Consider the following 55,445-nt stretch of genomic DNA (forward strand, 5'->3'; position numbering starts at 1 on the left):
AGGCGAAGGCCGCCGACGCCGAACTCGCGCGCGGCGCGGGCGGCGCGCTGACCGGCCTGCCGATCGCGCACAAGGACGTGTTCGTCACGCGCGGCTGGCGCTCGACCGCCGGCTCGAAGATGCTCGCGAACTACGAGAGCCCGTTCGACGCGACCGTCGTCGCCCGCCTGCAGGCGGCTGGCATGGTCACGCTCGGCAAGACCAACATGGACGAGTTCGCGATGGGCTCGTCCAACGAGAACTCGGCGTTCGGCGCGGTGAAGAACCCGTGGGACACCCGCGCGGTGCCGGGTGGCAGCTCGGGCGGCAGCTCGGCCGCCGTCGCCGCACGTCTCGCGCCGGCCGCGACCGGCACCGACACCGGCGGCTCGATCCGCCAGCCCGCGTCGTTCGCGGGCGTGACGGGCATCAAGCCGACCTACGGCCGCGTGTCGCGCTACGGGATGATCGCGTTTGCGTCGTCGCTCGACCAGGGCGGCCCGATGGCGCAGAGCGCGTCGGACTGCGCGCTGCTGCTGAACGGGATGGCCGGCTTCGACGAGCGCGACTCGACGAGCCTCGAGCGCGACGACGAGGATTTCACGCGCCACCTCGGCCAGCCGTGGGCGGCCGGCAACGACGCGGGCAAGCCGCTCGCGGGCCTGCGCATCGGCCTGCCGAACGAGTATTTCGGCGACGGCCTGGCCGACGACGTGCGCGCAGCGATCGACGCGGCGCTCAAGCAATATGAAGCGCTCGGCGCGACGCTCGTGCCCGTGTCGCTGCCGAAGACGGAGCTGTCGATCCCCGTGTACTACGTGATCGCACCGGCGGAAGCCTCGTCGAACCTGTCGCGCTTCGACGGCGTGCGCTTCGGCCATCGCGCCGCACAGTACGGCGACCTGCTCGACATGTACAAGAAGTCGCGCGCCGAAGGCTTCGGGCCCGAAGTGAAGCGCCGGATTCTCGTCGGCGCCTACGTGCTGTCGCACGGCTACTACGACGCGTACTACCTGCAGGCGCAGAAGATCCGCCGCATCATCGCGAACGATTTCCAGGAAGCGTTCAAGTCCTGTGACGTGATCATGGGCCCGGCGTCGCCGACGGTCGCATGGGATCTCGGCGCGAAGGGCGACGACCCGGTGCAGATGTATCTCGCGGATATCTACACGCTGTCGGTGAGTCTCGCGGGCCTGCCCGGCATGAGCGTGCCGTGCGGCTTCGGCGCCGGCGCGAACGCGCAGCGCCCGGTCGGTCTGCAGATCATCGGCAACTATTTCAACGAAGCCCGGATGCTGCAGGTCGCCGACGCGTTCCAGCGCGCGACCGACTGGCACAAGCAAGTTCCGGCAGGGGTGTAAGCACATGGCTACTCAGTGGGAAGTCGTTATCGGTCTCGAGACGCACGCGCAACTGTCGACCGTCTCGAAGATTTTCTCCGGCGCATCGACGCAGTTCGGCGCGGAGCCGAACACGCAGGCCTGCCCGGTCGATCTGGCGCTGCCGGGCGTGCTGCCGGTGCTGAACCGCGGCGCGGTCGAGCGCGCGATCCGCTTCGGTCTCGCGATCGGCTCGACCATCGCGCCGCGCAGCATCTTCGCGCGCAAGAATTATTTCTACCCCGATCTGCCGAAGGGCTATCAGATCAGCCAGTACGAGATTCCGGTCGTGCAGGGCGGTCAGATCACGATCCAGGTGCCCGCCAGCGAAAAGGCCGGCAAGGACGCGTACGAGAAGACCGTCAACCTCACCCGCGCGCACCTCGAGGAAGATGCGGGCAAGTCGCTGCATGAAGACTTCGCCGGGATGACGGGGATCGACCTGAACCGCGCGGGCACGCCGCTGCTCGAGATCGTCACCGAGCCGGAAATGCGCAGCGCGGCCGAGGCCGTGGCCTATGCGAAGGCGCTGCATGCGCTCGTCGTGTGGCTCGGCATCTGCGACGGCAACATGCAGGAAGGCTCGTTCCGTTGCGACGCGAACGTGTCGGTGCGCCCGGTCGGCCAGGAGAAGTTCGGCACGCGTGCCGAGATCAAGAACCTGAACTCGTTCCGGTTCCTCGAGGAAGCGATCAACTACGAAGTCCGTCGCCAGATCGAGCTGATCGAGGACGGCGGCGAAGTCGTGCAGGAAACGCGCCTTTACGATCCGGACAAGCGCGAGACGCGTTCGATGCGCAGCAAGGAAGACGCGCACGACTACCGCTACTTCCCCGATCCCGACCTGATGCCGCTCGTGATCGGCCAGGACTGGGTCGAGCGCGTGCAGGCCGGGATGCCCGAGCTGCCGGCCGCGATGCAGCAGCGCTTCGTCGAGCAATATGGCGTGTCCGCGTACGACGCGGGCGTGCTGACGTCGAGCAAGGCGATGGCCGCGTACTTCGAGGCGGTGGTCGCGAAGGCCGGCGCCGCGAACGCGAAGATCGCCGCGAACTGGCTGATGGGCGACGTGTCGTCGCAACTGAACCGCGACGGCATCGAGATCGACGCGATTCCGGTGTCGGCCGCCCAGCTCGCGCTGGTGCTGCAGCGCATCGCCGACGGCACGATCTCGAACAAGATCGCGAAGGAAATCTTCGCGACGATCTGGGACGAGAAGGCGGACGACGAAGGTGCGGCCGACCGCATCATCGACGCGAAGGGGCTGAAGCAGATCTCCGACACCGGCGCGCTGGAAGCGATCATCGACGAGGTGCTCGCGGCGAATGCGAAGTCGGTCGAGGAATTCCGCGCGGGCAAGGAAAAGGCGTTCAACGCGCTGATCGGCCAGGCCATGAAGGCGACGAAGGGCAAGGCCAATCCGCAGCAGGTCAACGAGCTGCTGAAGAAGAAGCTCGGCTGAACATGGCCGTGCGCCTGAACCGCGCCTGACGACGGGCCGCCGCCGAACCTGTTCGGGGCGGCCCGTCGCTTTGGTGCATGCGTTATCGTGTGCACGTGTGCACCACACCGTCCAACGGAGGAACGAATGGCGAAACAACCATCGCTCGACGATTTCCGCGTGCCGTACAGCACGCGCGAGAAGGAAGCTGCCGCATTCAAGCTCGATGGGTTCGATCCGGGCGCGAAGCCGTTCTCGTCGGGTTCGAAGGACGCCGACCGCGAACGGCTCACCGCCGTGTCGACGGCGCTCGACGTGCAGCAGGAGCGCTTGCACACGCAACAGAAGAAGCGCGTGCTGCTCGTGCTGCAGGGGATGGACACCAGCGGCAAGGACGGCACCGTGCGCGCGGTGTTCCGCGACGTCGATCCGCTCGGCCTGCGCATCGTGCCGTTCAAGGCGCCCACGCCGATCGAGGCCGCGCACGACTTCCTGTGGCGCGTGCATGCGCAGGTGCCGGCCGCGGGCGAACTCGCGATCTTCAACCGCAGCCACTACGAAGACGTGCTCGTGCCGCGCGTGCTCGATCTCATCGACGACAAGGAATGCGAGCGCCGCTACCGGCAGATTCGCGATTTCGAGACGATGCTGGCCGAGAACGGCACGACGATCGTCAAGTGCTTCCTGCACATCTCGAAGGACGAGCAACGCGAGCGGCTGCAGGCGCGCATCGACGATCCGACCAAGCACTGGAAATTCGACATCTCCGATCTCGACGCGCGCAAGCACTGGGATGCATACCAGTCGGCATACCGCGACGCGCTCGCCGCGACGTCGGCCGAGCATGCGCCGTGGTACGTGATTCCGGCGAACTCGAAGACACACCGCAACGTGATGATCGCCGAGCTGCTGCTGCGCACGATGACCGACATGAAGCTCGAATTCCCGCCGCCGAAGCCGGAGCTCGACGGTGTGAAGATCCGCTAGGCTGCGATCCCGTCAAACACATCGAACTGAACTGAACTGAACAACGGAACCCGACATGATGCGAGTGATTACCGCCAACCTGAACGGCATCCGCTCCGCCGCGAAGAAGGGCTTCTTCGAATGGCTCGGCGAGCAGAACGCCGACTGCGTGTGCGTGCAGGAAATCAAGGTGTCGGCCGACGACCTGCCGGCCGAATTCGTCGAGCCGCACGGCTTCAAGAGCTATTTCCACCACGCCGAGAAGAAGGGCTACAGCGGCGCGGGCGTGTACAGTCGCCACGAGCCCGATGACGTGATCATCGGCTTCGGCAGCAGCGAATTCGATGCCGAGGGGCGTTACGTCGAGGCGCGCTACGGCAAGCTGTCGGTCGTGTCGGTGTACGTGCCGTCCGGCTCGAGCGGCGAAGAGCGCCAGCAGGCGAAGTACCGCTTCATGGACGAGTTCATGCCGCACCTGGCCGAGCTGAAGAAAAAGCGCGAGGTGATCCTGTGCGGCGACGTGAACATCGTCCACAAGGAGATCGACATCAAGAACTGGAAGAGCAACCAGAAGAACTCGGGCTGCCTGCCGGAAGAGCGCGCGTGGCTCACGCAGCTGTTCGACGACGTCGGTTACGTCGACGTGTTCCGCACGCTCGATCCGCGTGCCGAGCAGTACACGTGGTGGAGCAACCGCGGCCAGGCCTATGCGAAGAACGTCGGGTGGCGGATCGATTACCAGATCGCGACGCCGGGCGTGGCCGGCACCGCCAAGAGCACGTCGATCTTCAAGGACATCAAGTTCAGCGATCACGCGCCGCTGACGATCGATTACGACTACAAGAAGTGATGTTTTCCGCCGTGCATCGTGCGCGGCGGCGCGGTATGTGTTCGATCGCAGCTTGCCCCGGTGTATCGGGGGAAACTTCATATTGACTCGCGGGCGGCATCTCGCCCAGTTGCAGTCGTCTCGGTTCGCCGGACACGGGTGCTTCATCACATGTGGCCGTTCGGCGGGCATTTCTCCCATGCGCCACGAAGTTACTTCAGGCGCTTGGCGTACATTTCATCAAATTTTCGTACTCCTCCTATTTTCGCGTGTGCGCGTTTTCGGAAGACTGTCTGTCGAAATGGCGTGTGCGGGCTGAAGGTGCGAATCACCAATGACCAGTCATGTGGGCGGGCGTGATTGTGCGAGCCCGCGCTTCATGTCGAACGACGGGGATGGAATGGGAGTGCGATGATGAAGCTGTCGTATTACAGAGTCAACAAGATCTTCTGGATATGGACGCGATGCGAAGGCAAGGACGGTTGCGAAATTGTTCGTGATGCGACGTTGTCAATGGGCAAGGCACCACCATCACTGCCAGAGCCGCCGAAGAAGCCCGAGCCCCCGAAGCCGCGCCCCCGACGGTTGACTCACAAGGATCGCGTGAACAATACCTTCGATGGGCTGTTGGCCGCGGCCGAGGGAATTTCGCGCTTCAAGAAATGGCTGAACACACCTGATCCACCGAAGGAACACAAGCCTGCACCGGTCAAGAAACAGGAAAAGGAGTCGACTGTCCCGCCGTTCGACATTCAGGAAATTCCGCGGGCGATGCGCAAGATCTTTTTGCCGAAGTCGGCCGAGTTGATGGAGCGATGGTTTGCCGGACGGCTCAACTATTCGCCGGTCGACGCCGACGAAGGGGCGGAGATCAATCAGGACGGCAAGCACTATCCGCCTGATATGTACGATACGACGACGATAAAGCTGGATTGGGTGTTCCGCTTTCCTCGTGCCAAGGAGAAATATGACTATCTGATCAATGAAGGCATTCGGTCCCAGAATGCAATCGATGTGCTCACAAAGATGCTCGGGACATACAAGAATCAGGTGATCGATCTCTTCACAGGAGACATTTGTAGAAACAATCCCGTAACCTTACATCGCAATTTTCAGTTTCAGCGTGTTGCGGTTGATGGGACGTTCGGGCAGAAGATAAATCTATTGCTGGCAGCGGAGTGGGAGCGTAGCGGTGCTCCTGACGATCTCACCGGCGCACTCGGTTCGTTTGTCATCTACGCCGCCCTTGGTCGTGCACAGTTCTCCTGGGATGTCGAATGGCGCCGGACCGTGGTCGAGGTAACCGGCATTTGGGTATACGTGAAAGACAACTACACATTCACCGACAAACTTGGCGACCGTTCGCAATACTTGGGCCACTGGAGCAGTAACGGCGTCATCGTCGTACCGCTCGATACGTTCGCGGCCCAGTCTCGTTATATCCCGTATGTCAAATCCGCCGTCGCGCTTGGAAATCCTGCGACGAAGGGAAACGTCTACTATCCGGTGCACAACGCCGATTTTCGACAGTGGGCGATCAAGCATCAACGAGGTGGGGATTTCATCATCTACTCTGATTGTCGTTACGTTCCTGTCAGTCCGAGTATCAAGATCTATCTATGATTCGATCGGCCAAGTCCATAACGCTGCCGAAGTCTGATATGCCTGAAGGGCGTCTTTGCTACTCGGGGATGTGGTGGAAACAATTGAATACCGGGTGACACCATGGGTTGTCCCACTCGCACGCCGATCGAGGTGTCGTCATGATGGTTGATTTCGGTGAGCCGCTCGCAGCGCTGTTCGGCGCATCTGCCGCATTGATTACTATCGCCTTCACGGCAATCAAGTGGCGCACGTGGCAAGAGGCGTCACGTGCGAGAGCGACGAAGATCGGCAAGGCGGCCGTGATATTGGCCGCCATCTACATGTGTTACGCGAGTCTCTTCAACAGCACGCCGGATGGAACCGGGTGCCAGAGCTCAGCCTCTTTGGATGGCCTTTACATTGCAGAGCGATGCTTGCTGAAATGGGTGCCTGGGGGGAGTTCCAAGTACGTAGGACGGTTGTTCGACGCAAAGAGTAGAAAGTTGCTTGCCCAACGTACGTTCACTACATCGAGCCCGGAGATTGAGTGGTCCATAAACGGTCGTTCTGCTTACTTCTCGAGGGGAGATTCGGATGATGGCGACGATGAAATAACGCTGCCACCTTCAAGATGGGACAGACTACTTGCCGCGCGCCCACGTTTGTAACAACCGCTACATGCCCGTTATTTCACGGGCTGGCGTGATCACATGCGGCGGCACGTGACGCGATTCGCGTCCGTGCCGCCATTTCACGACATCATCCGACCGGCTGACTGAAACGCCGAATCGTCGCTTACTGCTTGAGCGACGCCATGTCCACCACGAACCGGTACTTCACGTCGCTCTTCAGCATCCGCTCGTAAGCGGCATTGATCTGCTGCATCGGAATCGTTTCGATGTCCGACGTGATCCCGTGCTCCGCGCAGAAGTCGAGCATTTCCTGCGTCTCCGCGATCCCGCCGATCAGCGAGCCCGCGAGGCGGCGGCGCTTGAAGATCAGGTTGAATACCTGCGGCGACGGGTGGTCGTGCTCCGGCGCGCCGACGAGCGTCATCGTGCCGTCGCGCTTGAGCAGGTGCAGGAACGGATTCAGGTCGTGCTGCGCGGCGACCGTGTTCAGGATGAAGTCGAAGCTGTTCAGGTGCGCGTTCATCTGCGCTTCGTCCTTCGAGATCACCACTTCGTGCGCGCCGAGCCGCTTGCCGTCCTCGATCTTCGACGGCGACGTCGTGAACAGCACGACGTGCGCGCCCATCGCGCGTGCGAGCTTCACACCCATATGGCCGAGGCCGCCCAAGCCGACGATCCCGACCTTCTTGCCGGGGCCGACGTTCCACTGGCGTAGCGGCGAATAGGTCGTGATCCCCGCGCACAGCAGCGGCGCGGCGCCGGCCGGGTCGAGCGTCTCGGGCACGCGCAGCACGAACGCCTCGTCGACGACGAGCTGCGTCGAGTAGCCGCCGTACGTGACGTCGCCGGTCACGCGATCCTGGCCGTTGTAGGTACCGACGAAGCCGTTCTCGCAATATTGCTCGAGGCCTTCCGCACAGCTCGGACAGGTGCGGCACGAGTCGACGAGACAGCCGACGCCGACCAGCTCGCCGACCTTGAAGCGCGATACCTGCGGGCCGGTTGCGGTCACGCGGCCGACGATTTCATGGCCCGGCACGACCGGGTAGATCGTGTTGCGCCATTCGTTGCGGGCCTGGTGCAGGTCGGAGTGGCAAACGCCGCAGTACAGCACCTCGATCTGGACGTCGAGGTCGCGCAGCGCGCGGCGCTGGAATTCGAACGGGGCGAGCGGCGAGCGCGCATCGGTCGCCGCGTAAGCGTAAGTTGTGCTCATGCAGGGGGCTCCTTGTCCGGGAAAACATCCGGCGAAACAGACTGCCGCCGCGCCATGTGGCGGTGCGGCGAGACAGGTGCCCATCGTAAGGAGCGCGCGGCCGGGGCGAAATACACGAAGGTCTTGAAGATTTGCCTATTCCTCTCGAATTGCACGCGAACGGCCGTCAAAACGCTTTCAGGATGCTACATTGCGAGCCAGATTCTCTTGCAGGACAGGACGACGCAGATGAGCTTCCAGCCCCTTTTCGACGACTCGGGCGAGCGCGTGCGGCGCCGCATGATCGAGCTGCATGCGCGCCTCGCGCCGAACGAGGGCGACACGCTGGCGACGCTCGACGGCGTGCGCTTCATCCGCGTGAGCCGGCCGGTGCCGCGCATGCCGGTGCTGTACGAGCCGAGCATCATCGTCGTGTGCCAGGGCCGCAAGCTCGGCTATCTCGGGGAGCGCTCGTTCGTCTACGACGCGCAGCAGTATCTCGTGCTGTCGGTGCCGTTGCCGTTCGAATGCGAAACCTTCGCGAGCATGGACGAGCCGTTTCTCGCGATCTCGATTCGCGTCGATCTCGCGGTGATCGCCGAACTCGCGATCCTGCTCGACGAGACGCTCGGCGCCGCGGTCAGCGAGCCGCACGGCGTCTACTCGACACCGCTCGATGCGCCGCTTGCCGACGCGGTGGTGCGCCTCCTCGAAACGCTCGCGTCGCCGCACGACACGTGCGTGCTCGGGCCGGCGATCATGCGCGAGATCGCGTATCGCGTGCTGACTGGCGCGCAGGGCGACGCGATTCGCGCGGCGCTCGTCCAGCAGCATCATTTCGGTCGCATCGCGAAGGCGCTGCGGCGCATCCATGCGGACCTGACGGCCGATCTCGACGTCGAGACGCTCGCGCGCGAGGCCGGGATGAGCCTCGCGGTGTTCCACGCGCAGTTCAAGCACGTGACCGCGACGTCGCCGATGCAGTATGTGAAGGCCGCGCGCCTGCACCAGGCGCGGTTGATGATGGTGCAGGACGGCGTCGGGGCGGGGACCGCCGCCGCGCGGGTCGGCTATGCGAGCGCGTCGCAGTTCAGCCGCGAGTTCAAGCGGCTGTTCGGCCGCAGCCCGGGTGACGAAGTGCGCGCGATGCGCGAAAGCGGCGGCGGAAGCCGGCCAATCGAATCGGACGTCCGCGCGTAGTGCCGGACGCCATGCACTGCCGAATGCCGGATGCGGTGCTCAGCGCCGCACGACCTTGCGCCGCTGTGCGCTGATGCCCGCATAGTCGGGCAGCGTGTCGACGCGTTTGCCGACCGCCTTCGCATACAACGGCATCAGGTCGGGCAGGCGGTTCAGCAGATCCTGCCGTCGCGTCGCGCTGTACGGGTGCAGGTAGATGAAGCCCGCCGCCTTGTCCGCGCGCGTCGCCGCCGCGAGCTTGTCCCACAGCGTGATCGCCGCGCGCGGATCGAAGCCCGCGCGTGCGGCGATGTCGCCGCCGATCACATCGGCTTCGGTTTCGTCGGTCGGGTCGTAGCGCAACGTTTGCAGGCGTGCGCCGAGGTTCAGCGCCTGCGGCAGCGGATCGCCGACGCCGAACAGCGGCGGCAGCGTGGCCGCGCGCAGCGAGGTTTGCGACGTCGTGCTGAAATTGCTGCGCGCGTGTTCGCGCAGCGCATGTGCGATGCCATGCGCGAGCAGCACGCCGAATTCGTCGTCGTTCAGGCGCACGCGGTCGAGCATCCCGCCGTACACGAGGATCTTGCCGCCCGGCAGGCAGGTGACGCGGATGTCGCGCGAGCGGATCGCGTTGAGCTCCCACGCCCAGTTCTTCACGCGATCGTTCCACTTCACCGAATACGGCGCGAGCTTCGCGACGATCGCGCGCAGGCGCTTCACGCGCGGCTGGTTCGCGGGCAGCAGACGACCGCTGTCGGCGGCCGCCTGCACGATTTGCGTGTATTCGGTCGCGGTGAGCTGTTCGAGCAGCGTTGACGGGATCAGCGTGCGGAACGCGATCGCGTTGCCGTAGCGGACTTGCTGCGATGTCGGCGTATAGGCTTTCGTGGACGCGGCCGCACCGGTCGGCTGCGCGGCTTCGGCCGCGGACGGCGTGGCGGGTGCCGCCGGCGTGGACGGCGAAGCGGGCGCGGTGGCCGGTGCGGGGCTTGTCGAGGTCGCGCTTGCGTCGGCTGCATGCGCGCTTCCGGCCGCGAGTGCCGCGATGCCGACGCTCAGCGACGCAGCGACGCGTGCCAGGCCATGCAGTCGATCATTGCGCACGGCTGGCCTCGCCGTTGCGCGCGGTGCCGTTCCACGGCGCGATCTTGAACAGCAGCAGCATGCCGGGGATCGCGAGCGCGGTGCACGCGATGAAGTAGTCGAACCAGCCGATCTTCGCGACGATGAAGCCGCTCGCGGCCGACGCGAGCGTGCGCGGCACCGACGCGAGGCTCGTGAACAACGCGAACTGCGTGGCCGTGTAGCGCGGGTCGGTCGTGCTTGCGATATACGCGACGAACGCGGCCATCGTCAGGCCCGTCGTGAAGGTTTCGAAGCCATAGACGATCGCGAGCGCGACCGTCATCGGACTGAATTGCGGCGTGACGGCGATGCCGAACACGGACAGCCCGGCCGCGATCGCGTGGCTCGTCGAGATCGTGAAGTCGTACAGCATCGCGAGCACCGGCGAGCCGGGGCCGAGTTGCGCGAGCCATGCGAAGCCGAGCGTCGACACCATCTGCAGCGCGCCGAAGATCCACAGCCCGCGGCCGATGCCGATCTTCACGAGCCAGATGCCGCCGATGATGCCGCCGGCGACGCTCGCGACGAGCGCGGTGGTTTTCGCGACGATGCCGATCTCGGTGCGCGTGAAGCCGATGTCGAGGAAGAACGACGTCGACAGCGTGGTCGCCATCGTGTCGCCGATCTTGAACAGGAAGATGAAGGCGATGACGAGCAGCGCGCCGGCCCAGCCGTCGCGCTGGATGAATTCGCGGAACGGCAGCACGATCGCGTCGCGCAGGTTGCGCGGCGGCGCACCGATTACTTCGGGCTCGCGCACCAGCAGCGTCATCAGGATACCCGGCAGCATGAAGGCGCCGGTGATCGCGAACACGACGTCCCACGGCATGTGGTCGGACAGGATCAGCGCGAGCGAACCGGGGATCAGTGCGGCGAGCTTGTACGCGTTCACGTGCACCGCGTTGCCGAGGCCCTGCTCGGTGTCGCGCAGCAGTTCGCGGCGATAGGCGTCGATCACGATGTCGGCGCTTGCGCCGAAGAACGCGACGAGCGTCGTGAGCGCGGCGACCGTCCAGATCGAATCGCGCGGCGACACGAAGCCGAGCGCTGCGATCGCACCGGCGACCAGCACCTGCGTGAGCAGCAGCCAGCCGCGCCGGCGGCCCGGCCGCCAGCCGGGCAGGCGCGGGATGTAGCGGTCCATCAGTGGCGCCCACAGGAACTTCCACGTATACGGGAACTGGATCAGCGCGAACAGGCCGATTTCCTTCAGGTTCACGCCCTCGGAGCGCAGCCATGCCTGCACGAGATAGACGAGCGTGAAGAGCGGCAGGCCCGACGTGAAGCCGAGGAACACGCAGATCAGCATGTGCGTGTTCAGATAGGCGCGCCAGCCGGGGTGATCCTCGTGAGCGGTGAGTGCGGGCGCCTCGTGTGGCGTTTTCGACATGGACAGGAACTGGGTAGCGTTGACTGATTGCGGCGGCAGCGCAGGCGGCGGCGCGGGTAGCGCAGGGGCGCGGCCGCACGTGCGTGCAGGCCGTCGGCGTCCGTCAACGGCCCCCTGGCTCAGCTGCGCTTGACGCGGTAGACAGCAAGACTACCACGCCAGTTCGCTCCCCATCGAATCGGCTGGCCTTCGTGCAGCACGATGCGGTCGAGGATCGTGACCCCGACTTCCGGCGCGAGCGCCTCGAAATCCTTGATCGTCAGCACCCGCACGTTCGGCGTGTTGTGCCACTGGTAAGGCAGCGACTTCGACACCGGCATCCGGCCGCGCAGCACCGACAGCCGGTGCGCCCAGTAGCCGAAGTTCGGGAACGACACGATGCACTCGCGCCCGACGCGCGCGGTTTCGCGCAGGATCGCGGCCGTCTGGTGGATCGTCTGCAGCGTTTGCGACAGGATCGCGAAATCGAAGCTGTGATCCTCGAACAGGCGCAGGCCGTCCTCGAGGTTCTGCTGGATCACGTTGATCCCGTTCTTCGTGCTCGCGAGCACGCCCGCGTCGTTCAGTTCGATCCCGTAGCCGGACACGTCCAGTTCTTCCGACAGCAGCGACAGCAGCGAGCCGTCGCCGCAGCCGAGGTCGAGCACGGTCGCACGCGGTTCGACCCAGCGGGCGATCGCGCGGAAGTCCGCACGGGCGGACAGGGAGTTCAGCGCTTGCTGGTTCATGCACCCACCTCGATGGCGATTCGTTCGTAATACGCGCGGAGCAGGTTGTGATAGCGCGCGTCGTCGAGCAGGAACGCGTCGTGACCGTGCGGCGCGTCGATTTCCGCGTAACTGACCGTGCGCTTGTTGTCGAGCAGCGCCTTCACGATTTCGCGCGAACGCGCCGGCGCGAAGCGCCAGTCGGTCGAGAAGCTCGCGATCAGGTATTTCGCCTGCGTGCGCGCGAGCGCGGCGGTCAGGTTGCCGTCGAACGCCTTCGCAGGGTCGAAATAGTCGAGCGCGCGGGTGATCAGCAGGTACGTGTTCGCGTCGAAGTAGTCGGCGAACTTGTCGCCCTGGTAGCGCAGGTACGATTCGACCTCGAACTCGACGTCGAAGCTGAAGTTGTACGCGTCGAGCGCGCCGTCCGCGCGGCGTAGCGCCCGGCCGAATTTCTCGGCCATGTCGTCGTCGGACAGGTACGTGATGTGGCCGATCATCCGTGCGACGCGCAGGCCGCGCTTCGGCTTCACGCCGTGCGCGTAATAGTCGCCGCCATGGAAGTCGGGGTCGGACAGGATCGCCGAGCGCGCGACCTCGTTGAACGCGATGTTCTGCGCGGACAGCTTCGGCGTCGATGCGATGTCGATGCAGTGCGCGACGCGTTCCGGATACATCAGGCTCCATGCGAGCGCCTGCATCCCGCCGAGGCTGCCGCCCATCACGGCGGCGAAGCGCTCGATGCCGAACGCGTCGGCGACGCGCGCCTGCGCATGCACCCAGTCCTCGACGGTAACCACCGGGAAGCGCGCGCCGTACGGCTTGCCGGTCGACGGATCGGCGCTCATCGGGCCGGTCGAGCCGAAGCACGAGCCGAGGTTGTTCACGCCGATCACGAAGAAGCGGTTGGTGTCGAGCGGCTTGCCGGGGCCGACCATGTTGTCCCACCAGCCGGTACTGCGCGGATCGTCCGCGTAGACGCCGGCGACGTGATGCGACGCGTTGAGCGCGTGGCAGACGAGCACCGCGTTCGAGCGCGCGGCGTTGAGCTCGCCGTACGTCTCGACGACGAGCTGATAGTTGCCGATCACACTGCCGCTTTGCAAGCGCAGCGGTTCGGCGAAGTGCATGGTCTGTGGAGCGACGATGCCGATCGATTCCATTCGTTCCGCCTTATGACTGGGCGGCTAAATGGTGTCGGCGATGCGCGGAGGCGAAGGTGCGCGGCTGACGACCTCTTTAGCCGCATTTGTAGTGAACCGCCGGGACAAAGATAGCCATCCATGCCCGGCCGGTTCGCGCGCCCGCAATCGAGTCAGCAAATCGGCGCGCTTCCGACCTGCCGCCAGAGAGGCGACAGTCGGCAAAGTATAGCGGAAATTGCGGGAGGCGGATTCCGGCGCACGTGGCGCGGCGTGCCGTCAGCGTCGCATCACTGCAGGATCAGCCGCAGATGGGCATCGGCCTGCTCGCCCGGCGGTTTCTGGAATCCGCCTTTCGCGAAGCGGTGCCAGCGGCCGATCACGTAGCTGACGAGCAGGCTCGCGCGGGCCGCGGGATCATAGTCGGCGGGCAGCACGAACGGCGTCGGGCCGTCCTGCGGCGCATTGGCCTCGGTGCGCGCGACGCGCAGGCACTGCTTGACGGTCGCTTCGATGCGGTCGAGCAGCTGGTTCACGCGCTCGGTGAGCCGCTCATCCTCGCCGACCAGCGCCTCGCCGGTCAGCACGCGCGTCATCCCGGGGTTCTTCGCGGCGAAATTGAGCATCGTCAGCGCGATCGTGCGCGCCTGCAGTACGCCGTTCGGCTCCTTCGCGACGATCTGGTTGACGAGTCCGAACAGCGCCTGCTCGATGAACTCGATCAGCCCTTCGTACATCTTCGCCTTGCTGGCGAAATGCCGGTAGAGCGCCGCTTCCGACACGTCGAGCCGGGCCGCGAGCGCGGCGGTCGTGATTTTCTCGGGCTTGGGCGCCTCGAGCATCGCGGCGAGCGTCTGCAGGATCATCACGCGCCGCTCGCCCGGTTTCGGGCGCGGGCGGGACGGTGTGGCCTGGTTTTCCGTTACGGCTTGGTCCTGCGGGTAAGTCGGCTGCATTTCTGTCGCCCCGATCGTGTGCCCAGTCGCAGCGATTTTAACGAACGAATGCGCTGGTCGACATAATGCGGACGGCCGACGTTGGGCAAATGGCCCGGCAGATGGCCGGTGATCCATACGGTGCCGATGCCGAGGCGCTTGTAGCGCTTCAGGTGGCCGCGCGTATCTTCCACGAGGATCGCGTCGGCGAGCCGCGCATGCGCGGCTCGCAGCGTCCGGCGCAGCATGGTGTGGTCGGGCTTCGCACGCCACGCGTGGCGGTCGCGCATGTGTTCGATCGCGATCACGCGCTCGAACAGCCGCTCGATGCGCAGCTCGCGCAGCACCGCGCGAGCATAGTTCTCGGGCGCGTTGGTCAGCACGAACTTGCGGCCGGGCAGCGACGCAACGATGCGTGCCAGGCCGCGCTCGGCGCGCAGCATCGCGGGCAGGTCGGGAAACGTGTGGACGACCCGCAGGAAATCGTGCGGATCGATCGGATGGTGGCGCGTGAGGCCGAGCAGCGCCGCGCCGTAGCGCTGCGTGTAGCCGGTGCGCAGCCGGTCGGCCTCGGCGCGCTCGACGTGGAGCGCGTCGATGATGTACTGCGTCATCGCGCGGTTGATCTCCGGAAAGATCGCATGCGATGCGTGATGCAGCGTGTTGTCGAGATCGAACAGCCAGACGGGCGCGCCGGCGCGCGGCCGGCTGCGGGAGATGCGCCGGCGTCGCAGCGACGCCGGCAGGTCGGGGCTGGCAGGCGGGCGGCGCGCGCTCAATGCGAGCGGATCATCGTGCCGAACGGCTGCTCGGTCAGGATTTCCAGCAGCACCGAATGCTCGATCCGGCCGTCGACGATGTGCACCGACTTCACGCCGCTCTTCGCGGCGTCGAGCGCCGACGAGATCTTCGGCAGCATGCCGCCCGAGATCGTGCCGTCTTCGAACAGCGCGTCGATCTCGCGCGCGGACAGGTCGGTCAGCAGGTTGCCGTCCTTGTCCATCACGCCCGGGATGTTGGTCATCATCAGCAGCTTCTCGGCGTTCAGCACGGTGGCGAGCTTGCCGGCGACGAGGTCCGCGTTGATGTTGTACGACAGGCCGTCTTCGCCGAAGCCGATCGGCGAGATCACCGGGATGAACGCGTCGTCCTGCAGCGCCTTCACGACCGCCGGGTTGATCGCCTCGACTTCGCCGACCTGGCCGATGTCGATGTACTGGCCCGGATTGTCGCGATCCGGCATCAGCAGCTTGCGTGCGTGGATCAGGCCGCCATCCTTGCCGGTCAGGCCCACCGCATGGCCGCCGAAGTGGTTGATCAGCGTCACGATGTCCTGCTGCACTTCGCCGCCCAGCACCCACTCGACGACTTCCATCGTCTCTTCGTCGGTCACGCGCATGCCCTGGATGAAGGTGCCGGCCTTGCCGATCTTCTTCAGTGCCTGATCGATCTGCGGACCGCCGCCGTGGACGATCACCGGGTTGATGCCGACCAGTTTCAGCAGGATCACGTCGCGGGCGAAGCCCTGCTTGAGCCGTTCTTCCGTCATCGCGTTGCCGCCGTATTTGATCACCACGGTCTTGCCGTGGTAGCGGCGAATGTACGGCAGCGCTTCGGCGAGGATTTCTGCTTTCAGCGTGGGGGCGATCTGCGAGAGGTCGATGGGCTCGGACATGGCGGCGGCTCTGGCTGGGAACGGTTGAAACAGGGCGAATTGTACAGGAGTGGCGCAGCGCAGCATCGGGTTTTTGGGCGGGCCGGAAGGTGTGCGGGGCGGGGCGGGTGCTGTGCGCGGTGGCCCGCCGGCTATGGCGCCGGGCCTTGCGGCGCCGATGCGGGCCGCGGTGCGGGCGGGCTCGCGCTGCACGCGTTCCGGCGTGATGGCGGCACGCATCGGCCGGATGGCCGACGTGCAAAATCCCCCCGCCGCGCTATGCTTGTCGCGTAGGGCGACGTGATGCCCGCTTCCGCGATTGCGCCATGACCGATTCCGCTGCCGCCACCCGTTCGGCCCCGCACCGCGCGCGCTGCCCGCACTGTGGGCGCGGCTTCGACTGCGGCGCCCGCACGCAGCCGTTCGACTGCTGGTGCGCGTCGATGCCGGTGTTGCCCGGCGATGCGGCGCCCGCGGCCGGCGCGCGGTGCCGATGCCCGGAGTGCCTCGCCGACGAGATCGCGCAGCGCATGGCCAGGGCGCCCGGCTGACCGTGGGTGCAGGGGCCGCGTGCCGCGAGGGCGATGCGCCGGTGCGCCGTGGCCTTCGCGTGCGCTGCTGCCGATCCGGCCCCGCGAGAGGCATCGGGCGCTAAACGGGTAAACTGGCCGGATGCAACGAATCACCACCACCGGGCGCGTCAACCTCAGCCACCTGTTCTGGCTGCGCAACCTTGCGATCGTCGGCCAGCTCGCGACGATCGGCGTCGTGCAGACCTATTTCGGCGTGCATCTGCCATTGCCGGCGATGCTGATGGTCATCGTGCTCGAAGTCGTCTTCAACGCGCTGACCTGGGTGCGGGTGCTGCGCGCGCGGCCCGAGACCAATTTCGAGCTGCTCGGCCAGCTGTGGGTCGACCTCGGTGCGCTGTCGGCGCTGCTGTTCCTGTCGGGCGGCACGACCAATCCGTTCGTGTCGCTGTACCTGCCGTCGCTCGCGATCGCGGCGGCCGTGCTGCCGTGGCACCTGATGATCTGGCTCGCGGCGTTCGCCGTCGCGTGCTATGCGGCGCTCGGCTTCGATTCGGTGCCGCTCAACATGGACAATCCGGCGAACCTGTTCGACTACTACCGCACCGGGATGTGGGTGAACTTCATGGTCAGCGTTGGGCTGACCGCCTGGTTCGTCGCGCGCATGTCCAACGCGCTGCGTCAGCGCGATGCGGCGCTCGGCGAAGCGCAGGCGCATTTGCTGCGCGACGAGCGGGCGGTCGCGCTCGGCGTGCAGGCGGCCACCGTCGCGCACGAGATGGGCACGCCGCTGTCGACGATTGCGATGCTCGCCGAGGAATTGCGCGACGCGGCGCGTGCCGATCCGGGGCTCGCGCGCTACGAGGCCGACCTGAAGGTGCTCGAAGAGCAGATGACGCTCTGCACGTCGGCGCTGGCGCGCCTGCGCAGCCGTGCGAGTGCGCCTGCGAGCCGCCAGCCGGTGGGCGACTGGCTCGACACGTTCGTCGAGCACTGGCGCCTGCGGCATCCGCACGTGCAGTTCGAACTGCTTGGCGCACGGCCGTCGGGCGTCGCGCTCGACGACACGGTCGCGGCCGGCCAGATCCTCACGATCCTGCTCGACAACGCCGCGCGGGCCAGCCCGCACCGCGTGACGCTGGCCGCGCGACTCTCGTATAACGACCGGTCGGCCGAACAGATCGAATTCGAAGTATGCGACGATGGGCCCGGCATTCCGGCCGCGCTGCGCGAATCGCTCGGCGCGATGCCGGTCGACAGCACGCAGGGCGGGCACGGGGTCGGCCTGTACCTGGCATTCAGTGCGGCTGTGCGCCTGGGCGGCGAGATCGAGCTGTCCGATGTCGTGCCGCGGGCGGCAAGCGCCGCCGCGCGCGCCGGCAGTGCTGCGAATGGCCACGCTTCTGCTGCATCGGGGCAGCGCGCGGGCGAGCGCCCGGCGGCCACGCCGGACAGCCGCCCGGCCGGCGCTCCCGGCCGCGGCACGCGCGCGGTGCTGCGTCTGCCGGTGACGCACGTCGCGGCGCCTGCCGCCTCAACCAACACGTAGACGGAGAAACCACATGAGCGAGAACAATTTCCTGGTGATCGACGATAACGAGGTGTTCGCGGGTACGCTCGCGCGTGGCCTCGAGCGCCGCGGCTATGCGGTGCAGCAGGCGCACGACAAGGAGGCGGCGCTGCGGCTCGCCGCCGGCGGCAAGTTCCAGTTCATCACCGTCGACCTGCATCTCGGCGAGGATTCGGGCCTGAGCCTGATCGCGCCGCTGTGCGACCTGCAGCCCGACGCGCGGATTCTCGTGCTGACGGGCTACGCGAGCATCGCGACCGCCGTGCAGGCCGTGAAGGAAGGCGCCGACAACTATCTCGCGAAGCCGGCGAACATCGAGTCGATCCTGGCCGCGCTGCAGACCAACGCGAGCGAAGTGCAGGCCGACGAGGCGCTCGAGAACCCGGTCGTGCTGTCGGTCGACCGGCTCGAATGGGAACACATCCAGCGCGTGCTGGCGGAGAACAACAACAACATCTCGGCGACCGCGCGCGCGCTGAACATGCACCGCCGCACGCTGCAGCGCAAGCTCGCGAAGAAGCCGGTTCGGCAGTAAGCGGCGCGACCGCACCGGCTTCGGCCGTGCCAACGAAAACGGGCGACCCCCGCGAAGGGGCCGCCCGTTTGTCATCCGGCGCCGCGTGCGTTACAGCACGTAGCGCGACAGGTCTTCGTCCTGCGACACCTGGCCGAGCGCCTGGTCGACATACTTCGCGTCGATCGTCACGCGCTCGCCGGCGTGGTTGCCGGCCGAGAACGACACTTCCTCGAGCAGTTTCTCGATGACCGTGTACAGCCGGCGCGCGCCGATGTTCTCGGTCTTCTCGTTGACCGCGTACGCGATCTCGGCCAGGCGGCGGATGCCGTCGGCGGCGAACTCGAGTTGCACGTCTTCGGTGGCGAGCAGCGCCTGGTACTGCTTGACCAGGCTCGCATCGGTCGCGACGAGAATCGCCTCGAAGTCGTTCACCGACAGCGAGTCGAGCTCGACGCGGATCGGAAAGCGGCCCTGCAGTTCCGGAATCAGGTCGCTCGGCTTCGCGAGGTGGAACGCGCCGCTCGCGATGAACAGGATGTGATCGGTCTTCACCATCCCGTACTTCGTGTTGACCGTCGTGCCTTCGACGAGCGGCAGCAGATCGCGCTGCACGCCCTGGCGCGACACTTCACCGCCGCTGCCTTCGTTGTTGCGCGACGTGATCTTGTCGATCTCGTCGAGGAACACGATGCCGTTCTGCTCGACGTTCTGCACGGCCTTCGTCTTCACTTCCTCGTCGTTGAGCATCTTCGCCGCTTCCTCGTCGGTCAGCAGCTTGAGCGCTTCCTTGATCTTGACCTTGCGGCGCTGCTTCTTGCCGCTGCCGAGGTTCGAGAACATCGAGCGGATCTGCTCGGTCATCTCTTCCATCCCGGGCGGCGCCATGATGTCCATGCCGGCCGACGGCTGCTCGAGGTCGAGTTCGACTTCCTTGTCGTCGAGCTGGCCTTCGCGCAGACGCTTGCGGAAGGTCTGGCGCGTCACGTTGTTGTCGTCGTTCGCGTGATCGGCGTTGCCGCCGAAGCCCACCGCACGCGGCTGCGGCAGCAGGAGATCGAGGATACGGTCTTCCGCCTGGTCGGTCGCCTTGCTGCGCACCTTGCGCATTTCGGATTCGCGCGTCTGCTTGACCGAGATCTCGATCAGGTCGCGCACGATGCTGTCGACGTCGCGGCCGACGTAGCCGACTTCGGTGAACTTGGTCGCTTCGATCTTGATGAACGGCGCATCGGCGAGCTTTGCGAGGCGGCGCGCGATTTCGGTCTTGCCGACGCCCGTCGGCCCGATCATCAGGATGTTCTTCGGCGTGATTTCCTGGCGCAGCGGATCGGCGACCTGCTGGCGGCGCCAGCGGTTGCGCAGCGCGACCGCGACGGCCTTCTTCGCCTTGGCCTGGCCGATGATGTGCTTGTCGAGTTCCGAGACGATCTCGGCAGGGGTCATGGTGCTCATGGTGCGGTCCTTACTCGATCGTTTCGATGATGCGGTTGTGGTTCGTGTAGATGCACATGTCGCCGGCGATGCCGAGCGACTTCTCCACGATCTCGCGCGGCGACAGCTCGGTGTTCTCGACGAGCGCGCGGGCCGCGGCCTGCGCGTACGCGCCGCCCGAACCGATCGCGCAGATGCCGCCTTCCGGGTCGAGCACGTCGCCGTTACCGGTGATCACCAGCGTGGTGGTGGCATCGGCCGTGATCAGCATCGCCTCGAGGCGGCGCAGCATCCGGTCGGTACGCCAGTCCTTCGCGAGCTCGACGGCCGCGCGGGTCAGGTTGCCCTGGTGCTTCTCGAGCTTCGCCTCGAAGCGATCGAGCAGCGAGAACGCATCGGCGGTGCCGCCCGCGAATCCGACCAGTACCTGGTTGTTGTAGATCCGCCGCACTTTCCGCGCGCCACCCTTCATGACGATGTTGCCGAGGGTTACCTGGCCGTCGCCGCCGAGCGCGACCTTGTCGCCGCGCCGGACCGAAACGATGGTCGTGCCGTGAAATTGCTCCATCTGCGTTCCTTGAGAAAAACGGGGAAGAGTCGGGCGGCGCGGGGCGCCGCCGCATGAATCGCAGTGCGCCGGGAAGCGGCCCGGCGCGCGTCCGTTTCATTTTAGGGCGGGCGCCGGGATATCAAGAGGGGGAGGCAAATCGGCCGGCGCGCGTCGTTGCCGGCGGGGCGGGCACCAGGGCCGGTGCCGGAAAAACAAAAAGCGCGCGGCAGGCCGCGCGCTTTCGGGAAGCAGCGTGTTTGAGCGGAACGCCCGCTCGATCAGTCGCCGAACAGCTTCTGGCGCAGCTCGCGGCGCTCTTGCGCTTCGAGCGACAGCGTGGCCGTCGGACGCGCGAGCAGGCGCGGAATCCCGATCGGTTCGCCGGTTTCCTCGCACCAGCCGTAGTCGCCGGAATCGATGCGGGCGAGCGATTGCTGAACCTTCTTCAGGAGCTTGCGTTCGCGATCGCGCGTACGCAGTTCGAGCGCGTGCTCTTCCTCGATCGTCGCGCGATCGGCGGGATCGGGCACGATCACCGTCTCACGCAGGTTCTCGGTCGTCTGGCCTGCATTCTTGAGGATGTCCGCCTGCAACTGTTCGAGCCGATTTTTGAAGAAGGCGAGCTGATCCTCATTCATGTAATCCTTGTCGCTCATCTTCAGGATTTCGGCTTCGGTCAAGAGTTTCTTCGTCATCTGCTTGCTTCTTCAATGTGCGGCAAATCCGGAGATAGTGCCTGCACTTTGGGATTACCCGCAACTGCGCTTGCAATCATTTGCGATTTGCCGCCGCGGGGCCGAAAGCCTCTGGAAAACCGGTTCTCAAATACCAGGATAGGCCTGGCGCGAATTTGCGCGCGGCGAACCGGTGTGCTGCGCGGCAGATCACTTCGGCCGCGGCCGGGTAATGGATGGGCGATCCGGCGCGGTTGCGATGCCCGGGTAATGGTTCTGCAAGAACCGGGCCTGTTATTGCCGTACTCCAGCGGGCACGTATTGTAACTGAATCGCAAGCGGGCGCCGTATCGGGTCGATCCCCGTCGGCTGCGCCAATATCTAGAAAATATAACGCGCAAATCGCGAAAAAGCGATGACGACGCAACCCTTCCCGGAAAAGGCGCCGCGCGACGGCCCCGGCAGCTCGCCGAGGCGGCCGCGCGGGCGGCACGCGAGGCTGGCCCGAATGCTCAGGCGAGGCAGGCGTCGAGGCCGTCGGTAATCAGGTCCTGCGGCAGGTCGACGCCGATGAACACCATCTTGTTGGTCTTCTTCTCGACCGGCAGCCACTTGGCCGCGAGATCGCTGCCCATCATCTGGTGCACGCCCTGGAACACGACCTTGCGATCGACGCCCTTCATGTACAGCACGCCCTTGTAGCGCAACATCCGTTCCCCATAGATCTGCAGAATGCCGCCGAGGAAGTCTTCCAGCTTGTTCGGGTCGAACGGACGGTCGTTGCGGTACACGAACGACTTGATCTTGTCGTCGTGGTGCGCGTGATGATGGCGATGACCGTGCTCGTGATCATGCGCGCATTGACCATGATCGTGGTCGCAATGCGCGTGATCGTGATCATGGTCGTGATCGTGGTGATGGTGCGCGTGATCGTCTTCGGCGAGGAAGTCCGGGTCGATCTCGAGCTTCGCGTTCAGGTTGAAGCCGCGCAGGTCGAAGATTTCCTTGATGTCGGCTTCACCGAAGTTCACGACCTTGATCGTCGCCTTCGGGTTCATGTGCATCAGGCGGTGCTTGAGCGCCGCGACGGTCGAGTCGTCGACGAGGTCCGACTTCGTGATGAACAGGCGATCGGCGAAGCCGACCTGGCGCTGCACCACTTCGTGTTCGTCGAGCTGCGCGTTCGCGTGCTTCGCGTCGACCAGCGTGATGACGGCGTCGAGCAGGAAGTCGTCGGCGATCTCGCTGTCGATGAAGAAAGTCTGCGCGACGGGGCCCGGGTTCGCGAGGCCGGTCGTTTCGATCACGATGCGGTCGAAATCGAGCTTGCCTTCGCGCTTCTTCGCGGCCAGATCGCCGAGCGCGCGGGCGAGGTCGCCGCGGATCGTGCAGCAGATGCAGCCGTTGCTCATCTGGATGATCTGCTCGTTCGAGTCCTGCACGAGGATCTCGTTGTCGATGTTCTCTTCGCCGAACTCGTTCTCGATCACGGCGATCTTCATGCCGTGCTGTTCGTTCAGGATGCGCTTGAGCAGCGTCGTCTTGCCGCTGCCGAGGAAGCCGGTGAGGATGGTGACGGGAGTGGCCATGTCGGTCGCCTGTGGTTCGTGAATCGGGGTCAAAACCAGGATGTGTGCGTCGCGCCATCGACTCGCGAGCCGGGGCGCACAACCATCCATTGAAACATACCTGTCAAGCTCGCGCCCGTCGTCCGGACGACAGGGGCGAGCGTTCGTCCGCCAGGCGCAAACGGCCGGCGGACGCGAGTGTGCGCGTAGATCGGGGCGATCAGACGATTTGCAACAGCAGGCCCTTCAGATATTCGCCTTCCGGGAATGCGGCGAGCAACGGGTGATCGACGCCCGCGCCGAGCCGCTTCAGGATGCGCGCATCGACCTTCGCGTCGGCGGCCGCGCTCGCGACGATTTTCTGGAACAGGTCCATGTCGATCGCGCCCGAGCACGAATACGTGAACAGCAGGCCGCCCGGACGCAGCAGCTTGAAGCCGCTCAGGTTGATGTCCTTGTACGCGCGTGCCGCGCGGTCGACGCTGTCGCGGGTCGGCGCGAACTTCGGCGGATCGAGCACGATCAGGTCGAAACGCTCGCCTTCGTCGACGAGGCGGCGCAGCGTCTTGAACGCGTCCGCGTCGAGCCAGGTCGCGCGGTCGGCGTCGAAGCCGTTCGCCACGACGTTCTGCTGCGCGAGCGCGAGCGCGTCGCCCGACGAGTCGATCGACACGACGCGCGTCGCGCCGCCCTTGAGCGCCGCGAGCGAGAAGCCGCCCGTGTAGCAGAAGCAGTTCAGCACGTCGCGGCCGGCCGCGTACTGCGCGACGAGCGCGCGGTTGTCGCGCTGGTCGACATAGAAGCCCGTCTTGTGGCCGTTCGGCACGTCGACGTGATACCGCACGCCGTTTTCGTTCGAGATCAGCGTCGCGGGCGGCGCGTCGCCGGCGAGCACGCCGGTCGTCTGTTCGAGCCCTTCCTTGTCGCGGATCGAGACGTCCGAGCGTTCGTACACGTTCGGGCAGCCGGTCGCGCTGCTCAGTGCCGCGACGATCGCGTCCTTCCAGGCTTCCACGCCGGCGGCCATGAACTGGCACACGAGCTGGCCGCGCGGCGTGGCGCCCGGCTCGGCCGAGTCCGCGATGTAGTAGTCGACGATCAGCCCCGGCAGCCCGTCGGCCTCGCCGAACACGAGCCGCACGGCGCCCGTGCCCGACACCATCGTCGTGCGATGCGCGACCGCGCGCTGCACGCGGCGCTTGAAGAACGCGTGGTCGATCGGCTCGTTCTCGTCGAAGCTCCAGACGCGCACGCGGATCTGCGACTGCGGGCTGTACGCGCCGCGCGCGAGGAAGCGGCCGTCGTGCGCGCGCACGATCACGGTCGCGCCGGGCGCGGGCTTGCCGTCGACGCGATCGATCGCATTGGCGTAGATCCATGGATGCCGGCGCAGCAGCGATTTTTCCTTGGACGGTTTGAGTGTGACGGTTTGCATGATCGGATCGAAATGGGCCGCGGGCGAAGCCGGCCGAAGCCGGTCGCCGCGCGCGGCGGGTAACACGGGACGCGTCAGTCGCGCTTCTTCGCGCGCGGATGCGCGCTGTCGTAAATCTTCGCGAGATGCTGGAAGTCGAGCGACGTATAGACCTGCGTCGCGGAGACGCTCGCGTGGCCGAGCAGTTCCTGCACCGCGCGCAGGTCGCCGCTCGATTGCAGCACGTGCGTCGCGAACGAGTGGCGCAGCACGTGCGGATGGACGTTGGCGGGGATGCCCGCGGCGAGCGCCGCGCGCTTCACGCGCTCGCGCACGACGCCCGGCGCCATCCGGTTGCCGCGCACGGACACGAACAGCGGATGCGGGTCGTGCTTCACGAATTCGCCGCGCACCGCGAGCCACGCGTTCAGCGCGTCGATCGCCTTGCGGCCGACCGGCACCTTGCGTTCCTTGTTGCCCTTGCCGCGCACGGTGACTTCGGCTTCGGCGAGATCGAGCCAGCCGGTCGACCGGTAGCCGTCGGCCTGCGTGTACATCACGTCGAGCCCGACGAGTTCGGCGAGGCGCAGCCCGGACGAATAGAACAGTTCGAGGATCGCGTGATCGCGGATGCCTTCGGTGGTGTTGGCGAGCGGCGCGTCCATCAATGCCGACGCGTCGTCGACCGACAGCGCCTTCGGCAAGGTTTTCGGGCGCTTCGGCGCGCGCACCGCGGCGACCGGGTTCGCCGGCATCTCGATGCGCTGCGCGAGCCAGCGGTAGAACGCGCGCCATGCGGACAGCCGATGCGAGATCGATCGCGCGGACAGTCCGCCAGAGTGCGCGCGTGCGACCGCGCCGCGCATGTCGGCGGCCGTCAGCGCTTCGAGCGGACGGCCGGATGCGAGCTTCTTCAGTTCGTCGAGTTCGTGCGTATACGCGCGCAGCGTATGTTCCGACAGCTGCCTGACGTGCTTCAGGTTCGACAGGTAGGCGGCGATCGGATCGTCGGTCATCGCGGGTGCGGCGTCAGTGCGGCAGCAGGCGCGTGAGCGCGGCGCTCGCGAGCGTCGCGATCTGCGCGAGGAAATCGGTGGCCATCCCGTCGTGGAAGCGGCGCGGATCGGGCGAGCCGAGCACGAGCAGGCCGAAGGCGGGCGCGTCGGCACCGGCGAGCGGCGCGCGCAACGCGAGCAGCGCGACCGACGTGGCGGCGCCGTCGCCGGCCGGCGCGGCTTCGCCGCCTTCCGCGGCATTCGCGGCCGGAACCACCGCGGGCGCGAGCCACTGGGCCGCTTCGAATCCGGTGTTCGCGCCGCAGTACGGCGTCGACAGGCCGTTCGTGAACAGCCGCACTTCCTCGCCTACCTGGCGCGCGAAATCGGCCTGCGCGTAAGTGTCGGCGACGTCCCACACGCGCAGCGCCGTTTGCGGCACGTCGAATACGTCGGCGATGCCGTCGGCGATCGTGCGCGGCAGCGCGTACGGGTCGCGCTCGGCGATCACGCGGGCGGTCCAGCGACTGAACTTCGCGGACAGGCTGTCGTTCTCGTGCCCGTAGCGCACCAGCTCCGCGAGCCGGCGCTCGAGGTGCTTGTTCTTGTCGCGCAGCATTTCCATCTGCCGCTCCTGCAGCGAGATCGCGGCCTTGCCGTGCGGGTTCGCAAGACGGATCGTCGCGAGCAGTTCCGCGTGTTGCGCGAAGAATTCGGGATTGGCGAGCAGGTAGTCGGCGACTTCGCGATCGTTCATGTGACTGGAGCGTTCAGTTATCAGGACGTTGAAGGGTCAGACGGTCAGGTCGATCTCGCCTTCGAATACGGTCGCGGCGGGCCCGGCCATCATCAGCGCGGCGGCTTCGTCGCGCGCGCCGTCCCAGCCGATCGTCAGCGTGCCGCCGTGCGTGTGCACGGTCACCGGCGAATCGAGCAGGCCGCGCCGGATGCCGGCTGCCACCGCCGCGCACGCGCCGGTGCCGCACGCGAGCGTTTCGCCCGCGCCGCGTTCGTAGACGCGCAGCTTCACCTCGTTGCGCGACACGATCTGCATGAAGCCGGCGTTCACGCGCTCCGGAAAGCGGGCATGGCGCTCGATCAGCGGGCCTTCTTCGCGCACCGGATACGCTTCGGTGTCGTCGACGACCTGCACCGCGTGCGGGTTGCCCATCGTCACCGTCGAGATCCAGCGCGTGTGGCCGCCGACGTCGAGCGGCCACAGCGTGTCGCCGCCTTCCGTGCGGCCGTCGAGCCCCGACGCGTCGAACGGCACCTGCGCCGGCGCGAACACGGGCGCACCCATGTCGACGACGACTTCGCCGTTGTCCTGCATCGTCAGCGTAATCAGGCCCTTCATCACCTGCACGCGCACGGTGCGCTTGTCGGTCAGGCCGCGGTCGCTGACGAACTTCACGAAGCAGCGCGCGCCGTTGCCGCAGTGTTCGACCTCGCCGCCGTCGCAATTGAAGATCCGGTACTTGAAGTCCACGCCGTCGATGGTCGGTTTTTCGACGAGCAGCAACTGGTCGGCGCCGATGCCGAAGTGTCGGCTGGCGAGCGCGCGCACTTGCGCTTCGGTGAGCGGCGGCAACGCGCGCGAATAGCCGTCGAGCACGACGAAGTCGTTGCCCGCGCCGTGCATCTTGGTGAACGAGAGTTTCACAGGGTCCGGGATTCCATGGCGAACAAGGCGGTCGGCGCGACGAAGGCGATGTGCCGCCATTCCGGGCGGCCTCGTTCGTCGTGCTGATCTCAACCGCAAATGATACATGCAGCTGACAGGGGCGTCCTGCGCGGGCGGGGCGGCGGGTGTCGTTCGGGCGGGTGGAGCCGGAAGAGGTCGGCCGATCGGCCGACTGGTTGCACGGGCGGCGAGTGGGCAGATTGGGGTGGTGCGGTGTGGCGAGCGCTGCCAGGGCGCGTGAATCCGGCGTCTCGCGCTCGGGCTTCGGCTACGCACAGGACGAACCGCGTGCGTGTTTTCGTACCGGTCAAATTGACAACTCAATCGGGCGATTCGTATAGTCTGGCTATACGCCATGTGGGCCATGCCATCGCTATCGCCGAGAGTATGGGAGGCCCATGATCAAGTCATGGCAGCACAAGGGGCTGGAGGCGTTTTTCACGAACGGGAGCAAGGCAGGCATTCGGCCGGATCATGCCCCGAGGTTGCGGCGCCAGCTTGCCCGTCTCGACATGGTGAGTCAGCCGCTCGACATGAACGTCCCGGGCTGGCGCCTTCACCGCCTCGCCGGCGGGCTGGAGGGTTACTGCTCGGTGAGCGTGAGCGTCAACTGGCGCCTGACGTTCAGGTTCGAGGGCCCCGATGTCGTCCTGGTCGACTATCAAGACTATCACTGAGGTCATTCAACGCCATGACTCGCATCTTCAATCCGCCCCATCCGGGCGAAACGCTGCGTGACGACATTTTGCCGACGCTCGGCCTGACCGTTACCGACGCCGCCGCGCAGCTCGGCGTCACGCGGGCGGCGCTGTCGCGCATCCTGCACGGCCATGCCGGCATCTCGCCCGAAATGGCGCTGCGTCTCGAGGCATGGCTGGGCGAGGAAAACGGCGGGCGGGCGGATCTGTGGCTCGCGCAGCAGTCGGCCTACGATCTGTGGCAGGCACGCGCGAAAGGCGTGCCGAAGGTGACGAAGGCGCAGGCGCGCGTTTGACGGCGCGCCCGCGGCCCCGATTGACTCAAGGTTGACTCAATACAGGCTCGGCTCGCCGGGCGGCCGGGTCTTGAAGCGCTTGTGGACCCAGTAATACTGCTCGGGCATCAGCGGAATCTGTTCCTCGAGGAATTCGTTCATCCGTCGCGCGTCGAGATCGTCGTCGCCGGTCGGGTAGTGATCCCACGGCTTGAACACCTTCAGCCGGTAGCCCTTGTAATTCGGCAGCACCTCGCCGATGAACGGCACGACCTGCGCACGGCCCGTCTTCGCGAGCCGGCCGACGGCCGTCAGCGTGCAGGCGGGCACGCCGAAGAAGGGTACGAACGTCGAATTGCGCAGCCCGTAATCCATGTCGGCGCCGAGCATTACCGGCTTGCGGTCGCGCAGCCAGCGCAGCACGACGCGCGCGCTGTCCGCACGGCCGACCATCTCGGCGTCGAAGCGACCGCGCGCCTTTTTCGCCTCTTCCTCGAGGATCTCGTTCGAGAACGGCTGGTACAGCGACCCGCAACGGCGGTGCAGCGACCGGTTCAGCCAGATCGAGCCGGCTTCGATGCCGACGAAATGCAGGCCGAGGAACAGCGTCGGGGGCAGATCAGGATCGGTGAGGTCGACCGCGCTGTCGACCTGGATCAGCTTCGCGAGCTTGCGCTCCGAGCCGAACCACTGGACGCTGCGCTCGACGTAGCTGCGGATCGCGTGACGGAAATGCAGGCCCGCCACTTCCTCGCGCCGTTCGTCGCTCCAGTCGGGGAAGCAGAGTTTCAGATTGATATGTACGATGCGCTTGCGCCGGCTGGGAATCTGGTACAGCAGCCAGCCGAGGCCGTCGCCGAACCGTGCGGTCAAGCCGTAGGGCAGCAGGGCGAACAGCTTCAGCAAGCCGATGGCGAGGTGCGTGCCGAGGCGGCCTAGCATGCGGAACCTCCATGGGGCCGGCCGGCCGGCACGTTGCGAACAGGGGGGTAGAACAGCGGACGATGCAGCACGGGCGGCGCTCTGTGACAATTCACGAAAGCCGCTATAATACGGGCTTCGCCGAGTTAACTGACAACTTGCGGGGCGAAGCCGGCTGGCGCGAAGCGCGCTGCCCGGTTCTGGTAATCCGCTAAAGCGTCGCCGCTTCAGGCCCAACGAAGCTGGCTACGTGAAATCAACCGTATCCACACAGGAGCCTGAAAAGTGGCAAACGATTATCTCTTTACGTCCGAATCCGTCTCCGAAGGCCATCCGGACAAAGTCGCGGACCAAATCTCGGACGCGATTCTCGACGCCATCCTCGAGCAAGACAAATATTCCCGCGTTGCGGCGGAAACGCTGTGCAACACGGGTCTCGTCGTGCTGGCCGGCGAAATCACCACGACGGCGAACATCGATTACATCCAGATCGCGCGCGACACTATCAAGCGCATCGGCTACGACAACACCGACTACGGCATCGACTACAAGGGTTGCGCCGTGCTCGTCGCGTACGACAAGCAGTCGCCGGACATCGCGCAAGGCGTCGACCGCGCGCATGACGACAACCTCGATCAAGGTGCTGGCGACCAGGGCCTGATGTTCGGTTACGCATGCGACGAAACGCCGGAACTGATGCCGCTGCCGATCTACCTGTCGCACCGCCTCGTCGAGCGCCAGGCCAGCCTGCGTCGCGACGGCCGCCTGCAGTGGCTGCGTCCGGACGCGAAGTCGCAGGTGACGGTTCGCTACGTCGACGGCCGCCCGGATTCGATCGACACCGTCGTGCTGTCCACGCAGCACGCACCGGACATCGAACTGCCGGCGCTGCGCGAAGCCGTGATCGAGGAAATCATCAAGCCGACGCTGCCGGCCGACCTGATCAAGGGCGACATCAAGTTCCTCGTGAACCCGACCGGCCGGTTCGTGATCGGCGGCCCGCAGGGCGATTGCGGCCTGACCGGCCGCAAGATCATCGTCGACACGTACGGCGGTGCCGCACCGCACGGCGGCGGCGCGTTCTCGGGCAAGGATCCGTCGAAGGTCGACCGTTCGGCAGCGTATGCAGGCCGCTACGTCGCGAAGAACATCGTCGCTGCCGGCCTCGCGTCGCGCGCGCTGATCCAGGTGTCGTACGCGATCGGCGTCGCCGAGCCGACCTCGGTGATGGTCAACACGTTCGGCACGGGCCGCGTGTCGGATGCCGTGATCACGAAGCTCGTGCGCGAGCACTTCGACCTGCGTCCGAAGGGCATCATCAAGATGCTCGACCTGCTGCGCCCGATCTACGAGAAGACGGCAGCTTACGGTCACTTCGGCCGCGAAGAGCCGGAATTCTCGTGGGAAGCCACCGACAAGGCACTCGCACTGGCCGAAGCGGCCGGCGTGGAGCCGACGGCACGCGTCGCGTAAGCGTCGTTCGCACGAAACAAAAAACCCCGGCATGCCGGGGTTTTTTTATGCGTGTCGCGCGCCGCAACGCGGCGATCGTCGCGGGCGCTGCCCGCGGCACGGCTTCAGCGTGCGCTGAACCCGAACCACCCGGTGCTCGCCGCGAGGCGGCGCGGGCGGTTGACGCGGCGCTGCGGGCCGAGCGTGCGGCGCAGCGCGAGCGCGCGCAGCGACGACGGCTTCTGCAGCAGCGAGCGCAGGCCCGCACGGCGGGCGAACGCCTGCGTGCTCATCATCGAGAAAAACGCGTGGAACCACGCGCGGATGCCGTCCAGCCGGCTGTGCGCGTGCGTGCGCTCGGCGAGCGCCTGCGTGCGTGCGCCGTGGTGGCGCAGCGAACGGGCGGGAGCGGACGGCACGACGCGCTTCGCAGCGCGGCTGAGACGGGAAGTCAGACGGAATGGCATGTGAACGATGCTTCGCTTGTATGGATGGCGCCCTTAAGAGCGCACTGGTATGAACGGCCTCGGATGGCGCAACGCATCTTACCGAAAGTCGCTGCGCGCCGCGCCCGCCAGAATTGACAGGCCGCGACAGGCTACAGGGGTTTCATGACCGGCAAAAGTCGCGATAAACCCTTGTGCCGCAAGCGCGTGCCGCATACCGCCTGTCGCTGAGGCTCGCACCGCGCCACACAGTTCCCTTGAGCCAGATCAAATCGCCGATTGGCATGCCCCTGCGCACGATAATGGTGCTATTCGCGGCATCCGGCGCCGATTTACAATCGTCACATTCACACAATAAACGTCTGGCATCCCATGTCGTCACCATTGCAGTCGGAATCGATCCGCGCGCAAGTCGCGGAATTGCGCGAACGCGGCTTCGTCGTCGCGCGCGGCCTCGTCGGTGAAGCACAGTGCGCGGCGCTCAAGCGCATCGCGGAGCAGCAGTTGCAGGAAGCGGCGGAGCCGATCGAATTCGAGGCGGACCTGCGCTATCCGGGCGCGCCCGAGTCGAAGCATGCGCCGGGCGGGCACACGGTGCGGCGCTTGCTCAATGCGTACACGCGCGATCCGGCATTCGCCGAGCGCGCGATCGCGCCCGAAATCGGCGCATGGATGCGCGAATACTTCGGCGAGCAGCCGGTTCTGTCGTGCGCGCATCACAACTGCATGATGACGAAGCACCCGGCGTACGGCAGCCTCACCGGCTGGCATCGCGATTTCCGTTACTGGTCGTTCGAACGCGCGGACATGGTGTCGGTGTGGCTCGCGCTCGGGCCGGAAACGAACGAAAACGGCGCGCTGTGGCTGGTGCCGGGCTCGCATACGGCCGAATTCGGGCCGGAAGCGTTCGACGATGCGAAGTTCTTCCGCAGCGACCTGCCGGAAAACCGGAAGATGATCGACGCGGCAACCTGCCCGCCGCTCCAGACGGGCGACGTCGTGTTCTTCCACTGCAACACGCTGCATTCGGCGGGGCAGAACCGTTCGGACCAGGTGAAGTTCTCGCTCGTGTACACGTACCACGGCGTGAGCAACCGGCCGCTGCCGGGCACGCGTTCGGCATCGAAGCCGGAAGTGCAGTTCTAGTCGCGGTTTCGGCCGGTGTGGTCGGTGGTTGCCCGACAGGGCGCCGCGGCGGCTCGGCGGATGAAGAAACGGGCGGCCCAGGCCGCCCGTTGCATTTTGCGCGGCCCGGTCGCGTGATGCGGGCCGTTGCGTGACGCAGGCCACTGCGCGGCAGTGGTGCGGTGCTGCGCTCAGCGCTTGCTGGCCGGCATCGCGAGGCCGATCAGGCCGATCAGCATCGCGACGGCGCCGCCGGCGATCAGCAGGATCGTCTTCGTGGCGGGCGAGCCGGTGAAGAAGCGCGACACGTTGTCGTTGATCGAATGAAACGACTGGCCGCCGAAATACAGCAGCAAGACGCCGCCGACGAGCAGCGCAACCGAGATGACCCGGGACATACCAACCTCGCTGTAACGGTGATTCGAGACGCCGCAGTGTAGGCGACGTGCGCGGCCGCGTCCATCGCGGTGCGCGCTCGCGCCGCGTTCGTTACCATAGCCGTCGTACGTTCTCTTCGCCACCGGCGCGCGATGTTCGCGTGCGGCGCGCGTCCCTTCCCCCGACGTCCTGACGGAACCGACTCATGGCCTACGAAGCAGCTTCCGAGCGTTATGCCGACATGCAGTACCGCACCTGCGGCAAATCCGGGCTCAAACTGCCCGCCCTGTCGCTGGGCTTGTGGCACAACTTCGGCGACTCGACGCCGATCGCGACGCAGCGCGACATCCTGCGCACCGCGTTCGACCTCGGCATCAACCACTTCGACCTCGCGAACAACTACGGGCCGCCGTACGGCAGCGCCGAAACCAACTTCGGCCGGCTGCTGAAGGAGGATTTCCGGCCGTACCGGGACGAGCTGCTGATCTCGACCAAGGCTGGCTGGGACATGTGGCCGGGCCCGTACGGCAGCGGCGGCGGGTCGCGCAAGTACGTGCTCGCGAGCCTCGACCAGAGCCTGCAGCGCATGGGCCTCGACTATGTCGACATCTTCTATTCGCATCGCTTCGACGCGCACACGCCGCTCGAGGAAACGGCCGGCGCGCTCGCGTCTGCCGTGCAGCAGGGCAAGGCGCTGTACATCGGCATCTCGTCGTATTCGGCCGCGAAGACACGCGAGATGGCCGCGCTGCTCGCGCAATACAAGGTGCCGCTGCTGATCCACCAGCCGTCGTACAACATGCTGAACCGCTGGATCGAAGAGGATCTGCTCGATACGCTCGACGACGTCGGCACGGGCAGCATCGCGTTCACGCCGCTCGCGCAGGGGCTGCTCACGTCGAAATACCTGAACGGCGTGCCGGCCGATGCCCGCGTGAACAAGCCGGGCGGCGGCTCGCTGAAGCAGGATCACCTGAGCGCGGACAACCTCGAGCATGTGCGCAAGCTCAACGGCATCGCGGAGCGGCGCGGCCAGAGCCTCGCGCAGATGGCGCTCGCGTGGGTGCTGCGCAATGGCCGCGTGAGCTCCGCGCTGATCGGCGCGAGCCGGGCGGAGCAGGTGCGTGAAAACGTCGGCGCGTTGAAGAACCTCGAGTTCACGGCGGACGAACTCGCGGAAATCGATCGCTACGCGACCGAAGGTGGCATCAATCTGTGGGAAAAGCCGTCCACCGATCAGGCGATCTGACCGGTGATCGATGCAGTCGATACGGGATGCGAATCATCGCGCGCCGTATCGACGCGCATGCACGTACCCCATCACGTCACTGCGGTGCAGTGGCGTGACCTGCCCTGCGACATGCGCCGCTAGATCAGCGCAGGCAGGCCTTCGACGAGCAACACCGCGACGCCGACGCCGAGAATGACGCCGAGCACGCGTAGCAGGTTGTGGCGGAATTCGGTCGCGCAGGGCACCGCGCCGAGAAACAGCGCGCCAGCCAGCGCCATCGGAATCAACAGGATGAAGTCGCCGATCGTGAAGTAGGTCGTCATGCGTGTCTCCAGTGTCGGCCGGAGTTGGCGCTTCAGCGCTTACTTCGGCCCCACCCCGGTGGGGCGTCGGCCGGAGTGGGCGCTGTGGCGCCGCTTCCAGCTCCCTGCCGGGTATTTCTCATGTCGAGCCGCCTCGATTGCGAGCAAGGCGGGCCATTCGAGTATAGGCAACCCCGCGCCGTTTTTCGCTATCCAGACCGTTAAAAGTCAGCGGAAAACCCTAGGGATTCCGCATCTTTTCCGCGAATCGGACGAATGCCTTGCGCATATCTTTCATGTTCGTTTCATTTTGTACGCAATGTCGACCATCTTCGACGCGCGCCGCCGCACCCACGGGCGCGGCGGCGCGTGCGCGCTTACGCGCGATCGGGTCGGGCGCGCACGGCCGGCGTGCGGAACACGAGCGCGAGCCCCGCGACGATCGCACCCATGCCGGCGAGCGCGAGCGGTTCAGGCCGGTTGCCGAGCCAGACCGCGTCCATCAGCGTGGTGACGATGGGCACGAGATAGAACAGGCCCGTCACGTTGACGAGATCGCCGCGCTGCATCAACCGGTAGAACAGCAACTGCGCGATCACCGAGATCACGATGCCGAGCCAGAGCAGCGGCACGACGAACGCCCAACTCGCATCGAGCGAGATCGGCCGGAACGGCAGGATCGCCACGCATAGTGCGAGGCCGATTGCGTTCTGCAGCGGCAGCACGTCGGCGGGTGCCGTGCGCACGCGCTTTTGCAGCAGCGAGCCGACGGTCAGTGCGATGAGGGCGGTGAGCGCGCAGGCGACCCCCAGGATCGGCAACCCGGCGCCGCCGACGCCGCGGCACACGACGAGCGCGAGGCCCGCCAGCGAGAGTCCGAGCCCCGCGACGCGCATCGGTTGCCAGCGCCGCTCGACGATCGCGAGCGTGAGGATCGGCTGCACGCCGAGGATCGTCGCGAGCACGCCCGGCGCGATGCCGCGCTCGAGCGCGAGCAGGTAGAAGATCGAATAGCCGCCCATCATCAGCAAGCCGGTCAGCACGGCCATGCACCGTTCGCCGCGCGGCGGCAGCCAGCGCCCGCGCATGAACGCCAGCCCGAGCAGCACGAGTGACGCGAGCGCGAAGCGCGCGGTGAGAAAGACGAACGCGGAGGCGTGACGCAGCCCGAGTTCAGCGAAGATCGCGCCGCTGCTCCACAGCAGCACGAAGAGCGACGTCGCGCCATGCGCGGCGAGCGCGCGTTTGAACGAAACCATGTGAATCCACCTGTCGAACGGATCGAAACGCTCCATGTCGCGCGCGCAGCAACGCACCGTGCGTCAACACGCACGAACGGCAGCAAACGGGCGAATGGAAAACGGAAAGGGAAGCCGGCTGGTCAGCCGAAGCGTGCCGCCGGCGGGGGCGGCGCGGCGCCGACGAGCGGCGGTGCGACAGGAGGAGGGGGAGCCGACGCATGCGCGCACGCCTGCGGCCGCGTATCGAACTGCGGCCGGGATTGTGCGAGAGCGGATGTGAACGGATGCATCGTGTGTCGAAATGCGCTTGAACGCGAATGAGCTTCAAAGGTACCGCAAGGTCGTCATCCAGCGCAACTACCGGCGATGCGTCGGGAACGACGTCACGCAGCGCCGCTGCGTTCGCGCCTGCGCAGCCACGTGGCTGCCGCCAGCCCGACCGCGAGCAGCGTGGCGACGAGCGTCGCGACGCCGGGCCAGCCGTACGCGCTCCAGAAGCGTCCGCCGAGCGAGCCGACGATGCTCGAACCGAGATAGTAGGACAGCAGGTACAGCGCGGCGGCCTGCCCCTTGCCCTGCGTCGCGAGGCGTCCGACCCAGCCGCTCGCGGTCGAATGCCCGGCGAAGAAGCCGAACGTCACGCACGCGATGCCGAACGCGATCGCGGCGACGGGCTGCAGCAGCGTCAGCGCGACGCCGGCCAGCATGATGATGACGCTTGCGATCAGCACGCGACCGCGGCCGATCGAATCGGCCATCCGCCCGGACCACGGCGATGCGACGACGCCGACCAGGTAGACGACGAAGATCGCGCCGATCGTCGCCTGGTTCATCGAATACGGCGGCGCGAGGAGCCGATAGCCGACGTAGTTGTACAGCGTGACGAAGCCGCCCATCAGGATGAAGGCCGTTGCAAACAGCACGGGCAATTCGCGGCGGCCGGCGAGATGCCGGACGAGCGCCGCGCGATGCTGCGCGAAGCCGAGCCCGCGACGCGGCGTGAAATGGCGCGACGGCGGCAGCAACGCGCGAAATGCAAGCGTCGCGGCGAGGCCGAGCACGCCGATCGCACCGATCGCGATGCGCCACGTGAACAGGTCGGCGAGCATGCCCGCGATCACGCGTCCGGCCATCCCGCCGATCGCGTTGCCGCCGACGTAGAGTCCCATCGCGAGCCCGAGCCCGTCGGGGTGCACTTCCTCGGCGAGATACGCCATGCCGACGGCGGGCACGCCGCCGAGCGCGAGCCCGGTGAGCGCGCGCAGCACCAGCATCTGGTGCCAGTGCGGCGCGAACGCGGCGACGAGCGTGAGGAGCGACGACAGCAGCAGCGACGCGGTCATCAGCCGGTGGCGGCTCAACCCTTCTGACACGAAGCCCGCGACGAACACGGCCACGGCGAGCGCGCCTGTCGCGAACGACAGCGCGAAGCTGCTTTGCGCGGGGCTCACGCCGAACGCGCCCGAGAATTCCGGCAGCAGCGGCTGGACGTAGTAGAGCAGCGAGAAGGTCGCGTAGCCGGCGAACAGCAGCGCGACGCTCGCGCGCTAGTAGTTGCGCGAGCCACGTTCGAGATAGGGCGGGGATGCATCGCGGCGCGAGGCCGCGGGCGCGGTTCCGTTGGATGCGGTCACGCGAAATCTCCTGACGGCCGGGCAAAGGGCAGACGATACGCCCGTTGCGCAATTCGCGTGCGCGCCGCGCGGCGGCTGGCCCGATTCGGCAGACAGTCACATTCGACAGGGTATGATGGGGGTATCCGCCCGTGCAAGCGCACGCGCGACGCAGTGGTTGATTGGAGACATTCGACGAATTCGCGGCACTTCACCCGCTTCTTCTTCTTTTCGCGCTTCGATAAACCGTGAACAATGGGATACGCGCAACACACCCCGGCGAGGGCGGCGCGGATCGTGCATTTGCCGGCTCGCCAGCGGGCCGGGTTTCAAGTTTCAAGAGTGGGGAACCATCATGCATGTCGGGTCGATTGTCTGTACTACCCATATCGCAGTGCCGAAGGGCGCGCGCGGCATCGTTCAGCGCCTTCTGGGCGACATGGCCATGGTGACCTGGTACGCGGGCGTGCCGGGCGAGTCGAAAGAACTCAACACCGAGCCGTTCTTTCTCGAGGACCTGATCGACACCGGCGAATCCGTGCTGCCGGCCGGCGCCGCGGTTCATTGAGCGTGCATGCCGCACCGGAAGCTCGTCTTTCGGCGCGGCTGACGGCACAATGCGGGGCATGAAAGACGTCACTTCCGCCCCCGCTGCTCCCGCCGGTCCGCCGTTCGCCGGCCTCACGCCCGAGTGCGTGCTCGATGCGCTCGACAGCGTGCTGATGCCGGCCGGGCTGCGTACCGACGGGCGCCTGCTTGCCCTCAACAGCTACGAAAACCGCGTCTACCAGGTCGGCATCGAAGACGGCCCGCCGGTCGTCGCGAAGTTCTACCGGCCCGAGCGCTGGTCGGACGAAGCGATCCTGGAAGAGCACGCGTTCGTCGCCGAGCTCGCCGCGCGCGAGATTCCGGCGGTGCCGGCGCGCACGTTCGACGGCCGCACGCTGCACGCGTTCGACGGCTTCCGCTTCTCGATCTTCGAACGGCGCGGCGGCCGCGCGCCCGATCTCGACCGCAGCGATACGCTCGAATGGCTCGGCCGCTTCATCGGCCGCATTCATGCGGTTGGCGCGACGCAGCCCTATGTCGCGCGCCCCGTGCTCGACATCCGCACGTTCGGCTACGAGCCGCGCGACTACCTGCTCGCGCACGATTTCATTCCGGATGACGTACGACCCGCGTACGAGACGGCCGTCACGCTCGCGCTCGAAGGCGTCGAAGCGGCGTTCGAGCGTGCGGGTGAAATCCGCCTGCTGCGCACGCACGGCGACTGCCATCCGAGCAACGTGTTGTGGACCGACGCCGGCCCGCATTTCGTCGACTTCGACGACAGCCGGATGGCGCCCGCCGTGCAGGATCTGTGGCTGCTGCTGCCGGGCGATCGCGAAGGCGCGTCGCGCGCGCTCGCCGACCTGCTTGCCGGGTACGAGGATTTCTGCGAATTCGAGCCGCGCGAGCTGCATCTGGTCGAGGCGTTGCGCACGCTGCGGCTGATTCACTACGCGGCGTGGCTTGCGCGCCGCTGGGACGATCCGGCCTTTCCGGCCGCATTCCCGTGGTTCAACACGCATCGCTACTGGGAAGCACGCGTACTCGAACTGCGCGAGCAGATCGGCGCGATGCAGGAAGGGCCGCTCTGGCCCGTGTGACGGCGCGCGCGGCAGCGTCGCCGCGCGGCATTTGCCGACGGGCCGCCGTGTGTGGCGCGGCCCGCGCCGCTCAGAACTTCAGCATCATCTTGATCACCGCGGCGAAGCGCTTGCCGTAAGGCGGCGCGATCAGCCCGCGCATGTTCATGCGCGGCTGCGTGAGCACCGGCTTCATCTTCGAGAACGTCACGAAGCCGTCGTAGCCGTGATACGCACCCATTCCGCTTGCGCCGACACCGCCGAACGGCAGGCTGCCGCACGCGATGTGCATCAGCGTTTCATTGACCGTCACGCCGCCCGAGATCGTTTCGCGCATCACACGGTCGATCGTGCCGCGGTCTTCGTCGAACAGATACAGCGCCAGTGGCCGCGGGCGCGCATTCACGTATGCGATCGCCTCGTCGAGGCGCTCGTACGGCACGAGCGGCAACAGCGGCCCGAAGATTTCTTCCTGCATCAGTTGCGATGCGGCCGGCACGTGCGTGACCGCGCACGGCACGAAGCGGCGCGACGCGGGATCGGACTGCGCGTCGGTCAGCGGATGCAGTTGCGCGCCGGCCGCCTGCGCGTCGGTCGCGAGCTGCTGCAGCCGCGCGTAGTGGCGCGGCGACACGATCGTCGTGTAATCGCCGTTGGCCGACAGGTCCGGATACAGCTTCGCGAAGCGCGCCCGCGCGCGCTCGATGAACGCGGCTTCCATGCCGCGCGGCAGCAGCACGTAGTCGGGCGCGATGCAGGTCTGGCCCGCGTTCAGCGTCTTGCCGCCGATGATCGCGTCGACGGCCGCGTCGAAGCGCGCGTTCGGGCCGACGATGGCCGGCGACTTGCCGCCGAGTTCGAGCGTGACAGGCGTCAGGTTGTCGGCCGCGGCGCGCATCACGTGACGGCCGACGTGCGTCGAGCCGGTGAACAGCAGGTGATCGAACGGCAGCGCGCTGAACGTGGCGCCGATCTCCGCATCGCCGTTCACGACCGCGACGTGGTCGCGCGAGAAGGTCTTCGCGATCAACTGCTCGAACAGCGCGGACGTGCGCGGCGTCAGTTCGGACATCTTGATGATCGCGCGGTTGCCGGCGGCCAGCGCGCAGATCAGCGGGCCGGCTGCCAGCAGCACCGGATAGTTCCACGGCACGACGATGCCGACCACGCCGAGCGGCTGCGGCAGCACCTTCGCGCGCGCCGGACGCAGCCACTTGTTCATCGGCTTGCGGATCGGCTTCATCCAGCGCTTGCCGTGCTTGAGCGCGTCGTCGATCTCTTCCTTCGCCATCCAGATTTCCGACAGCAGCACTTCCTGCTTCGCGCGATGACCGAAGTCGGCGCTGATCGCGTCGGCGAGCGCATCCGCATGCTCGATCAGCATCGTGCGCAGCGCGCGTAGGTGCTGCGCGCGGGTGTCCCATTCCGGATACGGCGCGCGCAGGTAGGCCGCGCGCTGATCGCGCAGCAGCGACGTCAGCGCGTCGATCGACGGTAGCGCTTCCGGGGCCAGTTCGGGCAGGTCGTTCTTCATGTCGTCTCCTCCAGTGGGGCGTGGCGCGTCGGCCAGCAGTCAGGCCGCACGTGCACGCTCGGCGAGCGTGGCGGGGCGGATCGGGATGGCGCGCGTCGCGCGGCGCGGGGCCGGATGCGATACGCGGTCTGAAACCGGTTGCTGCGTGCGGCATGCGTCGCATCCGCGCGACGGTGTCCGCATCCGGAAACGGGGTCGCACGGCACTCGCGCGGGACGCGATGCGTTGCCCGGCGCGCGTGCGATGCCACGATGTGCACGCGTGCCGATGCGGCAGAGCGGGGCGGCGCGATGCGCGCAGTCGTGCGGAATCCGGCACATCGTGCCGCGCGTGCGACAAGCCGTCCAAACGGTCGGCGACGCCGTGCGCCGTTCGATTTCGATCGGCTGCGCGCGCGATGCCGGACATCACCGCACGGCTCACCGTTTGAAATGAAATGCGGACCGCGCGCAGTGCGTCCGGATGACCCGGTCGGCACACGGCCTGCAGAACCTGGCGCTGCATCGTCGTCTCCCCAGTTTCGCGACGGCGCGGCTTCTGGCGGCCGGTGCATCGCGTCGAATGAATCGGTACATCTTAAATTTAGTTCACGCGGGCGTTTAGAGGAATCGCTCTTGAATCCGCGTGCCGCGCGCGCGACGGCCATTCCTACAATGCCCGAACATTACAAGCGGAGCCGGGCCGCGCCGGGTGCCGTTCATGACACGAAGGAGACGTGACATGCAATACGACTACATCATCGTCGGCGGAGGGTCGGGCGGGTCGAGCCTCGCCAGCCGCCTCGCCGATGCATGCCCCGACGCGACGATCGCGCTGATCGAGGCCGGCTCGCACACGGAGCGCAACCTGCTCGTCAACATGCCGGTGGGCATCGCGGCGCTCGTGCCGTTCAAGCTCGGCACGAACTACGGCTACGAGACGGTGCCGCAGCCGGGGCTCGGCGGCCGGCGAGGCTACCAGCCGCGCGGGCGCGGAATGGGCGGTTCGAGCGCGATCAACGCGATGATCTACACGCGCGGCCACCCGGGCGATTACGACGAGTGGGCACAACTCGGCGCGACGGGCTGGGGCTGGCAGGACGTGTTGCCGTATTTCCGCCGCGCGGAAGGCAACCAGCGTGGCGCAGATGCGTGGCACGGCGCGGATGGCCCGTTGAGCGTCTCCGATCTGCGCTTTCGTAATCCGTTCTCCGAACGATTCATCCAGGCCGCGCATGCGGCCGGCTATCCGCTGAACAACGACTTCAACGGCGCGACGCAGGAAGGCGTCGGCTTCTATCAGGTCACGCATCGCGACGGTTCGCGCTGCAGCGTCGCGCGGGCCTACATCTACGACCGCAACCGGCCGAACCTGAACGTGATCACCGATGCGACCGTGCTGCGCGTGGGCTTCGACGGCAAGCGCGCGGTGGGCGTCGTGGTGTCGCGCAACGGCAGCGTCGAGACGCTCGGCGCGCGCGCGGAAGTGATCCTGTCGGCCGGCGCGTTCAATTCGCCGCAACTGCTGATGTGCTCGGGGATCGGGCCGGCCGAACAGCTGCGCCGGCACGGGATCGCGGTGGTGCAGGATGCGCCGGACGTCGGCACGAACCTGATCGACCATATCGACTTCATCATCAACACGCGCGTGAATTCGTCGCAGCTCGTCGGCATCTGCCTGCGCGGGATCGCGAAGATGACGCCGGCGCTCGCGCGCTACTTCTCCAGCCGCACGGGGATGATGACGAGCAACGTCGCGGAAGCGGGCGGCTTCATCAAGAGCGATCCGTCGATCGACCGTCCGGATCTGCAGCTGCATTTCTGCACGGCGCTGGTTGACGACCACAATCGCAAGATGCACTGGGGTTTCGGTTATTCGCTGCACGTGTGCGCGCTGCGTCCGTACAGCCGTGGCACGGTCGGGCTCGCAAGCGGCGATGCGCGCGATGCGCCGTTGATCGATCCGCGCTTTTTCAGCGATTCACGCGACCTGGACCTGCTCGTGCGCGGCACGCAGGCGATGCGCCGGATCCTGTCGCAGGCGCCGCTCGCGTCGCAGGGCGGGCGCGAGCTGTACACGCGCGCGGACCAGAGCGAAGCCGAGCTGCGCGCGACGATCGTCGCGCATGCCGACACGATCTATCACCCGGTCGGCACCTGCCGGATGGGTTCGGACGCGCGCGCGGTGGTGGATCCCCAATTGCGCGTGCGCGGCGTCGAAGGGTTGCGCGTGGTGGATGCGTCGGTGATGCCGACGCTGATCGGCGGGAACACGAATGCGCCGTCGGTGATGATCGGCGAGCGCGCGGCGGACTTCATCGTCGCGGCGCGCAAGGGCGGCGTGCCGCGCGGCGAGGCGGCCGCGGCGGCGCACGGCCGTTGAGCGGCGCACACCGGCACGCGGCGCGAGCGATGTTCAGGCAAACGTATCAACGAGGCCCACGCGGGTCACGGTCGCGGCGGCCGCTGCGGATTGCACAGCGTCGACCGGTGCATCGGCGCCTGACGATCCGGCGCGTGCGCGCTGCGACGACTGGCCGCCGGAGAAGCTCTGCTGCGCGTTCTGCTGTTGCGATGCGAAACCGCCGTCACTGACGCTCGCACTGCCGAGGCCGAGCCCGCCCGCTTCCATCGCTTCGCGCAGCTTCGGCAGCGCGGCTTCCACCGCGTCGCGCACCTGCGGGTGTTGCGACACGAACAGCGCGTGCGCGTGATTGTCGGCGACCCGCAGCACGACCTGCAGCGGGCCGAGGTCCGGCGGGTTCAGCGTCAGCTCGGCGCTCTGCTGGTGCGCATTCGACAGGAACACGACTTTCTGGCTCAACGCATCGGTCCAGTCGGTGGTGCCGACCTGCGGCGCCAGCACGTGCGCGTTGGCTGCGGCGATCGCACCGGCGGCCGGCGATGCCGGCACGTTGGACTGCGCCGCGGCGGCAGCCGTTGCGGCGGCCGCAGCCATCGCGTCGGCGCTTGGGGCCGCGGTGTCGCCGGCCTGAGCGAGTGCATGCGCGGCCGGCGCGGCGGTCGCCGCGGCCTGCAGTGCCTGCGCGTTGGCCTGCGAGGGGGTCTGCTGTGCGGCGAGCGCGCCTTTTGCGTCGCCGAGCGTGCGGTCGAACGTCGCCGCTTTCGACGCCAGCGGTGCGGCGGCAGTTGATCCGGGCGTCGCCGATGCCGTGCCCGCCCCGATCGCGCCCGCACCGCCGGTCAGCTTCGCCAGCGCAGCCTGCAGCGCGTCGCGGCCGGATGCCGGCACGGCCGTCGCATCCTGGCTTGCGTGCCCCTCGGCGTCCGGCTGGGCGGACGCCACTGCAGCCGTTGCTGCATCGGCACTGGCCGGCGTCCCGTTGTCGGTACGGGCCTGCAGTTGCGCCTGCACGGCGGCGGCCGCGGCAAGCGCGGCGGCGTCGCCACCGGTGGCGGTGCTCGCTTCGTCGGCGGACTTGTCGTCATCGTCGCCGGCGTGCTTCGCGCCGGCGGCCGGTGTCGACGCCGCGTGTTTCGTCGCGGTACCCGGCTTGCTGCCGTTCGCCGTGTCGTGTCGCGCGACGACGCTGTGCTTCAGCGTCTGCGCGAACGGCGCGGCCGCCGGCGCAGTTGCGGCATCGTTGCCGGCGGACGAACCCGCGCCGCGGATGGCGCCGAGTGCAGCACCCGCGGTGTCGATCAGCGCGCCGAGCAGAGGAAGGGGGGGCATGGCGATTCTCTCGTTCGAAAGCGGGTGGACGGTTAAGCCGATCGGGCCGCATCGGCCCGCATGCGCAGCATCTTCGCGGCGTGCTCGTCGGCGTCGCGCTGTTCGCGCTTCGCGTCACGCTGCGCTTCCTGCGCGACACCGCGTGCCTGCAGGATTTCGTATGAGCCGACGGTGCGCTTCTTCTGTTGCCAGTTCGGGCGCGCTTCGTCGATGCGCGCGTCGGCGGCGGTCAGCACGTTGCGCTGCTGCGCGATCGCCGTGTCGAGCGTATCGATGAATGCCTGGAAATTGCGCCAGTTGCCGGCCGGCATGCCGTGCTGTGCGGATTGCGCGAAGTTCGCGTGGTATTCGTCGCGATAGCGCAGCAGGGCGTCGAGCTGTTCGGCGGCCGACGCGCGCTCGCGCTGCGCGGTGCCGAGCTGCTTCGCGGCCGTGTCGAGGTCTTCCTGCGCGCGGTCGAGCAGCAATTGAAGGGGAAAGCCGTGTGCCATCCGGGTCAGCCTCCGTATACGTCGAACAGCGCATCGAGCGCGGTGAGGCTCGGCGCGAACGGCGCGCATTCGCGAAAGCCCTGTTGCAGGAACGATTCGATGCGCGGATAGAGCGCGATCGCGCGGTCGAGCTGCGCGTCGCGGCCGGGCGCGTATGCGCCAACGGCGATCAGGTCGCGATTGCGCTGGTAGCGCGACAGCATCTGCTTGAACTGCCGCACGCGGTCGAGATGCTTTTCGTCGATCAGCGCGGTCATCGCGCGGCTGATCGACGCCTCGATGTCGATCGCCGGATAGTGGCCGGCCTCGGCGAGCGCGCGCGACAGCACGACGTGGCCGTCGAGAATGGCGCGCGCCGAATCGGCGATCGGGTCCTGCTGGTCGTCGCCTTCGGTCAGCACCGTGTAGAACGCGGTGATCGAGCCGCCGCCTTCGGGGCCGTTGCCGGTGCGTTCGACGAGCGCGGGCAGCTTCGCGAACACCGACGGCGGATAGCCCTTGGTCGCGGGCGGCTCGCCGATCGCGAGCGCGATCTCGCGCTGCGCCATCGCATAGCGCGTGAGCGAATCCATCAGCAGCAGCACGTGCTTGCCCTGGTCGCGGAAATATTCGGCGAGCGACGTGGCGTACGCCGCGCCCTGCATCCGCAGCAGCGGCGACACGTCGGCCGGCGCCGCGACGACGACCGAGCGCGCGAGTCCGTCCTCGCCGAGGATCTGCTCGATGAATTCCTTCACTTCGCGGCCGCGTTCGCCGATCAGCCCGATCACGATCACTTCCGCGCTCGTGTAGCGCGCCATCGTGCCGAGCAGCACCGACTTGCCGACGCCGGAGCCCGCGAACAGGCCCATCCGCTGCCCGCGTCCGACGGTGAGCAGCGCGTTGATCGCGCGCACGCCGACGTCGAGGACGTGGTGGATCGGCTCGCGATCGAGCGGGTTGATCGACGGCGCCGACAGCGGTGCGTCGGCGTTCGAGCCGAGCGGGCCGAGGCCGTCGAGCGGGCGGCCCGACGCGTCGACGACGCGCCCGAGCATCTTCCAGCCGACCGGCAGCCGCTTGGCGCCCGCGAGCGGGTCGGTGACGGGCGCGCGCTCGAGCGGCCACACGCGCGCACCGGGCAGGACGCCCGCGACGTCGGTGGTCGGCATCAGGAACAGGCGGTCGCCGGAGAAGCCGACGACTTCGGCTTCCGCATGCGGCAGCGTGCTGCCGGGCGGCAATTCGATCGTGCATTCGGCGCCGACCGACAGGCGCAGGCCGATCGCTTCCAGCACGAGGCCGGCTGCCCGCGTGAGGCGCCCGCACGGGCGCAGCGGCAGCGCGCGCTGACTGCGCTCGGCGAGCCCGTTCAGGTGCGAGCGCCACTGCGCGAGATGCGGATTGTGCGGTGCGCGTTGCGCGTCGTCGGCCGTGCTGCCCGCGTGCGGCTTCGCGTGGTGGGGGGTGTCGTGCGCGCCGTCCGGGCCGAACGACGCGAGCGCGAGTTCGCGTTCGAGCGGCGTCATGCCGTCGTGCGCGAGCGACTCGGGCGTGCGCGTCACCACGCGCTCACCTTGCCGATCGCGGCGGCGACGCGCTGCCAGCGCGTGGGCAGCGTCGCATCGACTTCGCCGGTGGCCGCATGCGCGCGGCAGCCGCCGCGCTCGATCGACGCGTCGGTGCGCACGTTCCAGCCGAGCGTATCGAGATCGTCCTGCAGATAGGCTTCGACGACGGGCAGGTCGGCCGGATTCACGGAGAGATGCGGCGCGCCGGACAGCGCCGGCTCGGCCGCGAGCACGTCGCGCACGGCCGCGACGAGCGCGGCAGGGTCATGCTTCACGTGCTGGCGCACGACCTGCTGCGCGATGTCGAGCGCGAGCTGCGCGAGGTCGGCCGCGAGATCGTGCCCGGCGTTGGACACGGCTTCGCGAAACGACGTGGCGAGGGCCGCGAGCTGCGCAGCCTGTTCGCGCGCTTCGGCCTGGCCGGCCTCGAAACCCTGTGCGTGGCCCTGCTCGAAACCGGCCTGGTAGCCGCGTGCCTGGCCTTCGACGTGGCCGGCCGCATGGCCTTCGGCGTGCGCGGCGTCGCGCACGCGCTGCAATTCCTCGGCGAGCGCGGCCGCTGCCGCCGCCGCATCGTCGGCGGGCGGCGGGGGCGGCGGCGGATCGAACGACGTCATCTCCCACCGCTGGTACGCGGTGAGGGTGCCGGCGCGCGCGCGCTTGGAATCAGACATACGCGTCTTCCGCCTTGCCGCCGATCACGACCTGGCCGCTTTCGGCGAGGTTGCGCACGATCTGCAGGATGCGGCGCTGCTGCGTCTCGACTTCGGACACGCGCACCGGGCCGCGCGCGTCGAGATCCTCGGCGAGCAGTTCGGCCGCGCGCTGCGACATGTTCGCGAGGAACTTCTGGCGCAATGCGGGCGGTGCCCCCTTCAGCGCGACGATCAGCGTTTCCGATTCGACTTCCTTCAGCACCATCTGGATCGCGCGGTCCTCGAGGTCGAGCAGGTTCTCGAACACGAACATCTGGTCGATGATCTTCTGCGCGAGATCGGCGTCGTACTGGCGCACGCTTTCGAGCACGCCTTCTTCATGGTTGCTCGTCATGAAGTTCAGGATCTCGGCCGCGGTGCGGATGCCGCCCATCGGGCTGCGCTTGAGGTTGTCGCTGCCGGACAGCAGGCCGGTCAGCACGTCGTCGAGCTCGCGCAGCGCGGCCGGCTGGATGCCGTCGAGCGTCGCGATCCGCAGCATCACGTCGTTGCGCAGCCGGTCGGCGAAGCACGACGCGATCTCGGACGCCTGGTCGCGGTCGAGGTGCACGAGGATCGTCGCGATGATCTGCGGATGCTCGTTCTTGATCAGCTCGGCGACGGCGCCCGAGTCCATCCACTTCAGGCCCTCGATGCCGCTCGTGTCGCTGCCCTGCAGGATCCGGTCGATCAGCACGCCGGCCTTGTCCTCGCCGAGCGCCTTGGTCAGCACCGAGCGGATGTACTCGCTCGAATCGAGCGACAGCGCGGTGTGCCCTTCGGCTTCCTTCACGAAGTCCTGCAGCACGTCGTCGACCTGCTCGCGCGTGACGTTCTTCAGCGCGGCCATCGCGGCGCCGATCTTCTGGACCTCGCGCGGTGCGAGGAACTTGAATACCTGGGCGGCTTCTTCCTCGCCGATCGACATCAGCAGCAGCGCGCTCTTGGTCAAACCTTCAGCGTTCATCGGACACCCAATTCTTCACGACGGTGGCGACGATCTTCGGATCCCGGCGGGCGATCGTGCGCGCGTAGTCGAGGTTGCGTTCGTGGCGGTTCTTGTCGTTTTCGAAGCCGAGCTGCAGCGGATCGGCTTCGTCGACGCCGAGCTGCGCGGGCAGGCCGTCGAGCGCGACCGGATCGTCCGGCGCCGCGAGCGCCGGCGCGGCCGGCTGCGCCGGCGGGAACGCGCGGCGCATCGCCGGGCGCACGAACATGAAATAGAGCGCGAGCGCGGCGACCGCGATGCCGAGCCATTTCGCGACTTCCTTTGCCATCGCGATCATGTCCGGCTGGCGCCACCACGGCAGGTCGGCGTACGGGTCGCTCACGCTCGAGAACGCGCTGTTCACGACGTTGACGGAGTCGCCGCGCTTCTCGTCGTAGCCCATCGCGTCCTTCACGAGCTGCTCGACCTGCGCGAGCTTCGCGGGCGGCAGCGGCTGCATCGTCACGTGGCCCTTCGCATCGGCGACCGGCTGGTAGTTGACGACGACGGCGACCGACAGCCGCTTCACGTTGCCCATCGGCTGTTCCAGGTGGCGGATCGTCTTGTCGAGCTCGTAGTTGGTCGTCTGGTCCTTGCGATCGCTGACGGGCGTCGTCTGCGGCCCGCTCTGGCCGTTGCCGGCGACGACCGGCGCGGAGGCAGGCTGCGGCGGCGTGTTCGACAGCGCGCCCGGCACGCCCGACGCGCCGCCCTGCGCGAGTTCGGTCGCGCTGCTGGTCTGCTGGCTGCGGATCGCGGTCTGTTGCGGCGTGCCGTTCGGGCCGTAGCTTTCCGAGGTCTGCTCGATCTTAGAGAAATCGATGTCCGCGCTGACCTGCGAGCGCGCGTTGCCGGCGCCGAAGATCGGCGCGAGGATCGCGTCGATGCGCTTCTGCGTATTGCCCTCGACCTGCTGCACATACTTGAGCTGGCTCGCGTCGAGGCCGGACGCCGACGCGGACTGGGTCAGCAGGTTGCCGTCCTGGTCGACGATCGTCACGTTCTTCGCAGGCATGTCGGGCACGCCGGACGACACCATCCGCGTGATCGCCTGCACCTGGCCGTCGTCGAGCACGCGGCCGGGGTAGAGATCGACGAACACGGACGCGCTCGGCGCTTCCTTGTCGCGCACGAACACCGACGGCTTCGGGATCGCGAGATGCACGCGCGCGCCGCGCACGGCGTTGATCGACTCGATGGTGCGCTGCAGCTCGCCTTCGAGCGCGCGCTGGTAGTTCACCTGCTCGGCGAACTGGCTGATGCCGAATTTCTGGTTGTCCATCAGCTCGAAGCCGACCGAGCCGCCCTTGGGCAGGCCCATCGCGGCGAGCTTGAGGCGCGTTTCATGCACCTGGTTCGACGGCACGAGGATCGCGCCGCCGGCGTCGGCGAACTTGTATGGAACGTTTGCCTGCTGGAGCGCGGTGATGATCGCGCCGCCGTCGCGGTCCGACAGGTTGCTGTACAGCACGCGGTAGTCGGGCGCGCGGCTCCACAGCACGAGCGCGGTGATCACGGCGACCGCGAACGCGACGGCGATCACGAACGGCAGCTTCGGGTTGCCCTTCATCCGCGAGATGCCCGGGATGCGTTCGGCGAAGCCGCCCAACCCGAAGTCCGCGCCAGCGCCGCCCGCCCCCGGCAGCGCGGCGGCCGCGGTGGCGCCTGGCACCGGGCTGGCGAGGCCCGCGCGGGCGTCGGGGTTGATCAGCGAATTGGCCTGCGAATCCATGCGACGAGTTTCTCCGGAGCGGGACGACTGAGCCGCTCGGACGAGCGGACGGACAATGACACGATGCGATTATCGTGATCCGGCGGAGTGTCCGATCGACCGAAAAGAGCGGGGTTTCCCCCGTACTTTCGCGGCTTTGGCGCGCGCTGCGCTGCTATCCTTTTTCGCGATCCGGCATGGTGCGCGTCGTGCGGCACCGGCGGATCGCCCGGCCAGGCCGGGTCTCTTCTCATATGTCTGGGGACAGCATGGCTGCCAACGTCAGCGGAATCGGATCGGTGTTGCAACAGATGCAGGCGATGGCCGCACAGGCGTCCAGCGGGGTCGCAAGCCCGACGGCCGCGCTCGCCGGCTCGGGCGCCGCGACCGCCGGCACGTTCGCGAGCGCGATGAAGGCGTCGCTCGACAAGATCAGCGGCGACCAGCAGCACGCGCTCGGCGAGGCGCAGGCGTTCGAAGTCGGCGCGCCGAACGTGTCGCTGAACGACGTGATGGTCGACATGCAGAAGGCCAACATCGGCTTCCAGTTCGGGCTCCAGGTCCGCAACAAGCTCGTGAGCGCCTACAACGACATCATGCAGATGTCGGTGTGACGCGCGCCGGCCGGCCGCGTCGACGGGCCGGCGGCCCGTACGCCTAAAGCTTTCCGAATTCCTTCCGATAACTGCGGAAGATGGCCGCGTCGTGCAATGCAGGGCGGCGGCCTTCGCATCGTCAACGCATCAAAAGGAGAAGCGCATGTTTTCCCCAGGCCACGCTGGAGCCAGTGCGTACGCGCGTGTCGGCGTCGAGACGGGGGTGATGGGCGCGTCCCCGCACCGGCTGATCGCGATGCTGTACCAGGGCGCGCGGCAGGCCATCGCGCTCGCGCGCCTGCACTTGCAGCAAGGCAACGTGCCGGCCCGCGGCGAAGCGATCGGCAAGGCGATCGGGATCGTCGAGAGCGGCCTGCAGGCCTCGCTGAACCGCGACGCGGGCGGCGAGATCGCCACGCGCCTGGACGCGCTGTACGCGTATATCGGCCGGCGCCTGCTGCAGGCCAATGCGGACGCGAGCGACGCGATGCTGGTCGAGGTCGACGGGCTGCTCGCGACGCTCGAGGAAGCATGGACGGGCATCGCGCCGGAAGTCGCGCGCATGACCGCACAACAGGCAGCGGGCGCGGTGCGATGAATTGCAAGGCCGAGTATTTCGCGCGTTACGAGGCGCTCGCGGCCGTGTCCGGCCGGATGCTGTGCGCGGCGCGCGGGGCGGACTGGAGCGCGCTGCCGGAATTGCAGGCTGAATTCCTGCAACTCGTCGACGGACTGAAGGAGGCCGATCCGGGCGTCACGCTCGATGAATCGGACCTCGGACGCAAGCTCGGCCTGATCCGCCGCATCCTCGCCGACGACGCCGCGATCCGCGATCTCGCGAGCCCGGAAGTCGCGCGGCTGTCCGCGCTGTTCGAGGCGCGGCGCTCGACCAAGGTATTGACCGATCTCTACCGCGCACGCGGGTAGCGTTCGTTGGCCGCGGCCGCGGTTTCCGCGCGCCCGGATTCGCAACGAGGTGGCTGAGGTGAGCAGGCTCCGATCATGACCGGTATCGACTCCGTTGCGGCCGCCCTGCTGGCGAGCCGCCTCGACAGCCTGCTGACCGGCACCGTGTCGGCGCCCGCCGGCGGCGGCGCGACCGCGCAGGTCGGCACGCCGGGCGCCGGCGCGTCGTCGACGTCCGCGGCGAACGGCTCGCCCGCGGCACCGCCTGCCTCCGCGCAAACCGCACTGTCCGATGTCGCGCTCGCGCTCGATGCGATCTCGCGCGTGGGCGGCGCCGCGACGCCCGTGGTCGCCGGGCGAACGCCGCTGCTGGCCGATCCCTCCGTGCTGCTGACCGATCCGGCAACGCCGCCGGCGTCCGGCCCTGCGGCGTCGGCCTCCACGTCTGCCGCGACTGCCACGACTGCCGCCGCGCCGCCCGTCGCGGTGCTGCATGCCGCGCTCGCGCAGGCCGTGAGCGAAAGCGGCCTCTTCTACGAATCCCATCTCGCGCAATGGCTGGCCGGCCAGCGCCCGCTCGCCGCGCTGCTGCGCGAACCGCAGGCGCGACTTGCCGCGCCCGGGCAGGCTGCCGCGGACGGCGCGCAGTTCGACACGTCCGACGTGCTCGACGAACTGCTCGCGCCGCGCTCGTCGCTGCCGGCCGCGGGACGAAACGCCGCGCAGCCGGGCGGCACGATGTCGAACGCACTCGCGCAGAACGCTGCTGCGGGCGCGCGGCAATACGCAGCGTCGGGCGCGGCCGGCATGGCCGCCGATCCGCTCGGCGAGCATGCCGACTTGCGCTGGACGCCCGCGCGCGCCGAGCTGGCCGCCGCGTCGGCCGACCCGCAGGCGCAGACCGCGGCTGCCGTGCACCCGGACGCCGTGCCGATCGTCCGGCAGCAGCTCGATGCGCTCGCGACCGACCAGTTCCGCTGGAGCGGCGAGGCATGGCCCGGCGCACGCCTCGACTGGACGATCGAGCCCGACGAGTCCGGCGGCCGCGCATCGCACAGCGACGACGCGGGCGACGGCATCGCATGGCGCACGCGGCTGACGCTGACGTTGCCGTCGCTCGGCACCGTCGACGCGGAACTGGTGTTGAACGGCGCGCAGCTCGTCGCGCGGCTGCGCGCGAATTCGACCGGCGCGGTCCGCCTCACACGCAACGAGGCCGCGCTGCGGCAGCGGTTCGAGGGATCGGGGCTGCAACTCGGCGGGCTGTCGATCCGCGCGGTCGACGACGAGCCGGACGATTTCGACCCGCTGGTCGCGCAGGCGGCGTCTGCCGCGTATGCGCGCAGCGCGGCCGCCGGCACGCCCGACCTTGACGACGACTTGCCGCGATGAACATGACGTCCCGCAAGCGCGCAGCCGCGCTGGTCTACGATCCGAAAGGCGGCGATGCCGCCCCGCGCGTGGTCGCGAAGGGCTACGGGCTGCTCGCGGAGATGATCGTCGCCCGCGCGCACGATGCCGGGCTGTACGTGCATACGGCGCCGGAGATGGTGTCGCTGCTGATGCAGGTCGATCTCGACGACCGGATTCCGCCGCAGCTTTACCAGGCCGTCGCGGATCTGCTGGCGTGGCTGTATTCGCTCGATCGCACTGAACCCGGGCCGGAGGCCGAGCAGGGTGACGTCCGCTTTCCGCTGCCGCCGCTACGCCGCTGAGCGCCCGGCACACCCCGATTTCTTGCGAAATGCTGTCTTCGTCTTTCGCAAGTATTTCGTCGATATCTTTCTTATATCCTTTTTGATCTTCGCTGAAATGACGCACTTCATCAACGATCGTCGAGTTTTCTCGCTCGCGCGAGCGGCTTTCATGGATTGAGTGCGGCCGCAGTTTGTGTAATGATATCCATTCTCATTTTCATGCTGCCCGGGCGGTGCGCGATTTCCGTGCGCCGCCCGTTGCTTTGGACGAATGGAAGCTTTCGCGTGAACGCGCCCGAAACGATCGCCCCGCCGCAGGCGGGTATTACCGTGCTGCATCCGGCCGCACGCCTGCTGACCGACGACGAACTGGCCGCGCGCCGCCAGCGTTCGCGCCGCGCGACCTTCATCAAATGGCTGCGCAAGGTGCACGGCTGGGTCGGGCTATGGGGCGCGGTGCTCGGGCTGCTGTTCGGCGTGACGGGCGTGCTGCTCAACCATCGCGCGCCGCCACTGAAGATTTCGACCGGCGAGCCGCAGGTCGAGCAGATGCAGATCGCGTTGCCGGACCCCGTGCCGAAGTCGCCCGCCGCGATGACGAAGTGGCTGCAGCACGAGCTGCACTTCGACGGTCGCCCGGGCCGCATGCGCAAGGAGCCGGCGCAGCCGGTCGCGTGGGGCGACAAGCGCGTGATGCAGCCGGAGCACTGGCAGATGGGCCTGTTCGGGCCGCACCAGAACCTGCAGGCCGAATACTGGGTCGGGAACGGCTATGTGTCGGTGAAGCGCACCGGCAACACGTTCCTGACGACGCTGAACAACCTGCATCGCGGCGTCGGGATGAGCGTCGGCTGGGTGCTGCTGATGGACACGATCGCGGGATCGCTGATCCTGTTGTCGCTGACGGGCGTGCTGCTGTGGACGGAGCTGAACAAGCGTCGCACGGTGGGCGTCGTGCTGGTGGCCGGCTCGGTCGCCGCGGCGCTCGCCGCAGGCCTCGCCTGAGTTGCTCGTGAAATGAATCGCGCCGGCTTGCCGCCGGCGCAGGCCCGACCTCAGAGGCCGCAGGTCGCGCCGTTGTTGGCCGCGATCTCGCGCGCGGCTTTCGCGCCCTCGACCTGCAGGATCGTCGGCAGCGACACGTTGTTCTTCGCGGCCGTCACCTCGGCGAGGATCGAGATCGCGATTTCCGGCGGCGTGCGGCTGCCGATGTAGATGCCGGCCGGCCCGTGCAGCCGTGCGAGTTCCGTGTCGTTCAGGTCGAATTCGAGCAGCCGCTCGCGCCGCGCCGCGTTGTTGCGCCGCGAGCCGAGCGCGCCGACGTAGAACGCGGGCGTCTTCAGCGCCTCCATCAGCGCGAGGTCGTCGAGTTTCGGGTCGTGCGTGAGCGCGATCACGGCCGAACGCGCATCCAGCTTCATGTCGAGCACCGTATCGTCGGGCATCGTATGCACGACACGGGTGCCCGGCACGTCCCACGCATCCGTGTATTCCTCGCGCGGGTCGCATACCGTCACCTGGTAGTCGAGACCGACCGCGATCTGGCACAGATAGCGCGACAACTGCCCCGCGCCGATCACGAGCATCCGGTAGCGCGGCCCGTGGATCGTCACGAGCCGTTCGCCGTCGAACGCGAGGCCGTCGGCCGCCAGTGCGGGCGACAGCGATGCGCGGCCGGTCGCGAGCGTCATCGTGCGCGTGACGAGGCGGCCGGCCTCGACTTCCGCGCAGAGCGCGGCGATCCCGCTGTCGCGCGTGAGCGGCTCGAGCACGAGCTGGATCGTGCCGCCGCACGGCAGCCCGAAACGGTGCGCTTCTTCGGCCGTCACGCCGTATTTCACGGCTTCCGGGCGCGCATCGGCCGCGATCCCGCTCGCATGCACGCGGGCGATCAGGTCATCCTCGATGCACCCGCCGGACACGGAACCGACCACGAGCCCGTCCTCGCGCACCGCGAGCATCGCACCCTCGGGGCGCGGCGACGAACCCCAGGTCTTCACGACCGTCACGAGCAGCACGCGGCGTCCTTCGTCGAGCCAGCGCGCGCTCGACTTCAACACGTCGAGATCCACACTTTCCATCGTCGTTACCTCATTGATTGGCCGCATTATGAACCGCCTGCCGCGGCCCTGCTTGTTGCGCGCCGACGCGTGGACGCCGGGTGGCGGCGGTTCGGACGGCCGGTCCGGCCTGCGCGGGCGGGCAGTGCGCCGCGCCGAAAACGCAAACGGCGCACCCGCGAGGCGGGTGCGCCGTGTCGGGCGGGGCGACGCAGCGTGCGTCGCCGCCGGGCGTCAGTCCGCGTGGCCGCGGGCGAGCTTCGAATGGTGTCGCGAATACAGGAAGTAGATCACGAGGCCGATCACGAGCCAGATGCCGAACGCGGCCCACGTGACGGGCTGCAGGTTCAGCATCAGGAACAGGCACGAGCCGACCGCGAGGATCGGCACCACCGGCACGCCCGGGCAGCGGAACGCGCGCGGCAGGTCCGGATGCGTGCGGCGCAGCACGAGCACCGCGATCGACACCATCGAGAACGCGGCGAGCGTCCCGATGTTGATCAGCTCGGCGAGCACGTTGAGCGGCACGAGCGCGGCGATCAGGCCGAAGAACAGGCCGACGAGCCAGGTCGTCAGGAACGGCGTCGCGTAGCGCGGATGCACGCGCGACAGCCGCGCCGGCAGCAGCCCGTCGCGCGACATCGCGAAGATGATCCGCGTCTGGCCGTAGCTCATCACGAGGATCACGGTCAGCATGCCGAGCACCGCGCCGAGATCGATGAAGCCCGCGACCCACTTCTCGCCGGCGATCTGCAGCGCATACGAGATCGGGTGCGACACGTTCGCGTACTGGGCCGACGGCACGATGCCGGTCGCGATGGCGGCCACCGTCACGTACAGCACCGCGCACACCGCGAGCGACGCGATGATGCCGATCGGCAGGTCGCGCTTCGGATTCTTCACCTCTTCGGCGGCCGACGACACCGCATCGAAGCCGATGAACGCGAAGAACATCACGGCCGCCGCGCCGAACACGCCGTTCCAGCCGTGCGGCATGAACGGCTTCCAGTTCGCGGGCTGCACGTGGAACAGGCCGACCGCGATCACGAGCAGCACCACCGACACCTTGATGAACACCATGATGTTGTTGATGCGGGTCGACTCGCGGATGCCGATCGACAGCAGCGTCGTGATCACGAGCATCACGAGGAACGCCGGCAGGTTG

Annotated in this window: 53 protein-coding genes and 1 pseudogene (2 of these 54 only partly in view); 23 read left to right on the top strand and 31 right to left on the bottom strand. The window is 67.3% G+C overall.

Annotated features, from left to right (window positions below; genetic code table 11):
• From gatA to BX604_RS08075, 5 genes are all read left to right on the top strand, one after another.
• Window positions 1–1,340 carry the 3' portion of an Asp-tRNA(Asn)/Glu-tRNA(Gln) amidotransferase subunit GatA gene (gene gatA, locus BX604_RS08055; protein WP_098550287.1) on the top strand. 151 nt of this gene lie to the left of the window's left edge, so 1,340 of the gene's 1,491 nt are visible here — the last part of the coding sequence; the start codon falls outside the window, past its left edge; it ends in the stop codon at window positions 1,338–1,340.
• A 4-nt stretch (window positions 1,341–1,344) separates the two neighbouring features.
• On the top strand, window positions 1,345–2,820 hold the full coding sequence (gene gatB / locus BX604_RS08060) for an Asp-tRNA(Asn)/Glu-tRNA(Gln) amidotransferase subunit GatB (RefSeq protein WP_098550288.1): 1,476 nt from the start codon (window positions 1,345–1,347) through the stop codon (window positions 2,818–2,820).
• A gap of 126 nt (window positions 2,821–2,946) precedes the next feature.
• On the top strand, window positions 2,947–3,786 hold the full coding sequence (locus tag BX604_RS08065; RefSeq protein ID WP_098550289.1) for a polyphosphate kinase 2 family protein: 840 nt from the start codon (window positions 2,947–2,949) through the stop codon (window positions 3,784–3,786).
• Between the two features lie 55 nt (window positions 3,787–3,841).
• Window positions 3,842–4,615 carry an exodeoxyribonuclease III gene (locus tag BX604_RS08070; RefSeq protein WP_098550290.1) on the top strand — a complete coding sequence of 258 codons (774 nt, stop codon included), beginning with the start codon at window positions 3,842–3,844 and terminating at the stop codon, window positions 4,613–4,615.
• 390 nt (window positions 4,616–5,005) lie between these two features.
• On the top strand, window positions 5,006–6,217 hold the full coding sequence (locus tag BX604_RS08075; RefSeq protein ID WP_098550291.1) for a DUF6402 family protein: 1,212 nt from the start codon (window positions 5,006–5,008) through the stop codon (window positions 6,215–6,217).
• Between the two features lie 756 nt (window positions 6,218–6,973).
• Here the strand turns inward: BX604_RS08075 and BX604_RS08085 are convergent.
• Window positions 6,974–8,026, bottom strand: coding sequence for an NAD(P)-dependent alcohol dehydrogenase (locus BX604_RS08085; protein WP_098550293.1), 1,053 nt, complete (start codon window positions 8,024–8,026; stop codon window positions 6,974–6,976).
• A 228-nt stretch (window positions 8,027–8,254) separates the two neighbouring features.
• Here BX604_RS08085 and BX604_RS08090 point away from each other — a divergent pair, with 228 nt between their 5' ends.
• The gene (locus tag BX604_RS08090; protein ID WP_098550294.1) at window positions 8,255–9,205 is read left to right on the top strand and encodes an AraC family transcriptional regulator; all 951 of its coding nucleotides are present in this window, start codon (window positions 8,255–8,257) and stop codon (window positions 9,203–9,205) included.
• A gap of 39 nt (window positions 9,206–9,244) precedes the next feature.
• On the opposite strand, the gene BX604_RS08095 is transcribed toward BX604_RS08090, so the two are convergent.
• From BX604_RS08095 to argB, 7 genes are all read right to left on the bottom strand, one after another.
• Window positions 9,245–10,288, bottom strand: a complete 1,044-nt coding sequence (locus tag BX604_RS08095) for a M48 family metallopeptidase (protein ID WP_098550295.1) — start codon at window positions 10,286–10,288, stop codon at window positions 9,245–9,247.
• Window positions 10,278–11,699, bottom strand: a complete 1,422-nt coding sequence (locus BX604_RS08100; protein WP_098550296.1) for an AmpG family muropeptide MFS transporter — start codon at window positions 11,697–11,699, stop codon at window positions 10,278–10,280. Before BX604_RS08100 ends, BX604_RS08095 begins: the two co-directional genes overlap by 11 nt.
• A 119-nt stretch (window positions 11,700–11,818) precedes the next feature.
• Window positions 11,819–12,427: a methionine biosynthesis protein MetW gene (gene metW, locus BX604_RS08105; RefSeq protein WP_057924617.1), complete on the bottom strand. Its 609-nt coding sequence runs from the start codon at window positions 12,425–12,427 to the stop codon at window positions 11,819–11,821.
• Window positions 12,424–13,569 carry a homoserine O-succinyltransferase MetX gene (gene metX, locus BX604_RS08110; RefSeq protein WP_098550297.1) on the bottom strand — a complete coding sequence of 382 codons (1,146 nt, stop codon included), beginning with the start codon at window positions 13,567–13,569 and terminating at the stop codon, window positions 12,424–12,426. Before metX ends, metW begins: the two co-directional genes overlap by 4 nt.
• 269 nt (window positions 13,570–13,838) lie before the next feature.
• A complete protein-coding gene (gene slmA, locus BX604_RS08120; RefSeq protein WP_098550298.1) occupies window positions 13,839–14,504 on the bottom strand; it encodes a nucleoid occlusion factor SlmA in 666 nt (221 codons plus the stop codon).
• A complete protein-coding gene (locus tag BX604_RS08125) occupies window positions 14,471–15,262 on the bottom strand; it encodes a pyrimidine 5'-nucleotidase (protein WP_098550299.1) in 792 nt (263 codons plus the stop codon). Before BX604_RS08125 ends, slmA begins: the two co-directional genes overlap by 34 nt.
• On the bottom strand, window positions 15,259–16,158 hold the full coding sequence (gene argB / locus BX604_RS08130; RefSeq protein ID WP_006754950.1) for an acetylglutamate kinase: 900 nt from the start codon (window positions 16,156–16,158) through the stop codon (window positions 15,259–15,261). The genes BX604_RS08125 and argB overlap by 4 nt, the downstream gene beginning before the upstream one ends.
• 305 nt (window positions 16,159–16,463) lie before the next feature.
• Between argB and BX604_RS08140 the strand changes: the two genes are divergently transcribed.
• The 3 genes from BX604_RS08140 to BX604_RS08150 all read left to right on the top strand — a co-directional run bounded on the left by BX604_RS08140 (window position 16,464) and on the right by BX604_RS08150 (window position 18,772).
• Window positions 16,464–16,688: a cysteine-rich CWC family protein gene (locus BX604_RS08140; protein WP_098550300.1), complete on the top strand. Its 225-nt coding sequence runs from the start codon at window positions 16,464–16,466 to the stop codon at window positions 16,686–16,688.
• Window positions 16,689–16,809: 121 nt separating this feature from the next.
• Complete coding sequence (locus BX604_RS08145) at window positions 16,810–18,216, top strand: ATP-binding protein (RefSeq protein ID WP_098550301.1); 1,407 nt, start codon at window positions 16,810–16,812, stop codon at window positions 18,214–18,216.
• A 13-nt stretch (window positions 18,217–18,229) separates the two neighbouring features.
• Window positions 18,230–18,772, top strand: a complete 543-nt coding sequence (locus BX604_RS08150) for a response regulator transcription factor (protein WP_011658200.1) — start codon at window positions 18,230–18,232, stop codon at window positions 18,770–18,772.
• A 90-nt stretch (window positions 18,773–18,862) separates the two neighbouring features.
• On the opposite strand, the gene hslU is transcribed toward BX604_RS08150, so the two are convergent.
• From hslU to dapF, 8 genes are all read right to left on the bottom strand, one after another.
• Entirely contained in the window at window positions 18,863–20,206 is a 1,344-nt protein-coding gene (gene hslU / locus BX604_RS08155) for an ATP-dependent protease ATPase subunit HslU (protein WP_098550302.1), read from the bottom strand.
• A gap of 10 nt (window positions 20,207–20,216) precedes the next feature.
• Window positions 20,217–20,753 carry an ATP-dependent protease subunit HslV gene (gene hslV, locus BX604_RS08160; RefSeq protein WP_006477497.1) on the bottom strand — a complete coding sequence of 179 codons (537 nt, stop codon included), beginning with the start codon at window positions 20,751–20,753 and terminating at the stop codon, window positions 20,217–20,219.
• Window positions 20,754–21,013: 260 nt separating this feature from the next.
• Window positions 21,014–21,430 (bottom strand): RNA polymerase-binding protein DksA, encoded by a 417-nt coding sequence (gene dksA, locus BX604_RS08165; protein ID WP_006477498.1) that lies wholly within the window; start codon window positions 21,428–21,430, stop codon window positions 21,014–21,016.
• 491 nt (window positions 21,431–21,921) lie between these two features.
• Entirely contained in the window at window positions 21,922–22,998 is a 1,077-nt protein-coding gene (locus BX604_RS08175; protein ID WP_098550303.1) for a CobW family GTP-binding protein, read from the bottom strand.
• Window positions 22,999–23,197: 199 nt separating this feature from the next.
• Window positions 23,198–24,412 carry a class I SAM-dependent rRNA methyltransferase gene (locus BX604_RS08180; RefSeq protein WP_098550304.1) on the bottom strand — a complete coding sequence of 405 codons (1,215 nt, stop codon included), beginning with the start codon at window positions 24,410–24,412 and terminating at the stop codon, window positions 23,198–23,200.
• A gap of 74 nt (window positions 24,413–24,486) precedes the next feature.
• Window positions 24,487–25,407: a tyrosine recombinase XerC gene (gene xerC, locus BX604_RS08185; protein ID WP_098550305.1), complete on the bottom strand. Its 921-nt coding sequence runs from the start codon at window positions 25,405–25,407 to the stop codon at window positions 24,487–24,489.
• A gap of 13 nt (window positions 25,408–25,420) precedes the next feature.
• Window positions 25,421–26,143, bottom strand: a complete 723-nt coding sequence (locus BX604_RS08190; RefSeq protein ID WP_098550306.1) for a DUF484 family protein — start codon at window positions 26,141–26,143, stop codon at window positions 25,421–25,423.
• 36 nt (window positions 26,144–26,179) lie between these two features.
• Window positions 26,180–27,049 carry a diaminopimelate epimerase gene (gene dapF, locus BX604_RS08195; protein WP_098550307.1) on the bottom strand — a complete coding sequence of 290 codons (870 nt, stop codon included), beginning with the start codon at window positions 27,047–27,049 and terminating at the stop codon, window positions 26,180–26,182.
• Between the two features lie 419 nt (window positions 27,050–27,468).
• Between dapF and BX604_RS08200 the strand changes: the two genes are divergently transcribed.
• Both BX604_RS08200 and BX604_RS08205 read left to right on the top strand, forming a co-directional pair.
• Complete coding sequence (locus tag BX604_RS08200; RefSeq protein WP_098550308.1) at window positions 27,469–27,747, top strand: type II toxin-antitoxin system RelE/ParE family toxin; 279 nt, start codon at window positions 27,469–27,471, stop codon at window positions 27,745–27,747.
• A 14-nt stretch (window positions 27,748–27,761) separates the two neighbouring features.
• The gene (locus BX604_RS08205) at window positions 27,762–28,064 is read left to right on the top strand and encodes a HigA family addiction module antitoxin (RefSeq protein ID WP_098550309.1); all 303 of its coding nucleotides are present in this window, start codon (window positions 27,762–27,764) and stop codon (window positions 28,062–28,064) included.
• Between the two features lie 36 nt (window positions 28,065–28,100).
• On the opposite strand, the gene lpxL is transcribed toward BX604_RS08205, so the two are convergent.
• A complete protein-coding gene (lpxL, locus tag BX604_RS08210) occupies window positions 28,101–28,985 on the bottom strand; it encodes a lauroyl acyltransferase LpxL (protein ID WP_098550310.1) in 885 nt (294 codons plus the stop codon).
• Window positions 28,986–29,249: 264 nt separating this feature from the next.
• On the opposite strand from lpxL, the gene metK reads away from it, so the two are divergent.
• Window positions 29,250–30,437 (top strand): methionine adenosyltransferase, encoded by a 1,188-nt coding sequence (metK, locus tag BX604_RS08215; protein ID WP_040128500.1) that lies wholly within the window; start codon window positions 29,250–29,252, stop codon window positions 30,435–30,437.
• A gap of 104 nt (window positions 30,438–30,541) precedes the next feature.
• Here metK and BX604_RS08220 read toward each other — a convergent pair whose 3' ends face one another.
• Window positions 30,542–30,883, bottom strand: a complete 342-nt coding sequence (locus BX604_RS08220) for a hypothetical protein (protein WP_098550311.1) — start codon at window positions 30,881–30,883, stop codon at window positions 30,542–30,544.
• A 351-nt stretch (window positions 30,884–31,234) separates the two neighbouring features.
• On the opposite strand from BX604_RS08220, the gene BX604_RS08225 reads away from it, so the two are divergent.
• Window positions 31,235–32,008, top strand: a complete 774-nt coding sequence (locus tag BX604_RS08225; RefSeq protein WP_098550312.1) for a phytanoyl-CoA dioxygenase family protein — start codon at window positions 31,235–31,237, stop codon at window positions 32,006–32,008.
• A gap of 170 nt (window positions 32,009–32,178) precedes the next feature.
• On the opposite strand, the gene BX604_RS08230 is transcribed toward BX604_RS08225, so the two are convergent.
• On the bottom strand, window positions 32,179–32,385 hold the full coding sequence (locus tag BX604_RS08230; protein ID WP_098550313.1) for a DUF3185 family protein: 207 nt from the start codon (window positions 32,383–32,385) through the stop codon (window positions 32,179–32,181).
• Window positions 32,386–32,570: 185 nt separating this feature from the next.
• On the opposite strand from BX604_RS08230, the gene mgrA reads away from it, so the two are divergent.
• On the top strand, window positions 32,571–33,614 hold the full coding sequence (gene mgrA, locus BX604_RS08235; protein ID WP_098550314.1) for an L-glyceraldehyde 3-phosphate reductase: 1,044 nt from the start codon (window positions 32,571–32,573) through the stop codon (window positions 33,612–33,614).
• 119 nt (window positions 33,615–33,733) lie between these two features.
• On the opposite strand, the gene BX604_RS08240 is transcribed toward mgrA, so the two are convergent.
• The 3 genes and pseudogenes from BX604_RS08240 to BX604_RS08255 all read right to left on the bottom strand — a co-directional run bounded on the left by BX604_RS08240 (window position 33,734) and on the right by BX604_RS08255 (window position 36,773).
• Complete coding sequence (locus BX604_RS08240; protein WP_011353526.1) at window positions 33,734–33,919, bottom strand: hypothetical protein; 186 nt, start codon at window positions 33,917–33,919, stop codon at window positions 33,734–33,736.
• Window positions 33,920–34,275: 356 nt separating this feature from the next.
• Window positions 34,276–35,157 (bottom strand): DMT family transporter, encoded by an 882-nt coding sequence (locus BX604_RS08245; RefSeq protein WP_098550315.1) that lies wholly within the window; start codon window positions 35,155–35,157, stop codon window positions 34,276–34,278.
• Window positions 35,158–35,522: 365 nt separating this feature from the next.
• Window positions 35,523–36,773, bottom strand: a pseudogene (locus BX604_RS08255) (MFS transporter).
• Between the two features lie 334 nt (window positions 36,774–37,107).
• Here BX604_RS08255 and BX604_RS08260 point away from each other — a divergent pair.
• Both BX604_RS08260 and BX604_RS08265 read left to right on the top strand, forming a co-directional pair.
• Window positions 37,108–37,320: a hypothetical protein gene (locus BX604_RS08260; protein ID WP_098550316.1), complete on the top strand. Its 213-nt coding sequence runs from the start codon at window positions 37,108–37,110 to the stop codon at window positions 37,318–37,320.
• Between the two features lie 58 nt (window positions 37,321–37,378).
• A complete protein-coding gene (locus BX604_RS08265; RefSeq protein ID WP_373562414.1) occupies window positions 37,379–38,401 on the top strand; it encodes a serine/threonine protein kinase in 1,023 nt (340 codons plus the stop codon).
• Between the two features lie 70 nt (window positions 38,402–38,471).
• Here BX604_RS08265 and BX604_RS08270 read toward each other — a convergent pair whose 3' ends face one another.
• Window positions 38,472–39,914, bottom strand: coding sequence for a coniferyl aldehyde dehydrogenase (locus BX604_RS08270; protein WP_098550318.1), 1,443 nt, complete (start codon window positions 39,912–39,914; stop codon window positions 38,472–38,474).
• A 720-nt stretch (window positions 39,915–40,634) separates the two neighbouring features.
• Here BX604_RS08270 and BX604_RS08280 point away from each other — a divergent pair.
• Entirely contained in the window at window positions 40,635–42,275 is a 1,641-nt protein-coding gene (locus BX604_RS08280; RefSeq protein WP_098550319.1) for a GMC family oxidoreductase, read from the top strand.
• 33 nt (window positions 42,276–42,308) lie between these two features.
• On the opposite strand, the gene BX604_RS08285 is transcribed toward BX604_RS08280, so the two are convergent.
• Genes BX604_RS08285 through fliF form a run of 6 tightly spaced genes read right to left on the bottom strand, consistent with a single transcriptional unit; the run spans window position 42,309 to window position 49,042 of the window.
• A complete protein-coding gene (locus tag BX604_RS08285; RefSeq protein ID WP_098550320.1) occupies window positions 42,309–43,586 on the bottom strand; it encodes a flagellar hook-length control protein FliK in 1,278 nt (425 codons plus the stop codon).
• Window positions 43,587–43,618: 32 nt separating this feature from the next.
• A complete protein-coding gene (gene fliJ, locus BX604_RS08290) occupies window positions 43,619–44,077 on the bottom strand; it encodes a flagellar export protein FliJ (protein ID WP_098550321.1) in 459 nt (152 codons plus the stop codon).
• 5 nt (window positions 44,078–44,082) lie between these two features.
• The gene (fliI, locus tag BX604_RS08295; RefSeq protein WP_098550322.1) at window positions 44,083–45,624 is read right to left on the bottom strand and encodes a flagellar protein export ATPase FliI; all 1,542 of its coding nucleotides are present in this window, start codon (window positions 45,622–45,624) and stop codon (window positions 44,083–44,085) included.
• A complete protein-coding gene (gene fliH / locus BX604_RS08300) occupies window positions 45,618–46,301 on the bottom strand; it encodes a flagellar assembly protein FliH (protein ID WP_098550323.1) in 684 nt (227 codons plus the stop codon). The genes fliI and fliH overlap by 7 nt, the downstream gene beginning before the upstream one ends.
• The gene (gene fliG / locus BX604_RS08305; protein ID WP_098550324.1) at window positions 46,294–47,289 is read right to left on the bottom strand and encodes a flagellar motor switch protein FliG; all 996 of its coding nucleotides are present in this window, start codon (window positions 47,287–47,289) and stop codon (window positions 46,294–46,296) included. Before fliG ends, fliH begins: the two co-directional genes overlap by 8 nt.
• Window positions 47,279–49,042, bottom strand: coding sequence for a flagellar basal-body MS-ring/collar protein FliF (gene fliF, locus BX604_RS08310; RefSeq protein ID WP_098550325.1), 1,764 nt, complete (start codon window positions 49,040–49,042; stop codon window positions 47,279–47,281). The genes fliG and fliF overlap by 11 nt, the downstream gene beginning before the upstream one ends.
• 248 nt (window positions 49,043–49,290) lie before the next feature.
• Here fliF and fliE point away from each other — a divergent pair, with 248 nt between their 5' ends.
• The 6 genes from fliE (at window position 49,291) to BX604_RS08345 (ending at window position 53,225) form a co-directional block, all read left to right on the top strand.
• Complete coding sequence (gene fliE, locus BX604_RS08320; protein WP_098550326.1) at window positions 49,291–49,635, top strand: flagellar hook-basal body complex protein FliE; 345 nt, start codon at window positions 49,291–49,293, stop codon at window positions 49,633–49,635.
• A 145-nt stretch (window positions 49,636–49,780) separates the two neighbouring features.
• Window positions 49,781–50,215, top strand: a complete 435-nt coding sequence (gene fliS, locus BX604_RS08325) for a flagellar export chaperone FliS (protein WP_098550327.1) — start codon at window positions 49,781–49,783, stop codon at window positions 50,213–50,215.
• Window positions 50,212–50,544: a flagellar protein FliT gene (locus BX604_RS08330; protein WP_098550328.1), complete on the top strand. Its 333-nt coding sequence runs from the start codon at window positions 50,212–50,214 to the stop codon at window positions 50,542–50,544. The genes fliS and BX604_RS08330 overlap by 4 nt, the downstream gene beginning before the upstream one ends.
• Before the next feature lie 75 nt (window positions 50,545–50,619).
• A complete protein-coding gene (locus BX604_RS08335) occupies window positions 50,620–51,915 on the top strand; it encodes a flagellar hook-length control protein FliK (RefSeq protein ID WP_098550329.1) in 1,296 nt (431 codons plus the stop codon).
• Complete coding sequence (locus BX604_RS08340; RefSeq protein WP_098550330.1) at window positions 51,912–52,238, top strand: EscU/YscU/HrcU family type III secretion system export apparatus switch protein; 327 nt, start codon at window positions 51,912–51,914, stop codon at window positions 52,236–52,238. Before BX604_RS08335 ends, BX604_RS08340 begins: the two co-directional genes overlap by 4 nt.
• A gap of 267 nt (window positions 52,239–52,505) precedes the next feature.
• Complete coding sequence (locus BX604_RS08345; RefSeq protein WP_098550331.1) at window positions 52,506–53,225, top strand: PepSY-associated TM helix domain-containing protein; 720 nt, start codon at window positions 52,506–52,508, stop codon at window positions 53,223–53,225.
• Between the two features lie 50 nt (window positions 53,226–53,275).
• Here the strand turns inward: BX604_RS08345 and BX604_RS08350 are convergent, their stop codons facing one another.
• Together BX604_RS08350 and BX604_RS08355 are read right to left on the bottom strand one after the other, a co-directional pair.
• On the bottom strand, window positions 53,276–54,301 hold the full coding sequence (locus BX604_RS08350) for an XdhC family protein (protein WP_098550332.1): 1,026 nt from the start codon (window positions 54,299–54,301) through the stop codon (window positions 53,276–53,278).
• Window positions 54,302–54,514: 213 nt separating this feature from the next.
• On the bottom strand, window positions 54,515–55,445 hold the 3' portion of the coding sequence (locus tag BX604_RS08355) for an amino acid permease (protein WP_098550333.1). 470 nt of this gene lie beyond the right edge of the window; 931 of the gene's 1,401 nt are visible here — the last part of the coding sequence; the start codon falls outside the window, past its right edge; the stop codon is at window positions 54,515–54,517.

This window comes from Burkholderia sp. JKS000303 (assembly GCF_002563755.1).
In the GTDB taxonomy this organism is placed as follows: Bacteria; Pseudomonadota; Gammaproteobacteria; order Burkholderiales; family Burkholderiaceae; genus Burkholderia; species Burkholderia anthina_B.

What these genes read in the sequence shown, in the direction of transcription:
- BX604_RS08205 (WP_098550309.1), top strand. Translation starts at nt 27,762, where the DNA reads ATGACTCGCATCTTCAATCCGCCCCATCCGGGCGAAACGCTGCGTGAC.
- BX604_RS08280 (WP_098550319.1), top strand. Translation starts at nt 40,635, where the DNA reads ATGCAATACGACTACATCATCGTCGGCGGAGGGTCGGGCGGGTCGAGC.
- fliJ (WP_098550321.1), bottom strand. Translation starts at nt 44,077, where the DNA reads ATGGCACACGGCTTTCCCCTTCAATTGCTGCTCGACCGCGCGCAGGAA.
- hslV (WP_006477497.1), bottom strand. Translation starts at nt 20,753, where the DNA reads ATGGAGCAATTTCACGGCACGACCATCGTTTCGGTCCGGCGCGGCGAC.
- lpxL (WP_098550310.1), bottom strand. Translation starts at nt 28,985, where the DNA reads ATGCTAGGCCGCCTCGGCACGCACCTCGCCATCGGCTTGCTGAAGCTG.
- BX604_RS08240 (WP_011353526.1), bottom strand. Translation starts at nt 33,919, where the DNA reads ATGACGACCTACTTCACGATCGGCGACTTCATCCTGTTGATTCCGATG.
- BX604_RS08335 (WP_098550329.1), top strand. Translation starts at nt 50,620, where the DNA reads ATGACCGGTATCGACTCCGTTGCGGCCGCCCTGCTGGCGAGCCGCCTC.
- BX604_RS08340 (WP_098550330.1), top strand. Translation starts at nt 51,912, where the DNA reads ATGAACATGACGTCCCGCAAGCGCGCAGCCGCGCTGGTCTACGATCCG.
- fliH (WP_098550323.1), bottom strand. Translation starts at nt 46,301, where the DNA reads ATGTCTGATTCCAAGCGCGCGCGCGCCGGCACCCTCACCGCGTACCAG.
- BX604_RS08330 (WP_098550328.1), top strand. Translation starts at nt 50,212, where the DNA reads ATGAATTGCAAGGCCGAGTATTTCGCGCGTTACGAGGCGCTCGCGGCC.
- fliS (WP_098550327.1), top strand. Translation starts at nt 49,781, where the DNA reads ATGTTTTCCCCAGGCCACGCTGGAGCCAGTGCGTACGCGCGTGTCGGC.
- BX604_RS08100 (WP_098550296.1), bottom strand. Translation starts at nt 11,699, where the DNA reads ATGTCGAAAACGCCACACGAGGCGCCCGCACTCACCGCTCACGAGGAT.
- BX604_RS08190 (WP_098550306.1), bottom strand. Translation starts at nt 26,143, where the DNA reads ATGAACGATCGCGAAGTCGCCGACTACCTGCTCGCCAATCCCGAATTC.
- BX604_RS08075 (WP_098550291.1), top strand. Translation starts at nt 5,006, where the DNA reads ATGATGAAGCTGTCGTATTACAGAGTCAACAAGATCTTCTGGATATGG.
- slmA (WP_098550298.1), bottom strand. Translation starts at nt 14,504, where the DNA reads ATGCAGCCGACTTACCCGCAGGACCAAGCCGTAACGGAAAACCAGGCC.
- fliE (WP_098550326.1), top strand. Translation starts at nt 49,291, where the DNA reads ATGGCTGCCAACGTCAGCGGAATCGGATCGGTGTTGCAACAGATGCAG.
- xerC (WP_098550305.1), bottom strand. Translation starts at nt 25,407, where the DNA reads ATGACCGACGATCCGATCGCCGCCTACCTGTCGAACCTGAAGCACGTC.
- argB (WP_006754950.1), bottom strand. Translation starts at nt 16,158, where the DNA reads ATGTCCGAGCCCATCGACCTCTCGCAGATCGCCCCCACGCTGAAAGCA.
- BX604_RS08245 (WP_098550315.1), bottom strand. Translation starts at nt 35,157, where the DNA reads ATGGTTTCGTTCAAACGCGCGCTCGCCGCGCATGGCGCGACGTCGCTC.
- BX604_RS08285 (WP_098550320.1), bottom strand. Translation starts at nt 43,586, where the DNA reads ATGCCCCCCCTTCCTCTGCTCGGCGCGCTGATCGACACCGCGGGTGCT.
- metX (WP_098550297.1), bottom strand. Translation starts at nt 13,569, where the DNA reads ATGGAATCGATCGGCATCGTCGCTCCACAGACCATGCACTTCGCCGAA.
- BX604_RS08260 (WP_098550316.1), top strand. Translation starts at nt 37,108, where the DNA reads ATGCATGTCGGGTCGATTGTCTGTACTACCCATATCGCAGTGCCGAAG.
- fliF (WP_098550325.1), bottom strand. Translation starts at nt 49,042, where the DNA reads ATGGATTCGCAGGCCAATTCGCTGATCAACCCCGACGCCCGCGCGGGC.
- fliG (WP_098550324.1), bottom strand. Translation starts at nt 47,289, where the DNA reads ATGAACGCTGAAGGTTTGACCAAGAGCGCGCTGCTGCTGATGTCGATC.
- BX604_RS08265 (WP_373562414.1), top strand. Translation starts at nt 37,379, where the DNA reads ATGAAAGACGTCACTTCCGCCCCCGCTGCTCCCGCCGGTCCGCCGTTC.
- dksA (WP_006477498.1), bottom strand. Translation starts at nt 21,430, where the DNA reads ATGACGAAGAAACTCTTGACCGAAGCCGAAATCCTGAAGATGAGCGAC.
- metW (WP_057924617.1), bottom strand. Translation starts at nt 12,427, where the DNA reads ATGAACCAGCAAGCGCTGAACTCCCTGTCCGCCCGTGCGGACTTCCGC.
- gatB (WP_098550288.1), top strand. Translation starts at nt 1,345, where the DNA reads ATGGCTACTCAGTGGGAAGTCGTTATCGGTCTCGAGACGCACGCGCAA.
- mgrA (WP_098550314.1), top strand. Translation starts at nt 32,571, where the DNA reads ATGGCCTACGAAGCAGCTTCCGAGCGTTATGCCGACATGCAGTACCGC.
- BX604_RS08225 (WP_098550312.1), top strand. Translation starts at nt 31,235, where the DNA reads ATGTCGTCACCATTGCAGTCGGAATCGATCCGCGCGCAAGTCGCGGAA.
- BX604_RS08140 (WP_098550300.1), top strand. Translation starts at nt 16,464, where the DNA reads ATGACCGATTCCGCTGCCGCCACCCGTTCGGCCCCGCACCGCGCGCGC.
- BX604_RS08145 (WP_098550301.1), top strand. Translation starts at nt 16,810, where the DNA reads ATGCAACGAATCACCACCACCGGGCGCGTCAACCTCAGCCACCTGTTC.
- BX604_RS08230 (WP_098550313.1), bottom strand. Translation starts at nt 32,385, where the DNA reads ATGTCCCGGGTCATCTCGGTTGCGCTGCTCGTCGGCGGCGTCTTGCTG.
- BX604_RS08065 (WP_098550289.1), top strand. Translation starts at nt 2,947, where the DNA reads ATGGCGAAACAACCATCGCTCGACGATTTCCGCGTGCCGTACAGCACG.
- BX604_RS08200 (WP_098550308.1), top strand. Translation starts at nt 27,469, where the DNA reads ATGATCAAGTCATGGCAGCACAAGGGGCTGGAGGCGTTTTTCACGAAC.
- BX604_RS08175 (WP_098550303.1), bottom strand. Translation starts at nt 22,998, where the DNA reads ATGGCCACTCCCGTCACCATCCTCACCGGCTTCCTCGGCAGCGGCAAG.
- hslU (WP_098550302.1), bottom strand. Translation starts at nt 20,206, where the DNA reads ATGAGCACCATGACCCCTGCCGAGATCGTCTCGGAACTCGACAAGCAC.
- BX604_RS08085 (WP_098550293.1), bottom strand. Translation starts at nt 8,026, where the DNA reads ATGAGCACAACTTACGCTTACGCGGCGACCGATGCGCGCTCGCCGCTC.
- BX604_RS08070 (WP_098550290.1), top strand. Translation starts at nt 3,842, where the DNA reads ATGATGCGAGTGATTACCGCCAACCTGAACGGCATCCGCTCCGCCGCG.
- BX604_RS08090 (WP_098550294.1), top strand. Translation starts at nt 8,255, where the DNA reads ATGAGCTTCCAGCCCCTTTTCGACGACTCGGGCGAGCGCGTGCGGCGC.
- BX604_RS08180 (WP_098550304.1), bottom strand. Translation starts at nt 24,412, where the DNA reads ATGCAAACCGTCACACTCAAACCGTCCAAGGAAAAATCGCTGCTGCGC.
- BX604_RS08350 (WP_098550332.1), bottom strand. Translation starts at nt 54,301, where the DNA reads ATGGAAAGTGTGGATCTCGACGTGTTGAAGTCGAGCGCGCGCTGGCTC.
- BX604_RS08220 (WP_098550311.1), bottom strand. Translation starts at nt 30,883, where the DNA reads ATGCCATTCCGTCTGACTTCCCGTCTCAGCCGCGCTGCGAAGCGCGTC.
- BX604_RS08270 (WP_098550318.1), bottom strand. Translation starts at nt 39,914, where the DNA reads ATGAAGAACGACCTGCCCGAACTGGCCCCGGAAGCGCTACCGTCGATC.
- BX604_RS08150 (WP_011658200.1), top strand. Translation starts at nt 18,230, where the DNA reads ATGAGCGAGAACAATTTCCTGGTGATCGACGATAACGAGGTGTTCGCG.